40 protein-coding genes and 1 pseudogene are annotated in these 42,530 nt (G+C 68.7%); 22 read left to right on the top strand and 19 right to left on the bottom strand.

The features are described 5' to 3' along the window. The 5 genes and pseudogenes from BM198_RS27855 to BM198_RS27835 form a co-directional block, all read right to left on the bottom strand. Window positions 1–317, bottom strand: a pseudogene (locus tag BM198_RS27855) (arginine decarboxylase); the annotation flags it as partial. A gap of 101 nt (window positions 318–418) precedes the next feature. Next, window positions 419–1,801: an aspartate aminotransferase family protein gene (locus BM198_RS27850; protein ID WP_044412827.1), complete on the bottom strand. Its 1,383-nt coding sequence runs from the start codon at window positions 1,799–1,801 to the stop codon at window positions 419–421. A 55-nt stretch (window positions 1,802–1,856) separates the two neighbouring features. Beyond that, window positions 1,857–3,242, bottom strand: coding sequence for an APC family permease (locus BM198_RS27845; protein ID WP_139233724.1), 1,386 nt, complete (start codon window positions 3,240–3,242; stop codon window positions 1,857–1,859). Window positions 3,243–3,346: 104 nt separating this feature from the next. Then, window positions 3,347–4,387, bottom strand: coding sequence for an ABC transporter substrate-binding protein (locus BM198_RS27840; RefSeq protein ID WP_244165747.1), 1,041 nt, complete (start codon window positions 4,385–4,387; stop codon window positions 3,347–3,349). Window positions 4,388–4,515: 128 nt separating this feature from the next. Beyond that, window positions 4,516–6,018, bottom strand: a complete 1,503-nt coding sequence (locus BM198_RS27835) for an aldehyde dehydrogenase (RefSeq protein WP_074974033.1) — start codon at window positions 6,016–6,018, stop codon at window positions 4,516–4,518. A 246-nt stretch (window positions 6,019–6,264) separates the two neighbouring features. Here BM198_RS27835 and BM198_RS27830 point away from each other — a divergent pair, with 246 nt between their 5' ends. Next, window positions 6,265–7,200 carry a LysR family transcriptional regulator gene (locus BM198_RS27830; RefSeq protein WP_074974031.1) on the top strand — a complete coding sequence of 312 codons (936 nt, stop codon included), beginning with the start codon at window positions 6,265–6,267 and terminating at the stop codon, window positions 7,198–7,200. Here BM198_RS27830 and BM198_RS27825 read toward each other — a convergent pair. Then, the gene (locus BM198_RS27825; RefSeq protein WP_074974029.1) at window positions 7,191–7,457 is read right to left on the bottom strand and encodes a type B 50S ribosomal protein L31; all 267 of its coding nucleotides are present in this window, start codon (window positions 7,455–7,457) and stop codon (window positions 7,191–7,193) included. The genes BM198_RS27830 and BM198_RS27825 overlap by 10 nt on opposite strands. Window positions 7,458–7,910: 453 nt before the next feature. Between BM198_RS27825 and BM198_RS27820 the strand changes: the two genes are divergently transcribed. The 8 genes from BM198_RS27820 (at window position 7,911) to BM198_RS27785 (ending at window position 17,079) form a co-directional block, all read left to right on the top strand. Further along, window positions 7,911–8,306: a hypothetical protein gene (locus BM198_RS27820; RefSeq protein WP_074974027.1), complete on the top strand. Its 396-nt coding sequence runs from the start codon at window positions 7,911–7,913 to the stop codon at window positions 8,304–8,306. A gap of 137 nt (window positions 8,307–8,443) precedes the next feature. Further along, the gene (locus BM198_RS27815) at window positions 8,444–9,112 is read left to right on the top strand and encodes a TetR/AcrR family transcriptional regulator (RefSeq protein ID WP_044412842.1); all 669 of its coding nucleotides are present in this window, start codon (window positions 8,444–8,446) and stop codon (window positions 9,110–9,112) included. Further along, window positions 9,112–9,711, top strand: coding sequence for an IMPACT family protein (locus BM198_RS27810; protein ID WP_074974025.1), 600 nt, complete (start codon window positions 9,112–9,114; stop codon window positions 9,709–9,711). Before BM198_RS27815 ends, BM198_RS27810 begins: the two co-directional genes overlap by 1 nt. Beyond that, a complete protein-coding gene (locus tag BM198_RS27805; protein WP_074974023.1) occupies window positions 9,708–10,643 on the top strand; it encodes a LysR family transcriptional regulator in 936 nt (311 codons plus the stop codon). Before BM198_RS27810 ends, BM198_RS27805 begins: the two co-directional genes overlap by 4 nt. A 995-nt stretch (window positions 10,644–11,638) precedes the next feature. Next, window positions 11,639–12,472: a nucleoside-binding protein gene (locus tag BM198_RS27800; protein ID WP_074974021.1), complete on the top strand. Its 834-nt coding sequence runs from the start codon at window positions 11,639–11,641 to the stop codon at window positions 12,470–12,472. A gap of 981 nt (window positions 12,473–13,453) precedes the next feature. Then, entirely contained in the window at window positions 13,454–14,986 is a 1,533-nt protein-coding gene (locus BM198_RS27795) for an ABC transporter ATP-binding protein (protein ID WP_074974019.1), read from the top strand. 12 nt (window positions 14,987–14,998) lie between these two features. Continuing rightward, entirely contained in the window at window positions 14,999–16,102 is a 1,104-nt protein-coding gene (locus BM198_RS27790) for an ABC transporter permease (protein ID WP_074974017.1), read from the top strand. A gap of 50 nt (window positions 16,103–16,152) precedes the next feature. Continuing rightward, window positions 16,153–17,079 carry an ABC transporter permease gene (locus tag BM198_RS27785; RefSeq protein ID WP_074974015.1) on the top strand — a complete coding sequence of 309 codons (927 nt, stop codon included), beginning with the start codon at window positions 16,153–16,155 and terminating at the stop codon, window positions 17,077–17,079. A 12-nt stretch (window positions 17,080–17,091) separates the two neighbouring features. Here BM198_RS27785 and argE read toward each other — a convergent pair whose 3' ends face one another. The 10 genes from argE to BM198_RS27735 all read right to left on the bottom strand — a co-directional run bounded on the left by argE (window position 17,092) and on the right by BM198_RS27735 (window position 24,144). Further along, window positions 17,092–18,249 carry an acetylornithine deacetylase gene (argE, locus tag BM198_RS27780; RefSeq protein WP_074974013.1) on the bottom strand — a complete coding sequence of 386 codons (1,158 nt, stop codon included), beginning with the start codon at window positions 18,247–18,249 and terminating at the stop codon, window positions 17,092–17,094. Continuing rightward, the gene (locus BM198_RS27775; RefSeq protein WP_074974011.1) at window positions 18,242–18,919 is read right to left on the bottom strand and encodes a DUF1028 domain-containing protein; all 678 of its coding nucleotides are present in this window, start codon (window positions 18,917–18,919) and stop codon (window positions 18,242–18,244) included. Before BM198_RS27775 ends, argE begins: the two co-directional genes overlap by 8 nt. A gap of 9 nt (window positions 18,920–18,928) precedes the next feature. Further along, window positions 18,929–19,357 (bottom strand): RidA family protein, encoded by a 429-nt coding sequence (locus BM198_RS27770; RefSeq protein ID WP_044412869.1) that lies wholly within the window; start codon window positions 19,355–19,357, stop codon window positions 18,929–18,931. A gap of 29 nt (window positions 19,358–19,386) precedes the next feature. Then, entirely contained in the window at window positions 19,387–20,661 is a 1,275-nt protein-coding gene (locus tag BM198_RS27765) for a flavin-containing monooxygenase (protein WP_044412872.1), read from the bottom strand. A 402-nt stretch (window positions 20,662–21,063) separates the two neighbouring features. Next, window positions 21,064–21,618, bottom strand: coding sequence for a Tll0287-like domain-containing protein (locus BM198_RS27760; RefSeq protein ID WP_074974009.1), 555 nt, complete (start codon window positions 21,616–21,618; stop codon window positions 21,064–21,066). A 64-nt stretch (window positions 21,619–21,682) separates the two neighbouring features. Further along, a complete protein-coding gene (locus BM198_RS27755; RefSeq protein WP_074974007.1) occupies window positions 21,683–21,871 on the bottom strand; it encodes a YgaP family membrane protein in 189 nt (62 codons plus the stop codon). Window positions 21,872–21,883: 12 nt separating this feature from the next. Continuing rightward, window positions 21,884–22,303: a YeeE/YedE family protein gene (locus BM198_RS27750; protein ID WP_074974005.1), complete on the bottom strand. Its 420-nt coding sequence runs from the start codon at window positions 22,301–22,303 to the stop codon at window positions 21,884–21,886. A 1-nt stretch (window position 22,304) separates the two neighbouring features. Then, window positions 22,305–22,739 carry a YeeE/YedE family protein gene (locus BM198_RS27745; protein WP_074974003.1) on the bottom strand — a complete coding sequence of 145 codons (435 nt, stop codon included), beginning with the start codon at window positions 22,737–22,739 and terminating at the stop codon, window positions 22,305–22,307. Window positions 22,740–22,899: 160 nt separating this feature from the next. Beyond that, on the bottom strand, window positions 22,900–23,724 hold the full coding sequence (locus BM198_RS27740; protein ID WP_044412882.1) for a class I SAM-dependent methyltransferase: 825 nt from the start codon (window positions 23,722–23,724) through the stop codon (window positions 22,900–22,902). 123 nt (window positions 23,725–23,847) lie between these two features. After that, window positions 23,848–24,144: a YceK/YidQ family lipoprotein gene (locus BM198_RS27735; RefSeq protein ID WP_044412885.1), complete on the bottom strand. Its 297-nt coding sequence runs from the start codon at window positions 24,142–24,144 to the stop codon at window positions 23,848–23,850. 257 nt (window positions 24,145–24,401) lie between these two features. Here BM198_RS27735 and cydP point away from each other — a divergent pair, with 257 nt between their 5' ends. From cydP to BM198_RS27710, 5 genes are read left to right on the top strand one after another with little or no spacing between them, the layout of a single operon-like run. Beyond that, window positions 24,402–24,623: a cytochrome oxidase putative small subunit CydP gene (cydP, locus tag BM198_RS27730; protein WP_052807659.1), complete on the top strand. Its 222-nt coding sequence runs from the start codon at window positions 24,402–24,404 to the stop codon at window positions 24,621–24,623. After that, entirely contained in the window at window positions 24,620–26,182 is a 1,563-nt protein-coding gene (locus BM198_RS27725; RefSeq protein WP_074974001.1) for a cytochrome ubiquinol oxidase subunit I, read from the top strand. Before cydP ends, BM198_RS27725 begins: the two co-directional genes overlap by 4 nt. A gap of 10 nt (window positions 26,183–26,192) precedes the next feature. Beyond that, a complete protein-coding gene (gene cydB / locus BM198_RS27720; protein ID WP_074973999.1) occupies window positions 26,193–27,335 on the top strand; it encodes a cytochrome d ubiquinol oxidase subunit II in 1,143 nt (380 codons plus the stop codon). 12 nt (window positions 27,336–27,347) lie between these two features. After that, window positions 27,348–27,458 carry a cytochrome bd-I oxidase subunit CydX gene (cydX, locus tag BM198_RS27715; protein WP_044412898.1) on the top strand — a complete coding sequence of 37 codons (111 nt, stop codon included), beginning with the start codon at window positions 27,348–27,350 and terminating at the stop codon, window positions 27,456–27,458. Then, window positions 27,439–27,744 carry a cyd operon YbgE family protein gene (locus BM198_RS27710; protein WP_074973997.1) on the top strand — a complete coding sequence of 102 codons (306 nt, stop codon included), beginning with the start codon at window positions 27,439–27,441 and terminating at the stop codon, window positions 27,742–27,744. The genes cydX and BM198_RS27710 overlap by 20 nt, the downstream gene beginning before the upstream one ends. A 154-nt stretch (window positions 27,745–27,898) precedes the next feature. Here BM198_RS27710 and BM198_RS27705 read toward each other — a convergent pair whose 3' ends face one another. Next, window positions 27,899–28,654: an EAL domain-containing protein gene (locus BM198_RS27705; protein WP_074973995.1), complete on the bottom strand. Its 756-nt coding sequence runs from the start codon at window positions 28,652–28,654 to the stop codon at window positions 27,899–27,901. A 216-nt stretch (window positions 28,655–28,870) separates the two neighbouring features. On the opposite strand from BM198_RS27705, the gene BM198_RS27700 reads away from it, so the two are divergent. The 5 genes from BM198_RS27700 to BM198_RS27680 all read left to right on the top strand — a co-directional run bounded on the left by BM198_RS27700 (window position 28,871) and on the right by BM198_RS27680 (window position 35,328). Then, window positions 28,871–29,872 (top strand): AraC family transcriptional regulator, encoded by a 1,002-nt coding sequence (locus BM198_RS27700; protein ID WP_044412906.1) that lies wholly within the window; start codon window positions 28,871–28,873, stop codon window positions 29,870–29,872. 119 nt (window positions 29,873–29,991) lie between these two features. Continuing rightward, the gene (locus BM198_RS27695; protein WP_074973993.1) at window positions 29,992–30,855 is read left to right on the top strand and encodes an MBL fold metallo-hydrolase; all 864 of its coding nucleotides are present in this window, start codon (window positions 29,992–29,994) and stop codon (window positions 30,853–30,855) included. 10 nt (window positions 30,856–30,865) lie between these two features. After that, window positions 30,866–32,602 (top strand): bifunctional protein tyrosine phosphatase family protein/NAD(P)/FAD-dependent oxidoreductase, encoded by a 1,737-nt coding sequence (locus tag BM198_RS27690; RefSeq protein WP_074973991.1) that lies wholly within the window; start codon window positions 30,866–30,868, stop codon window positions 32,600–32,602. Continuing rightward, entirely contained in the window at window positions 32,599–34,368 is a 1,770-nt protein-coding gene (locus BM198_RS27685; RefSeq protein WP_074973989.1) for a SulP family inorganic anion transporter, read from the top strand. The genes BM198_RS27690 and BM198_RS27685 overlap by 4 nt, the downstream gene beginning before the upstream one ends. 72 nt (window positions 34,369–34,440) lie before the next feature. Further along, window positions 34,441–35,328 carry a LysR family transcriptional regulator gene (locus BM198_RS27680; protein WP_074973987.1) on the top strand — a complete coding sequence of 296 codons (888 nt, stop codon included), beginning with the start codon at window positions 34,441–34,443 and terminating at the stop codon, window positions 35,326–35,328. A gap of 3 nt (window positions 35,329–35,331) precedes the next feature. On the opposite strand, the gene BM198_RS27675 is transcribed toward BM198_RS27680, so the two are convergent. After that, window positions 35,332–35,964: a TetR family transcriptional regulator gene (locus tag BM198_RS27675; protein WP_044412919.1), complete on the bottom strand. Its 633-nt coding sequence runs from the start codon at window positions 35,962–35,964 to the stop codon at window positions 35,332–35,334. Between the two features lie 207 nt (window positions 35,965–36,171). Here BM198_RS27675 and BM198_RS27670 point away from each other — a divergent pair, with 207 nt between their 5' ends. Genes BM198_RS27670 through BM198_RS27660 form a run of 3 tightly spaced genes read left to right on the top strand, consistent with a single transcriptional unit; the run spans window position 36,172 to window position 41,909 of the window. After that, entirely contained in the window at window positions 36,172–37,314 is a 1,143-nt protein-coding gene (locus BM198_RS27670) for an efflux RND transporter periplasmic adaptor subunit (protein ID WP_139233723.1), read from the top strand. Window positions 37,315–37,326: 12 nt separating this feature from the next. Beyond that, complete coding sequence (locus BM198_RS27665; RefSeq protein WP_074973982.1) at window positions 37,327–40,461, top strand: efflux RND transporter permease subunit; 3,135 nt, start codon at window positions 37,327–37,329, stop codon at window positions 40,459–40,461. Continuing rightward, on the top strand, window positions 40,458–41,909 hold the full coding sequence (locus tag BM198_RS27660) for an AdeC/AdeK/OprM family multidrug efflux complex outer membrane factor (RefSeq protein ID WP_074973980.1): 1,452 nt from the start codon (window positions 40,458–40,460) through the stop codon (window positions 41,907–41,909). The genes BM198_RS27665 and BM198_RS27660 overlap by 4 nt, the downstream gene beginning before the upstream one ends. A gap of 172 nt (window positions 41,910–42,081) precedes the next feature. On the opposite strand, the gene BM198_RS27655 is transcribed toward BM198_RS27660, so the two are convergent. Then, window positions 42,082–42,530, bottom strand: a 449-nt coding sequence (locus BM198_RS27655) for a transposase (protein WP_139233722.1), incomplete at its 5' end; no start/stop codon positions are given.

Below are 42,530 nucleotides of genomic sequence, written 5' to 3'. Positions count from 1 at the left end.
TCTTCGCGCTGGTAGACGTTCACCGAGTCGGTGTCGCCGAACAGGTTGTGCATGTCGCCGAGGATCTCCTGGTAGGCGCCCACCAGGAACACGCCCAGGAGGTAGTCCTCGCCTTCGCGCACGTCGTGCACCGGCATGCTGGTCTCGATGCTCTGCTCGTCGACGTACTGCTTGATCTTGCCGTCGGAGTCGCAGGTCAGGTCCTGCAGCACGGCGCGGCGCAGGGGCTCTTCGTCGAGGCACTGCAGCGGGATGATCGGCAGCACCTGGCCGATGGCCCAGGTGTCCGGCAGGCTCTGGAACACGGAGAAGTTGCAGTTCGTAGGATGTGCTGAGGTACGAAGCGCATCGCGCCGAGGTATGGGCGGGCACGAAAACGCCCCGGGGTGCTCCCCCGGGGCGTTTCGGTGGAGCGGTGTCAGAGCCGGCCGAGTTCCTGGGCGGTGCGGTCGAGGGCCTTGCGGGTCTTTTCCACCAGCTCGTCCAGTTCGGCGCGGGTGGCCACCAGGGCGGGGGCCATGATCATGCGGCCGAGGGTGGAGCGGATGATCACGCCTTCTTCGAAGCCGAGGGTGCGGCAGCGCCAGGCGATGTCGTTCTCGTTGTCGAAGCGCTTGCGGGTGGCCTTGTCTTCGGCGAGCTGCAGGGCGGCGACCAGGCCGGTGCCCTGGATGTCGCCCACCAGCGGGTGGTTGCCGAACACTTCGCGCAGGCACTGCTGCAGGTAGGGGCCGGTGTCGGCCTTGACCTGGCGGACCACCCCTTCGTCACGCAAGGCCTTGAGGTTGGCGATGGCCACGGCGGCGGCCACCGGGTGGCCGGAGTAGGTCAGGCCGTGGGCGAAGACGCCGCCCTGCTCCACCAGGACTTCGGCCATGCGCTTGCTGAGCACCAGGCCGCCCATGGGGATGTAGCCGCTGGTGAGGCCCTTGGCGATGGAGAGGGTGTCCGGCTGGAAGCCGAAGTGCTGGTGGGCGAACCATTCGCCGGTGCGGCCGAAGCCGCCGATCACTTCATCGGCGCATAGCAGCACGTCGTACTTCCGGCAGATGCGCTGGATCTCGGGCCAGTAGGACTCCGGCGGGAAGATCATGCCGCCGGCGCCCTGGAAGGGTTCGGCGACGAAGGCGGCGACCTTGTCGGCGCCCAGTTCGAGGATCTTCTCTTCCAGCTGGCGGGCGGCGCGCAGGCCGAATTCCTCGGGGCTGAGGTCGCCGCCCTGAGCGTACCAGTAGGGTTCGTCGATGTGTTCGAAGTCCGGCAGCATGCCGCCCATTTCGTGCATGAACTTCATGCCGCCGAGGGCGGTGGAGCCGAGGGTGGAGCCGTGGTAGCCGTTCCAGCGGCCGATCATGATGCGCTTCTCGGGCTTGCCGAGGATCTGCCAATAGCGGCGCACGGTGCGGATCAGCACCTCGTTGGCCTCGGAGCCGGAGTTGGTGTAGACGGCGTGGCTGTAGTGGCCGGGCAGCAGGCTGAAGAGCAGCTCGGAGAGTTCGATCACCGCCGGGTGGGTGGTGTGGAAGAACATGTTGTAGTACGGCAGCTGCTCCAGCTGCTGCGAGGCGGCGGCGGCGAGGTCCTTGCGGCCGTAGCCGAGGTTGGTGCACCACAGGCCGGACATGCCATCCAGGTAGCGCTTGCCGTCGTTGTCCCAGAGGTGCAGGCGGTCGCCGCCGACGATCACGCGCGGCCCTTCGGCGTTGAGCGCCTTCTGGTCGAGGAAGGCGTGGATGTGGTGGGCCGCGTCAGCCGCCTGGTAGTCGCGGGTGTCACGTTGGGCCTGGAATGGGGCGTTCATGTCGGTGTCTCCTTTCTCCCCTTGCGGGGGCGTTGCGGGTTCGTGTTGATGCGGCTCACTGGGCGGCTGGCAGGGGCTCGGGGCGGAACAGCGGCTTGCCCATCACCCATTTGATCCAGGCCACGGCGATCAGCGACACCAGGCCCAGCACCACGCCGGCGATGCCGAAGATCTTCCCGGTCATGTCCGGGCTCGGCGAGGCGTAGGCGATTGCATAGAGCATGCCGCCGATGCCGAACAGCTGCGGCAGCGGGTAGAACGGCGTGCGGAACGGCCGGGCGATGGCCGGGTAGCGGCGGCGCAGGGCGATCACGTCGAGGTGGACGATGATGTACGCCAGCAGCCAGGCCAGTGCGGCAGCCAGCAGCAGCAGGTTGATGGAGGCGGCGTCCTGGCCCATGGCGAGGATCGGCAGGCCGGTGATCGCCGCGACGAACAGCACCGCCACCCAGGGGGTGCGGGCACGCGGGCTGAGCCGCTTGAACTGCGGGAACGCCTGGCCGTTCTGGGCCATGCCGTAGAGCATGCGCGGGATGGCCGCCAGCGAGGTGTTGAGGGTGCTGCAGGTGGCGGTGACGGCGGCGATCACCAGGAACACTTCGCCGGACTCGCCGAACACCGTGGTGGCGAACAGGTAGTGCGGCAGGGCGTCGGTGGTCAGCGCCTCGGCCGGCAGCATGAACAGCGCGCCCAGGCAGTACAGGGCGATGGTGAGGAAGATGACGGTGAGGCCGATGATCATCGAGCGCGGGATGTTGCGTTCGGGGCGCTTGGTCTCCTCCACCAGCGGGCAGACGAACTCGGCGCCGACGAAGCCCCACACGGCCATGGCGGTGAGGGTCAGCACGCCGGCGCCCATGGGGTTCCAGTCACCGTGCAGCACGCTGCTGGCGGTGGTGCCCGGCGCGCCCTTGGCGATGGCGGCAATGCCCAGCACCAGCAGGACGATGACCATCACCACCGCCAGGGCGGTCTGCAGCCTGGCGAAGATGTCGATGCCCAGGAGGTTGAGCACGGTGAACAGGCCGAGCACGCCGAAGGCGACGCTGAAGGGCGGGAACACGTCGGGGTAGACCTTGCCGATGATCAGGTCGAGCAGCAGCAGCTCGGCGGAGAGGGCGAACATCGCAACCACCACGTAGCCGGAGAAGGTGGCGAGGATGGCCGGGAAGTGCCCCAGGGCCACCTCGGTGTAGCTGGACAGGCCGCCGGCGCGGGGGATCATCAGCGCCAGTTCGGAGAACGAGAAGGCGTAGCTCAGCGCCAGCAGCCAGGCCAGCCCCAGCGGCACCAGGAAGCCCAGGCCGGAAAGGCCGGCGCCCTGCAGCATCAGCACCATCACGCCCTGGGACACCACCAGGCCGATGGCCACGGCGAGCAACGCGCCGAGCCCCAGCACCCGGCGGAACCCGCCGACTTCCTCCTGCCCCTGCACGGGCATGGACACACTTGCACTCATGACACCCTCCGATCTTGTCGTTGTTATGCGCCCGCCGGCCGGCGGGTCGGTGATGCAGGGCGCGGGCCGGCCGCGCCCTTGTGATCTCAGCGCGCGGCCCAGGCGTTGAAGCGCTCCTCCAGCTCCTCGCCGTGGTTGACCCAGAACTCGGCGCTCACCAGCTGGGCGTCGGCCAGGTTGGCCGGGGCGGTGGGCAACTGGGCGCGGGTGGCCTCCGGCAGGGCATCCAGGGCGGCCTTGTTCACCGGGCCGTAGGGGATGCGGGTGGAGAACGCCTGCTGGTTCGGCGCCTGGCTGGCGAAGGCGATGAAGCGTTCGGCAGCGGCCTTGTTCGGGCTGCCGCGGACGATGGCCCAGTGGTCCGGGTCGTAGAGGTTGCCGGCCCAGACGATGGACAGCTTCGAGCCTTCCTGCTGGGCGGCGGCGATGCGCCCGTTGTAGGCGGCGGACATCACCACATCGCCGGCCACCAGCCATTGCGGCGGCTGGGCGCCGGCTTCCCACCACTGGATGCTGGGCTTGATCTGGTCGAGCTTGCGGAAGGCGCGGGCGACGCCTTCGGGGGTCTCCAGCACGCGGTAGAGGTCGGCGGGCTTGACGCCGTCGGCCAGCAGCGCGGCTTCCAGGGTGTACTTGGCGCCCTTGCGCAGGCCGCGCTTGCCGGGGAAGCGCTGCAGGTCCCAGAAGTCGGCCCAGGAGGTGGGGGCGCTGCTCAGCCGGCTGGCGTCGTAGGCCAGCACCATGGACCAGACGTAGCTGGCCACGCCGCACTCGCTGACGGTGTTGGGGATGTACTGGCCGGGATCGCCGATCACCGCCGGGTCGAGGCGCTCGAACAGGCCTTCCTCGCAGCCGCGCAGCAGCTCGGGGGACTCCACTTCGACCACGTCCCAGGTGACCTGGCCGATGTCGACCATGGCCTTCACCTTGGACAGTTCGCCGTTGTATTCGCCGGCCACCACACGCGCGGCGCCGCTGGCTTCGAAGGGGCGGAAGTAGGCCGCGTCCTGGGCGGCCTTGGTGGCGCCGCCGAAGGAGATGACGGTGAGGCTGGCCGGGACGGCCAGCACGGAACCGCTGAGGCCGGCCAGGGCGCTCAGGGCAAAAGCGGTACGACGCAAGGACATGCGCATGGGAACTCCCTCACTGCTTGTTGGGTTGTTGTCAGTTACGGAGGCAGTCATGACCCCGCGCGAACGCGGGGTGGATCGGGGCCGGTCGTCTGAGGCGACCTTGGTCCCCGCGCGGGCGGGGCCTACGCGGGGCCGGGGCGCAGCTGGAACCAGGTGGTCTTCAGCTGGCAGTACTTGTCGAAGGCGTGCAGCGACAGGTCACGGCCGAAGCCGGACTGGCGGCCGCCGCCGAAGGGCACGCTGACGTCGAGGGCGTCGACGGTGTTCACCGACACGGTGCCGGCCTTGAGGGCGCGGGCCACGCGGTGGGCGCGGTGCAGGTCGTCGCTCCAGACCGAGGCGGCGAGGCCGTAGACGCTGTCGTTGGCCAGGCGGATGGCTTCGTCTTCGTGGTCGAAGGTGCTGATGGCCAGCACCGGGCCGAAGACTTCCTCGCGGGCGAGGACGGTGTCGGGGCCGACGTCGGCGAACAGGGTCGGTTCGATGAAGTTGCTGGAGCCGTTGAAGGTCAGTTGCCGGCCGCCGGCGAGCAGCCGGGCGCCCTGGCCCTGGGCCTGCTCGATGAAGCCCAGGATGCGCCGGGTCTGGCTGCTGTCGACGATGGCGCCGGCGCGGCTGGCCGGGTCCAGCGGGTCGCCGGGCATCCAGTCGCGGGCCTTGGCCAGCAGGCGTTCGATGAACTCGTCGCGGATGCTGCGCTGTACGTAGAGGCGCGAGTTGGCCGAGCACACTTCGCCCTGGTTGAAGAAGATGCCGAAGGCGGCCTTCTCGGCGGCGAGGTCGAGGTCGCGGCAGTCGTCGAACACCAGGTTGGGGCTCTTGCCACCGCACTCCAGCCAGACCTGCTTGAGGTTGGACTGGGCCGAATAGCCCATGAAGTACTTGCCCACCTGGGTGGAGCCGGTGAACACCAGGCAGTCCACGTCCGGGTGCAGGCCCAGGGCGCGGCCGGCCTGCTCGCCGAGGCCGGGCACCACGTTCAGCACGCCTTCGGGGATGCCAGCCTCCAGGGCCAGCTCGCCCAGGCGCAGGGCCGAGGCCGGGGACTGTTCGGCAGGCTTGAGCACCACGCTGTTGCCGGCGGCCAGGGCCGGGGCCAGCTTCCAGGCGGCCATGTCGAGGGGGAAGTTCCAGGGCACCACGGCGGCGACCACGCCCAGCGCTTCGCGGGTGATGGTGGCCAGGGCGTTGGGCGCGGTGGGCGCCACCTGGTCGTAGAGCTTGTCGAGGGATTCGGCGTACCAGGCGAAGACGTTGGCGGCGCCGGGCACGTCGATGGTGTAGGCGTCCATCACCGGCTTGCCCATGTCCAGCGAGTCCAGCAGGGCCAGCTCTTCGCGGTGGGCCAGCATCAGTTCGGCGAGGCGCAGCAGGGTCTTCTTGCGCTCGGCCGGCGCCATGCGTGCCCAGGGGCCGTGCTCGAAGGCCTGGCGGGCGCTGCGCACGGCGAGGTCGACGTCCGCCGTGTCGCAGGCGGCGACGCGGGCCAGCAGCTGGTTGGTCGCGGGGTTGATGGAATCGAAGGTGGCGCCGGAAGCGGCACTCACCAGGCGGCCGCCGATCAGGGCCTTGTCGATGATGGATTGCCGGGCGGCTCGCTGCTGCCAATAGCCGAGGTCGTACACGCTGCACCCCCTGTCGACCGTCTTCGCGGTCTGGTTGTCGTTCGGGTCGGGGCAGATGGTGCGCCAGCGGGGGCATGAGGAAAATTATTAAAAATATGCTCGCTAGCCATGAAAAAGCTCACCAGCCGATCGGCCCACCCGCTGCGGCCTGGGGTATGGTGCTGGCCTTCCGCTCCACGGGCGAGGCGCGGCCGGCCGTCGAGATCGGGCTGCTGAGATCAGGCTGTTGAAACGAGGAGGAGTCCCATGGCGACCTACACCCTGCGGCAACTGAGGTACTTCGTGACCACGGTGGAATCCGGCAGCGTGGCCGAGGCGTCCCGCAAGCTCTACATCGCCCAGCCGTCCATCTCCACGGCCATCAAGGGGCTGGAGGAGAGCTTCGGCGTACAGCTGTTCATCCGCCACCACGCCCAGGGCGTGTCGCTGACCCCCAGCGGCACGCGCTTCTACGAGAAGGCCCTGGAGCTGTTGCGGGTGGCGCGGGAGTTCGAGCAGAACGCCCTGGCGGACAACGACATCGTCGCCGGGCAGATCGACATCGGCTGCTTCGAGACGGTGGCGCCGCTCTACCTGCCGCAGCTGATCGCGGGGTTCCGCGCGCTGTACCCAGGGGTGGACATCCGCATCCGCGACGGCGAGCAGCAGGAGCTGGTGCAGGGGCTGACCGCCGGCACCTTCGACCTGGCCTTCCTCTACGACCACGAGCTGGACAGCACCATCGCCACCGAGCCGCTGATGGCCCCGCAGAAGCCCTACGCGCTGCTGCCGGAACACCACCGCTTCGCCCGCCAGGCCCAGGTGTCGCTGCGCGACCTGTGCCTGGAGCCGATGATCCTGCTGGACGTGCAGCCGAGCCGCACCTACTTCGTCAGCCTGTTCCACGAGCTGGGGCTGACGCCCAACATCGTCTTCAGCTCGCCCTCCATCGAGATGGTGCGCGGCATGGTGGGCCAGGGCTTCGGCTTCTCCCTGCTGGTCACCCGCCCCCATTCCGAGTGCACCTACGACGGCCAGCGGGTGGTGTGCGTGGACATCACCGAGCCGGTGGCCACCTCCGGCCTGGTGGCCGCTCGCCTCAAACGCGCCCAACTGACCAAGCCGGCCCAGCTGTTCGTGGACTTCTGCCGCGAACGCCTGGGCCAACTGGCCCAGGCCCGCGACGCCACGCCTCAGCCCTGAGTCCCGCGCCCACCGAAAGCAGCGAAGCGCTTGTTGAAGTGGGCAATGCGCCCCTCCGCCGCCACCTGGCGCTGCTGGCCGGTGTAGACCGGGTGCGACGCGCTGGACACGTCCAGCGCCACGTAGGGGTAGGTCTGGCCATCGCTGTGCACATAGGTGCGGTCGGTTTCCACGGTGGAACCGATCAGGAAGAACGCATTGGCCGAAGTGTCGTGGAACAGCACAGGCCGGTAGTCGGGGTGAATGCCGGGTTTCATGGAGCCTCCGATGCAAATGTTATAAAGTTACGCATACTGCGCTTATCGATAATGATTTTCAATATCCCGCTGTGCTAGCCATGACCCACTCGTCAGCTTCTCTCAGAAGTAAGACCCCAGTGCGCATCCCGAAACGACATCTGGCTCAAGCGTTGGAGCGGGGCAGCGCCCCTTCAGGAGGCCGAGCGCAGTCGTTGCGCAGGGGGACGAGCGGCATGGATGCCGCGAGAGGCGCGCCAGGCCACGGATGGCCCATCGCGCCGGCCCCCGAAGCAACGATGGAGCGAGGGGAGTCCCGCGAAGCGGGACCCGGATGCAGGGGCGAGCCTTTTTGGTTTCTTTTTTGGCGACTGAAAAAAGAAACTCGCCCGGCGGGGCGAAACAGAAAACATCGACAGAACTCGATAACCAACCTGGCTCCGCGCTCACTCAACCCCCGGGAACGCTCTATCCATGAACATCCCGCGTCTCGCCCTCCTGACCACCCTCCCCCTCCTCCTGCTGCCGACCCTGTCCCAAGCCGCCATCCCCATCCCCCTGGGCCCACTCCCCCACTGCACCCGCAGCGCCACCCTGATGCACTGCAACGACGGCCAGGGCGGCTTCTACGGCATGGCCATCCAGGGCAACGACCTCCACCTGCGCGGCCACGACGGCCTGACCGGCCTCGGCTGGGCGCAGACCAGCACGCGCTTCGGCCGCCTGCTGCTGCTCAGCGGCATCAGCGGCGACGGCACCGTGTGGATCGGCTTTGGCCGGCGCATGGGCTGGAACGTGCTGAACCGCCTCTCCACCTCCGCCGGCGACCGCATACGGCTCTCCTGCAACCGCCTGAAGGGCTGCGACTGACCTCCGGGCGGGACCATTGCGCACCGAGCCGGTGCAGCGGCGACAAAACCGGCATCGATCCCGTCGTGCGGCTTGTCGGCGGGCCCGCGCTTGCGGTATCAGTGCATTCGCCCGCCCCTGAATTCCCTGGAAACACCATGACTGTCCTGGTTCCCGCCCACAGCCCCGCCGCCACCGGCAAACCCGCCGGCCGCATCCGCCAGAAGAACGAAGAGATCATCCTCGCCGCCGCCGAGGAGGAGTTCGCCAAGCACGGTTTCAAAGGCACCAGCATGAACGCCATCGCGCTGCGCGCCGACCTGCCCAAGGCCAACCTGCACTACTACTTCAGCAACAAGCTGGGGCTCTACGTGGCGGTGCTGAGCAACATCCTCGAGCTGTGGGACAGCACCTTCAACACCCTCACCGCCGAGGACGACCCGGCCGAAGCACTGGCCCGCTACATCCGCGCCAAGCTGGAGTTCTCCCGCCGCTACCCGCTGGCCTCGAAGATCTTCGCCATGGAAGTGATCAGCGGCGGCAGCTGCCTCGACAAGCATTTCAACCAGGACTACCGCGACTGGTTCCGCGGCCGCGCCGCCGTGTTCGAGGCCTGGGTGGCCGCCGGCAAGCTGGACCCGGTGGACCCGATGCACCTGATCTTCCTGCTCTGGGGCAGTACCCAGCACTACGCCGACTTCGGCTCGCAGATCTGCCGCGTCAGCGGCCGCAAGCGCCTGACCAAGGACGACTACGAGGTCGCCGCCCAGACCCTCACCCACATCATCCTCAAGGGCTGCGGCCTGACGCCGCCGGCCAGCGCCTGATGCCCTTCACCCTGGCCGGGCCCTGCGAGTACCGCGAGGAAATCCGCAAGAGCCGCTTCATCGCCCTGGCCGCGCCGGTCACCAGCGCGGCAGAGGCCCAGGCCTTCATCGCCACCCACAGCGACCCCGCCGCCAGCCACAACTGCTGGGCCTGGAAGGTGGGCGCGCAGTACCGCTTCAGCGACGACGGCGAACCCGGTGGCACCGCCGGGCGGCCGATGCTCGCCGCCATCGAGGGCCAGGACATGGACCGCGTGGCGGTGCTGGTGATCCGCTGGTACGGCGGCATCCAGCTCGGCACCGGCGGCCTGGCGCGGGCCTACGGCGGCAGCGCCGCCAAGTGCCTGCAGGGCGGCGAACGCACCGAGCTGCTGGCCCTGCAGCGCCTGCGCGGGCACGTGGCCTTCGCCGAGCTGGCCCCGTTCAAGGCGCGCCTGGCCGAGCACCAGGCGCGGCTGGAAGACGAGGCCTATGACGCCGAGGGCGCCTGGCTGGAGCTGGCCCTGCCGGCGGAACGCCAGGCAGCCCTGCAGCAGGTGCTGGCCGACCTCAGCCGGGGCCGCAGCCAGCTGCAACCGGTGGAGGAGGTGGCGCCGTGAGCGGCCGCCTGCGCATCCACTCCCCGGCCATCCTCTACTTCGACATGGTCCGGCGCTGCCACTCCATCCGCGAGGCGGCGCGCCGGCTCAACGTCGCCTCGTCGGCGGTTAACCGGCAGATCCTCAAACTGGAGGACGAGCTGGGCACGCCGCTGTTCGAACGCCTGCCCGGCGGCCTGCGCCTGACCCCGGCCGGCGAGACCCTGTCGCGCCACGTCACCGTGGTGCTGCAGGATCTGGAGCGGGTGCGCTCGGAACTGGACGCCATGCAGGGCCTGAGCACCGGCCACGTGGAGATCGCCACCGTCGAAGGCGTCACCCTCGACCTGCTGCCCCGCGGGCTCGACGCCATGCACACGCGCTACCCGCGCATCACCGTGGGCGTCACCACCCTGGGCTCCCAGGCCATCCCCGAGGCCGTGCTCAGCGGCGACGCCGACCTGGGCCTGGCCTTCGGCCTGCAACGCAGCGCCGAGCTGCAGCAGCTGTGCCTGGGGCACTTCCGCCTGGGAGCCATCGTCCCCGCCGGCCATCCCCTGGCCCAGCGCCAGGAGGTGGCCTTCGCCGCCTGCGCCGAGCACGGGCTGATCCTCGCCAAGCGCGAGCTGTCCCTGCACCACCAGATCGGCCCGCTCTTCCGCCGCCTGCGCCAGCCCGGCCTGCCGGTGCTGGAAAGCAGCTCCCTGGAGCTGGCCCGGCAGATGGTCAGGCGCGGCCTGGGCATTGCCTTCCAGACCCGCATCGGCCTGGAGGCCGACCTCGCCAGCGGCGAGCTGCTGCACCTGCCGCTGACCGACCAGGGCGGCCTGCACAGCGACCTCGGCCTGTACATGCGCGCCGGGCGTCACCTGCCGGTGGCAGTGGACGCCTTCGCCCGGCTGATGGCCGAGGAGATCGCCCGCCGCGAGGGCGAGGAACCGCCGCGGCTCTGAGGCTTCACTAAGCGATCGAATTCACCGAAGCGTTTTCTGCCCCTGAGATAAGCTCTCGGGCTTGCCCAAAAGAGGCCTATTGAGCGAGGTCGCGTCCATTAGAGCCCATGGACGGGAGTGCGTTTTAAATAGCCAAGGCGTCACTGCGTTTGCGATCAGCCCAATAGGCCATCCGCAAATGCTCCAACCTACGCAAGAGAAGCAGTCGTTATGTTTTCGAAAAAGATATTTATCTGCTTGGTTTCAATTTCACTTTATGGGTGCGCCAGTGGTGAAAAAATTCTTGTGAGTGCAGAAAAAGGCCATCGATGCTCTGGGGATATATTCCCTGTAGATTCTCCCTCAATAACTCTTTTTCCAGAGCGTTCATGCGAACTCCCCCTCGCAAACGCCAACCGGATGAAGTCCTACGTAATCAAGTCCAATGGCACATCTACATATGGCTGCTGGGAAAGGAAATCTGGCGGTAATTTTTTGATAGTTACCGCTCAAGGCGAGGAATATACACACAGGATTCTGGACTATGTCGACGCCACTCTAATCACACCGAAAACTGCAAAAGTAACGTTCTCGCTTTTCCAAGCTACTTGGGGAAAGGAAGAGTGTCCCAAGCCGGTCGGATTTAATGCATGGGTACCTTAGCAACTCCAAAGACAACAGCCTTGTTGTGATCTAGAGCCTACCGCCCTGGCCGCTTTCCATCGTAAAGATTGCTTCTAGCACTGGTGCCGGCGCCGGCTTTCGGCGTCAGCCCATGCCCTCTGCCTACCCGCTCGATTTCTGCCCTTCACGCCAGCCTGCGCCCTTGAGCGCGCGGAACGCCCGCCGGGCTGGAGGCCGCGAAAATACTGACTTCCAGGTCAATTCAGCGCTGCCGTTCCGGCATCAGCCCGAGCGAAATACTGTTCTTTGGCGCACACCGGGCTTGTGCCGATACTGCGTCGCTCGGTGTCCGTACCGAACTGTCGATACCCCACTCCACAGGAGCCACAACAATGAAAAAAGCACTGCAGGGAGCGTCGTTGGCACTGGCCTTCGTCATGGCCGGGGAGGCCAGCGCACTGGAATGGATGAACAACAGCCTGGGCTTCCGCTATGGCCAGCAGTTCACCAACCCCAACAACCCGGACAAGTTCGCCAAGCGCATCTACAGCTTCACCCACGCCAGCGGCTACCAGTACGGCAGCAACTTCTTCAACCTCGACGTGTTCCTCTCCGACAACCGCGACCCGCGCAAGGGCACCGACGACGGCGGCAGCGAGGTCTACGCCACCTACCGCCACCAGCTGTTCGCCTCGCGGGTGTTCGACCGGCCCCTGGGCACCGGCCTGATCAAGGACTACGCCTTCACCGCCGGCTTCGACGCCAGCCGCAACAACAACCGCGCCTCGGCCAAGAAGCGCGCCCTGGTGTTCGGCCCGACCCTCAAGTTCAACACCGTCGGCGTGCTCGACCTGAGCCTGCTCTACTACCGCGAGCGCAACCACAGCGGCATCCCCGGCGTGCGCCACGAGAACCTCACCTTCGACGGCACCTACAACCTCAACCTGACCTGGCTGCGGCCGTTCAAGGTGGGCGACCACGCGGCCAAGTTCCAGGGCTTCGTCAACCACATCGGGGAGAAGGGCGAGGACTACAACAACCGCGACACCGCCCCGGAAACCCTCATGCGCACCGCCCTGATGGTGGCCGCCCGCCCGGGCGACCGGGTGCAGCCCAACCTGTGGTTCGGCGTCGGCTACGAGTATTGGCACAACAAGTTCGGCGTGGACGGCGGACGCGGCAGCCGCACCTCCACCCCGACCCTTAACCTCGAACTCAGCTTCTGAGCCCTACCCGGCCCCGTGGCTCGGGCTTCAGCCCGGGGCGCCTTCGCCGGCCATGCCCCGGGCTGAAGCCCGGGCTACGGTGCCCTCCGCAACGTCGTGGCATAGGCCGTTGCCCGGACTTCAGTCCGGGGATTCCGCGCACCCGGCCTTGAGCTTCAACCTGGGAATCCTTCGCCAGCCAGTCCCTGGACTGAAGCCCAGGCTACGGGTGCTCTCCGCAACGCCGTGGCATAGACCGTAGCCCGGACTTCAGGGCCGTAGCCCGGACTTCAGTCCGGGGATTCCGCACACCCGGCCTTGAGCTTCAACCTGAGAATCCTGCGCCAGCCGATCCCTGGGCTGAAGCCCAGGCTACGGGTGCTCTCCGCAACGCCGTGGTGCGGGGTGTAGCCCGGACTTCAGTACGGGGATTCCACACACCCGGCCCTGCGCTTCAACCTGGAGATCCCTCGCCAGCCCACCCCTGGGCTGAAGCCCAGGCTACGGGTGCCGCCCTGTCACTTCCGGTGGTCCGGAACCGCCCACAAAAGCCGGGGACAAGCCTGTGGATAACCTTTGCAAAGGTGGCGCCGGGCTGCGTGCCGTAGTGCCTGCCGCGAGCTGATCAAATAATGACCACCCTGCCCTGCGCCCAAATGGCGCACGCAAGGGCTTGACAGGCATGGATTAATTTCGCTGGGAAATAAGGCACCGCGCCAGCATCCCGTCGAGGTGCCCCGTGCTCGCCCACAATAACCGTGGACAGACCTGTGGATAACCTTGGGAATAACCGCGCCAGCCCTGCTGCGCCAAGGCCTGCGCCGCCCTGATCGAAAAACCGCCACAACGGTGCGCCACCCCACCGTCCACGCCCCATTTGCGTGCAGCGTCCGCACGGCCCTGGCACCCCGTCGTCTCGCTGTTCCAAGGCCCGCGCGCTTTCTGACCCGGTGGCCAGCTTTTTGCTTTGGCAGGGCCAGCTGATTGATCGAGTGAAGCCCCATGACCGCCTCCCCTCCCCGCCTGGAACTCCTGGGCATCACCAAGCGCTACCCCGGCTGCCTGGCCAACGACCGTGTCGACCTGGCCATCGCCCCCGGGGAGATCCATGCCCTGCTGGGCGAGAACGGTGCCGGCAAGAGCACGCTGATGAAGATCATCTACGGCGTGGTGCAGCCCGATGCCGGCGAGATCCGCTGGCAGGGCGAGGCGCGGCGGGTGCGCGACCCGGCCCAGGCCCGCGCCCTGGGCATCGGCATGGTGTTCCAGCACTTCTCGCTGTTCGAGACCCTCACCGTGGCCGAGAACATTGCCCTGGCCCTCGGTCGCGAGGCCGGCACGCCCAGGCAGCTGGAGGCTCGCATCCGCGAGGTGTCGCAGCGCTACGGCATGGCCCTGGAACCGGGGCGGCTGGTGCATGCGCTGTCCATCGGCGAGCGCCAGCGGGTGGAGATCGTCCGCTGCCTGATGCAGGACATCCGCCTGCTGATCCTCGACGAACCCACCTCGGTGCTGACCCCGCAGGAGGCCGAGGAGCTGTTCGTCACCCTGCGCCGGCTGGCGGCCGAGGGCTGCAGCATCCTCTTCATCAGCCACAAGCTGGCCGAGGTGCGGGCGCTCTGCCACAGCGCCACGGTGCTGCGCGGCGGCCGTGTCTCCGGCCAGTGTATCCCGGCCGCGTGCAGCGACCTGGAGCTGGCGCGGCTGATGGTGGGCGATGCCGAAGGACTGGTGGCGCAGTACCCCAAGGTCAGCGGCGGCGCACCCTTCCTCCACCTGGAGGGCCTCGACTGGCACAACCCCGACCCGTTCGGCGTGTCGCTGAAAGCCATCGGCCTGGAGGTGCGCAGCGGCGAGATCGTCGGCATCGCCGGGGTGGCCGGCAACGGCCAGGACGAGCTGCTGGCGCTGCTCTCCGGTGAGGCCCGGCTGCCGCCGGCCAAGGCGGCGGCGGTGCGTTTCGCCGGGCAGGCGGTGGGCCAGTTGCCGCCGGATGCGCGGCGCGCCCGGGGCCTGGCCTTCGTGCCCGCCGAGCGCCTGGGGCACGGCGCGGTGCCGGAGCTGTCCCTGGCGGACAACGCGCTGCTCACCGCCTCGCGCCAGGGCCTGCTGCGCCACGGCCTGGTGCGCCGGGGCCGGGTGCTGGCCTTCGCCGAGGAGGTGATCCGCCGCTTCGCGGTGAAGACCCCGGACGCCCACACCGCCGCCCGCAGCCTCTCCGGCGGCAACCTGCAGAAGTTCATCCTCGGCCGCGAGATCCTCCAGCAACCCAGGCTGCTGGTGGCCGCGCACCCCACCTGGGGCGTGGACGTGGGCGCGGCGGCGGCCATCCACCGCGCGCTGATCGCGTTGCGGGATGCCGGCGCGGCGATCCTGGTGATTTCCGAGGACCTGGACGAGCTGTTCCAGATCAGCGACCGCATCGGTGCGCTGTGCAGCGGCGAGCTGTCGGCGCTCAAGCCGGTGCCGGACACCACCGCCCAGGAGGTCGGCCGCTGGATGGCCGGCCGCTTCGATTCGCCCCAAGCCGCCTGACCCGGAGCCCCCATGCTGTTATCCCTCGTTCCCCGCACCCAGCCCTCGCGGGCGATGCTGGTGCTCTCCCCGGTGCTGGCCGGCCTGCTGACCCTGGCCTGCGGCTCGCTGCTGTTCCTGGCCCTGGGCAAGGACCCGCTGGAAACCCTGCACACCCTGCTGATCGCCCCGGTGAGCGACCTCTACGGCGTCTCCGAGCTGCTGGTGAAGGCGCTGCCCATCCTGCTCTGCGCCCTGGGCCTGGCCGGGGCCTACCAGGCGCGGGTGTGGAACATCGGCGCCGAGGGCCAGTTGCTGGTCGGTGCCCTGGCCGGCAGCGCGCTGGCGGTCCACGTCATCGACTGGGAGAGCCGCTGGGCGCTGGTGCTGGTGCTGGCCGCCGGCACCCTCGCCGGGGCCGCCTGGGGCGCGCTGGCGGCCTGGCTGCGCACGCGCTTCAACGCCAACGAGATCCTCACCACCATCATGCTCAACTACGTAGCGCTGAACCTGCTGCTGTACGCGGTGCACGGTCCGCTGAAGGACCCGGGCGGCTTCAACTTCCCCGAGTCGGCCATGTTCGGCGACGCCACGCGCCTGCCGCCGGTGTTCGAGGACCTGCGCCTGCACATCGGCCTGTACTTCGCCCTGCTGGCGCTGGTGGCGGTGTGGGTGCTGCTGCACAGGAGCTTCCTCGGCTTCCAGATCAAGGTGCTGGGCCTGGACAAGCGCGCGGCCGGCTTCGTCGGCTTCCGCGAGCGGCGCCTGGTGTGGCTGGTGCTGCTGCTCAGCGGCGGCCTGGCGGGCCTGGCCGGGGTCGGCGAGGTCACCGGGCCCATCGGCCAGCTGGTGCCGCAGGTGTCGCCGGGCTACGGCTACGCCGCCATCACCGTGGCCTTCCTCGGTCGCCTGAACCCGTTCGGCATCCTCGCCGCCGGCCTGCTGATGGCGCTGCTCTACCTGGGCGGCGAGAACGCGCAGATGGCCCTGAACCTGCCGCAGTCCATCACCCAGCTGTTCCAGGGAATGATGCTGTTCTTCCTGCTCGCCTGTGACGTGCTGATCCTCTACCGCCCTCGCCTGGCGGCCCGCTGGACGCTGCGCACGACGGCCCGCGCACGCGGGGCCCTGGCATGACCCTCTCCCCTCTTCCTGACGCGCGGCTCGCCGCCCGAGGCTTCTGACCCATGGATCTCGATCTGCTGACCAACATCCTCTTCGCCATGGTCCGCTGCGGCACGCCGCTGCTGCTGGTGGCTTTGGGCGAGCTGGTGTGTGAAAAGAGCGGCGTGCTCAACCTCGGCCAGGAGGGAATGATGCTGTTCGGCGCGGTGGTGGGCTTCATCGCCGCCATCGGCACCGGCAGCCTCTGGCTCGGGGTGCTGGCGGCGATGGCCGCCGGGGTGCTGCTGTCGGCGCTGTTCGCCCTGGTGGCGCTGGGCTGCAACGCCAACCAGGTGGCCACCGGGCTGGCGCTGACCATCTTCGGCATCGGCCTGTCGTCCTTCGTCGGCGCGGCCTGGGTGGGCAAGCCGCTGGCGGGCTTCGAGCCGGTGGCGATCCCGCTGCTGAGTGCGCTGCCGGTGCTGGGCAAGGTGCTGTTCAGCCAGGACCTGATGGTCTACCTGTCCTTCGCGCTGTTCGCGCTGATCGCCTGGGCCCTGCTGAAGAGCCGCATCGGCCTGGTGCTGCAGGCGGTGGGCGAGAACCCCGACGCGGCCAGCGCCATGGGCCTGCCGGTGCTGCGGGTGCGCACCCTGGCGGTGCTGTTCGGCGGGGCGATGGCGGGCATGGCCGGGGCCTACCTGTCCCTGGCGTACACGCCGATGTGGGCAGAAAACATGACCGCCGGACGCGGCTGGATCGCCCTGGCGCTGGTGGTGTTCGCCAGCTGGCGGGTGTTCCGCGTGCTGCTGGGCGCCTACCTGTTCGGCCTGGCCAGCATCCTCCACCTGGTGGCCCAGGGCGTGGGACTCGCCATCCCGGCCAACCTGCTGGCGATGCTGCCCTACGTGGCGACCATCCTGGTGCTGGTGCTGCTCTCCCGCGATGCCGTGCGCACACGCCTGTTCGCCCCGGTGTCCCTCGGCCAGCCCTGGAAGGGCGGGCACTGAGGGCGCGGGGACTCAGGCCCGCAGGTGCTCGGCCAGGCGCAGCAGCATGGCGTCGCAGGCCTCCAGCTGGGCGAGGGTGACGAACTCGTCGGGCTTGTGGCCCTGGTCCATACTGCCGGGGCCGCAGACCACGGTGGGGATGCCGGCCTCGTGGAACAGCCCGCCTTCGGTGCCGAAGGCCACGGTGCCGAAGTCCCGCGAGCCGCTGATCAGCGCCACCAGTTCGGCCGCCTCGCTGGCGGCGTCGGTGGCCAGGCCCGGGTAGCTGCCCAGGGGCTCGAAGCGGATGCCGGTGCCCGGCTGCACGGCCTGCATGCGCGGCACCAGCTCGGCCTGGGCGTAACGGTCCAGGCGCGTCGCCACCTGCTGGGCGTCGAAGCCCGGCAGGGCGCGCACCTCGAAGTCGAAGCGGCACTCGGCGGGGACGATGTTCAGCGCCCGGCCGCCCTCGATCAGCCCGGTCTGCACGGTGGAGTACGGCGGGTCGAAACGCGGGTCGTGGTGCTCGGGGCGGGCCAGTTCCTCGCCGATCTCGCCGAGGTGGCCGATCAGCCGCGCGGCGTATTCGATGGCATTGACCCCCTGGGGCGCGTAGGCGGAATGGCAGGCGGCGCCGTGCACCTGGCAGCGCATGGCCAGCTTGCCCTTGTGGCCGAGCACCGGGCGCAGTTCGGTGGGCTCGCCGATCAGGCACAGGCGCGGCCGGTTGGGCCGCTGGGCGAGGGCGTCGAGCAGGGAGCGCACGCCCAGGCATCCCACTTCCTCGTCGTAGGAGAACGCCAGGTGCACCGGCAGGCGCAGCGGCTGGGCGAGGAAGGCCGGCACGGCGGCCAGTACCGAGGCGATGAAGCCCTTCATGTCGGCAGTGCCGCGTCCGTAGAGGCGGCCCTCGCTTTCGCTGAGGCGGAACGGGTCGCGGGTCCAGGCCTGGCCGTCCACCGGGACCACGTCGGTGTGCCCGGACAGCACCACCCCGCCACGGTCGCTGGGGCCGAGGGTGGCGAAGAGGTTGGCCTTGGTGCCCTCGGCATTGAGGAACAGCTCGCTGGCCACGCCGTGGCCGGCGAGGTAGTCGCGGATGAAGCCGATCAGCGCCAGGTTGGAGTCACGGCTGACGGTGGGGAAGGCCACCAGCCGCTCCAGCAGGTCGAGGCTGGTGGCGTCACTCATCCCCGGGCACTCCGTAGCTGGGCGCCGCCGTCGGGTCCAGGGCGCGGGTGATGTAGTCCTGCTGCTGCGGGGCATAGGCCTGCCAGAGCCCGGCGAGCACGCCGATGGGGTCGTGCTCGGCCCAGTCCACCCGCAGGTCGACGATGGGCCAGGTGAGGTCGCCCATCACCTTGAGCGCTGCCGAGTGCACCGGGCCGGCTTCGCCCCCGGCGGCCATGGCCGCCTGCATGGCGCTGAGCAGGCGCTCGGCCAGTTGCCCTTCGGAGGTTTCGAAGGCGCGCACCATGGCGTCGATCACCGCCGGGTCGGACAGCAGGTTGCCGGCGGCCACGCACTGCTCGCCGGCCACGGCGTTGTGCACGCCGAGGGCTTCGCTGCCGCTGAACAGCGCGGTGCGGCCCTGGCCGTCGATGACCGTCACCTGGCGGTACTGGCTCCAGCCGTTGGCGCCCAGGGCCCGGTCGAGGGCGGCCTGGGGCGTGAGGTGCTGGGCGTCCAGCAGGTCGAGGATCTGCGGCCCCAGGGCCGGCAGGGTGACGTTCTGAGTGGCCACCGCCCCCACCCCGGCACGCACCCAGGGACAGCGCGCGCCGACGGCGATGCTGGAGGAACTGATGGCGATGCCCAGCTGCCCGGTTTCCGCGCAACGGCCGACGATGGAAAAGGTCATGGGAGCTCCTTAGCGGGTGGCCTGCCAGTCATCGGGAATCACGGCGATCACGTCGATCTCCATCAGCCACTGGGGCTGGCCGAGGGCCGAGACCACCAGGCCGGTGGAAATGGGGAACACGCCCTTGAGCCACTTGCCCACCTCCTGGTAGACCGGCTCGCGATAACGCGGGTCGATCAGGTAGGTGGTGGTCTTGACGATGTGGGAGAGGTCGCTGCCGGCCTCTTCGAGCAGTTGCTTGACGTTCTTCATGGCCTGCTCGGCCTGGGCCCGGGGGTCGCCCAGGCCCACCAGGTTGCCGTCGAAATCGGTGCCCACCTGGCCGCGCACGTAGACGGTGTTGCCGGCGCGCACGGCTTGGCAGAGGTCGTTGTCCAGGGTCTGGTTGGGGTAGGTGTCGCGGGTGTTGAACATGCGGATGCGGGTATGGGTCGGCATGGCGGTGTCCTTGGCGTCGGGTTCTAGGCTCAGCCCTGACGGCGCTGGGCGGCGTCGTGGTAGGCGAGGTACTTGCGCTGGGTGGCGATCTGGTCGGCCACGTGCTTGGCGTCGTGCCAGACGCCCCAGATGAACGAGGAGCCCCGGCGCGACAGCCACGGCAGGCCGAGGAAGTAGACCCCCGGTTCGCTGGACACGCCGCGCTGGTGGCGGGGCTTGCCCTGGGCGTCGAAGGCGTCCACCTGCAGCCAGCTGTAGTCGGTGGCGAAGCCGGTGGCCCAGATGATGGCGCCGATGCCGGCGGCGGCCAGGTCCAGTTCGAGGATCGGCTCGCGCACGCAGGCCGGGTCGGGGCGCATGCGGCGGGCTTCGGGCTCGGCCGGCAGGTCCAGGCCGTTGCGCTCGATGTAGGCATCGGCAGCGTCCAGCAGGGACAGGTAGTTCTCGTCACCCCGGGCGAGGTTGTCGGCCAGGTCGTTGGCGAAGCGGACGGTGCCGCCGTCGAAGGCCTGGGTCAGCCCCACCAGGGTGATGCCCTGTTCGGCGAGGGCGCGGAAGTCCACGGTGTGGCCGCCACGGGCGCCGCTGACGGCGATGGTGACGTGCTCGCGGCCGGGCTTCATGGCCTGCTGGTCCCACTCGCCGAGCACCCCCAGCCACCAGCAGAAATCGCGTCCGCGGTAGCTGCGCGGCGGGCGGTCGTGGGCACCGACGGAGAGGTAGACCTGCTTGCCGGCGCGTTGCAGTTCATCGGCGATCTGCACGCCGGAGGAGCCGGCACCCACCACCAGCACGGCGCCTGCGGGCAGTTGGCCGGGGTTGCGGTAGTCGGCGGAATGCAGCTGCACCAGGGTCTCGCTGCGCGGGGCGATGGCGGGGATCACCGGGCGCTGGAAGGGCCCGGTGGCGGCGACCACATGACGGGCCTGGATCACGCCGTCGGAGGTCTCCACGCGGAACCCCGGCTGGCCGACGTTGCGCACCACGCGGGTGACTTCGACGCCGGTGCGCACCGGCACTTCGAAGCGCTGCACGTAGGCTTCGAAGTAGTCCGCCACCTGCTCCTTGGAAGCGAAGGCGTCGGGGGACATGCCCTCGAATTCCATACCGGGGAAGCGGTCGTGCCAGACCGGGCCGTTGGCCACCAGGGAATCCCAGCGCTGGGAGCGCCAGCGTTCGGCGATGCGGTCGCGCTCCAGCACCAGGTGGGGCACGCCGAGCCGGGTCAGGTGCTCGCTCATGGCGATGCCGGCCTGGCCCGCGCCGACGATCAGGGTATCGATTTCAGTCTGTCCAACGGTCATGGTCGGTGTCCTTCTGCTGGGCGGTTTTCGGCTCTTGGAATTGCAGGCCGCTCAGGGCCGGCGGAGAACGACGGACAAGGCGCAGAGGGATGAACCGGGCAGGCGGGCACGAGGCCGTTGGAGGCTGGAATCACGCACGCTGCACCCCGGCTCGACCGTCTGTGCGGTCTGGCTTTCGTTCGGGTCGGGCAGATGGTGCGCCAGCTTCCAGGCCAGGAAAATTATTAAAAATATGCTCGCTGCCCATGAAAAAACTCGGCAACGGCGCGGGGTTGGGAGCGGCGGCGCGGGGCGTGCTTGATGCGGTTCGCGTAGCTCACCGCATCCTACGGGGGCACGGAGCGGCCGTAGGATGGGTTGAGCTGTGCGAAGCCCATCGGGGCGGGGCACGGAGCGGGCGGATCAGCCTTGGTCGTCGACGGGGCGGCGCAGGGTGAAGGCGCCGCGCAGTTCGCCTTCGCGGAAGCCGGTGGCCTGGTCGTCGGGGTAGCGCTCGCGGATCAGGCGGGCGAGCTGCGGCTCGACCTGGGTGCCGTGGCAGGCGAGGCACGGCGCGCCGGTGGCGATGGGTTTCATCACCCGCACTTCGCCGTCGACCACCTCGGCGCGCTGCATGCCGGCCAGGGGTTCGCCGGCCTGGGCGCGGCGGGCGAAGTCCTCCAGCACCTGGCGCTCCCAGGTATCCGGGGCGTTGGCCGGGTTGCGCACCTTGAGGGCGGTGCGCCCGACGCGCCAGCCATCCTGCCCGTGGGCCTCGGCGATGCCGGGGGCGAGGGTCTGGCAGGCCGCCACGGCCTGGGCCGGGCCGCCCTGGCGCATGGCGCCCTGGACGGTCTCCAGCAGGTGCTTCTGGAAGGCCGGGATCAGCGCGGCGCCTTCGGCAATGCGGGCGTCGAGGCTCTCGGCCTGGGCGCTGACACACAGCCCCAGGCAGGCGGCGAGCAGGGGGTAACGCATGACGAACTCCTTGGCCGCGTCGCAACGGCGATCCTTCGCGGCGGTGGTGAAAGGACGCAACCGCTCAGCGGCGCGTGCAGGTGTTGATGCCCAGCAGCGGGTAGGCCGGGCAGAAACGGAACAGCCCGGTGAGCAGCGGGACGATGCCGATATACCCCCAGGCGCCGATCACGCCGAACACCGCGAGGGCGATCAGCAGCAGGCCGACGATGAGGCGCAGGGTGCGGTCGAGGGTTCCAACGTTGGCAGTCATGGCGGGTCTCCTTCAGTGGCCGCGCGGGCGATCCAGCACGGTGAACAGCGCCATGCCGGCGAGCATGGCAGCAACGAACAGCAGCACCTGCCAGTGGCCGGTCAGCAGCAGCGCCACCGCCGGGCCGGGGCAGATGCCGGCGATGCCCCAGCCGATGCCGAACAGCAGGCTGCCACCGATCAGGCGGCGGTCGAGGTTGCGGCGCTCGGGCAGGCGCATGGGTTCGCCCAGCAGCGAGCGGTCGTGGCGCCGGGCCCAGGCCATGGGCAGCAGGGCGGCGCCGATGGCGCCGGCCATCACCAGGGCCAGGGACGGGTCCCAGGCGCCGGCCAGGTCGAGGAAGCCGAGGACCTTGGTCGGGTCGGCCATGCCGGCCAGCAGCAGGCCGAGGCCGAACACCAGGCCGGCGAGGAATGCGCTCAGTCGGCTCATCTCAAGCCCCCAGCAGATGGCGGATGACGAAGACGCTGGCAAAGCCGCTGGCCATGAAGCAGGCCACCGCCACCAGCGAGCGCGGTGACAGCCGCGACAGGCCGCAGACGCCGTGGCCGCTGGTGCAGCCGGCGCCATAGCGGGTGCCCAGCCCCACCAGCAGGCCGGCCGCCACAAGGCCGAGGGCGCCGGTGTGGAATTGCGGTTGCGGCCAGTGGCCCAGCAGCCCCCAGAGCAGCGGGGCGAGCAGCAGGCCGAGGAGGAACAGGACCTTCTCGCCCCGCCCTTCGCTGCCCGGTTGCAACAGCGCGCCCAGCAGGCCGCTGATGCCGGCGATGCGCCCGTTGAAGGCGGCGAAGGCGCCCGCCGCCAGGCCGATCAGCACGCCACCGGCCAAGGCGGAGCCGGGGGTGAAGGCCATCCAGTCGATGTGCATGGGGTCTCCTCGTTGACCATCGGGCGCGGCGTTTCCGCCCGCCAATATACCCACAGGGGTATTTAGCTACAGCGCAAACGTGCCGGCAAGCGGCCATTTCGCCGCAGCGGATGAACGGTCAAGGAGAAAGGCGGAGCCCCGGAGGGCTCCCGAGGCAGGTTCAGCCGCGCTTGACGGCCTGAAGGGTGTAGCTGAGGGGCAGGCGGTCGGGGGCTTCGCTGAGGCGCCATTCGCCGCCGCTGACGCGGTGCATGCGCCCGGGCAGGGCCTCCCAGGGCAGGCTGCGGTGTTCTTCCAGCCCGGTGAGGGTCATGCCGTTCTCCAGCAGCGCGGTGATGATCTCGCCGAGGCCGTGGTTCCACTCGTGGGTACGGGTGGCGGTGAGGGGGCGGTCGGTTTCGACGTAGCTGCTGGCGTCGTCCCAGATCATCGGTTCGGGCCGTTCGAAGTAGGGGTATTCGATCACCAGGCCGTCGGTACGCTCCTCGTTCACGGTCCATAACATGGGGTGCCCGTCGCGGATGAACAGCCAGCCGCCGGGCTTGAGCAGGGCCGCAACGGTACGCGCCCAGTCGCGGATGCTGGGCAGCCAGCAGAGGGCGCCGATGCCGGTGTAGACGAAGTCGAAGCTGGCGCGCGGCAGCGCCTGGTCGGCGGCACAGACCTCGGCCTCGACGAACTCCAGCGGGGCGTCGCAGCGCCGCGCCAGTTCGCGGGCCTGCTCGAGGGACGCGGGGGAGAAGTCGAGGCCGGTCATGCGGGCGCCAAGGCGCGCCAGGGAAAGGGTGTCGGTGCCGATGTGGCACTGCAGGTGCACGCCGCGCAGGCCGACGATGTCGCCGAGGCGCGGCTGGTCGAAGCGCACCACGTCGGAGAGGTGGCCGGGGTCTCTGACGAAGCGCTCCACCTGGTAGTCCGCCGAGGCGGCGTGCAGGGGCGCGCGGTCATCCCAGTTGGCGCGATTGAGGTCCAGGTATCCGTTCATGGGGTCTTCCTGTCGTCCGTGAAGGCCGTCGATGCTGCGCCTCGGGGGCGCCTCCGTCCAGATACCGGCGACGGTGGGTACTGTCGGATTAAGCCGCCGACCGATGGCGTGCGCGCTGTAAGGCTAGAAGTGCGAGGCCGAGTAGGCGTCCCAGGGCAGCAGCACGGTGTCCACGGTGGCGTCCACCGGCATGGAGACGACGGTGGCCACCGGGCAGACCACGCTGAGCCAGCAGAACAGCGAGGCATAGCCGCCGTAGCCGGGGTAGAGGTCGAAGCTGAGCAGCATGACGTCGGCCTTCACGCCCTTGTAGTAGTCGTGGCCGATCAGCCCGCTCGGGGTGTGGTCGTCGGCGCGGCCGAGCAAGGTGCCGCAGCCGCTCAGGGCCAGGCAGGTGAGTGCGGTGATGAGGGTTCGCATGGTCCGTCACGCCAGGGGTGGATGGGGGCGCAGCCTACCCCATCGGCGTCTCCGCGGTCCGTGAACGGCTGCGACATCTCGACACGCCAGGCGTGCCGGCGATCATCCCGACCTCGGCTGCAGCCCTCGCCAACCTTGACATGCGCGAGAACTGGCTAAGCTTGCACTGCGACACCCAGCCGCATTACCCACACCTTGTGCAGGGAGATGGCCAGGATCAAGAATAGGGACCATTCATACCCCAAGGGGTATCCGGCATGCACACACGTCGTACGCTCATGTCCTCGCGCACCCTGGTCAGGGAAATCACCTGCATCCTGCTGATCAAGCTCCTGCTGCTCTGGGGCATCAAGACGCTCTGGTTCGACGCCCCCACGGTCCCCCGTGACGGCGCATCACGTACAGCCGCCCGCCTGCTCGATGCGCCCACGCCCCCTTCCGCATCCCCCCAACCATCCACTGAGGAGAGCCCGAGATGATCACGGAAGCAGTCGTCGATCTATCGCGCCTGCAGTTCGCCCTGACTGCGATGTACCACTTCCTGTTCGTGCCCCTGACGCTCGGCCTGTCGTTCCTGCTGGCGATCATGGAGTCGGTGTACGTGATGACCGGCAAGCAGGTGTACAAGGACATGACGCAGTTCTGGGGCAAGCTGTTCGGCATCAACTTCGCCCTCGGTGTCACCACCGGGCTGACCATGGAGTTCCAGTTCGGCACCAACTGGGCCTACTACAGCCACTACGTGGGGGACATCTTCGGCGCGCCACTGGCCATCGAGGGCCTGATGGCGTTCTTCCTCGAATCCACCTTCATCGGCCTGTTCTTCTTCGGCTGGGACCGCCTCACCCGCGTGCAGCACCTGACCGTGACCTGGCTGGTGGCGCTGGGCTCGAACCTCTCGGCGCTGTGGATCCTGATCGCCAACGGCTGGATGCAGAACCCGGTGGGCGCGGAGTTCAACTTCGAGACCATGCGCATGGAGCTGACCGACTTCGGCGCCCTGCTGTTCAACCCGGTGGCCCAGGTCAAGTTCGTCCACACCGTGGCGGCCGGCTACGTGACCGGGGCGATCTTCGTGCTGGCCATCTCCAGCTGGTACCTGCTGAAGAAGCGTGACCAGGGCTTCGCCCGCCGCTCCTTCGCCATCGCCTCGGCCTTCGGCCTGGCGTCGATCCTCTCGGTGATCGTGCTGGGCGACGAGTCCGGCTACGAGATCGGCGACGTGCAGAAGACCAAGCTGGCGGCCATCGAGGCCGAGTGGGACACCCACCCGGCGCCGGCGGGCTTCACCCTGTTCGGCATCCCCGACCAGGCGGCCATGCGCACCGACTACGCCATCAAGATCCCCTATGTGCTGGGCCTGATCGCCACCCGCTCGCTGGACAAGGAGGTCACCGGCATCAAGGACCTGCTGGTGCAGCACGAGGCGCGCATCCGCAATGGCATGAAGGCCTACGCGCTGCTGGAGCAACTGCGCAGCGGTGACCGCAGCGAGGCCACCCTGGCGGCCTTCAACGCGGTGAAGCTGGACCTGGGCTACGGCCTGCTGCTGAAGAAGTACACCGACAAGGTGGTGGACGCGACCGACGAGCAGGTGCGCCAGGCCAGCCTGGACACCATCCCCGACGTGCTTTCGCTGTTCTTCAGCTTCCGCGTCATGGTGGCCGCCGGCTTCCTCATGCTGGCGCTGTTCGCCTGTGCCTTCTGGGCCTCGGCGCGCAAGAACGAGGAGCGCAAACCCTGGCTGCTGAAGTGGGCGCTGTGGAGCCTGCCGCTGCCGTGGCTCGCCGCACAGACCGGCTGGTACGTGGCCGAGCATGGCCGCCAGCCCTGGTCCATCGGCGAGGTGCTGCCGACGCACCTGTCCACGTCGAGCCTGAGTACTGGCGATGTGTGGGGCTCGCTGACCGCGCTGATCGCCTTCTACAGCCTGCTGCTGGTGGTGGAGATGTACCTGATGATCCGCTTCGCGCGGCTCGGGCCCTCCAGCCTGCACACCGGGCGCTACCACTTCGAGCAACAACCGGCCGCTGCCTGAGGAGACCGCCATGCTGGATTACGAAAGCCTCAAGCTGATCTGGTGGGTCCTGGTTGGCGTGCTGCTGATCGGCTTCGCCCTGACCGATGGCTTCGACCTGGGGGCGGCGGCGCTGCTGCCGATCGTCGGCCGCACCGACAGTGAGCGCCGGGTGGTGATCAACACCATCGCGCCGCACTGGGACGGCAACCAGGTCTGGCTGATCACCGCCGGCGGCGCGCTGTTCGCCGCCTGGCCGCTGGTCTACGCCGCCGCCTTCTCGGGCTTCTACTGGGCGATGTTGCTGGTGCTGTTCGCCCTGTTCGTGCGCCCGGTGGGCTTCGACTACCGCAGCAAGCTGGCCAACACCCGCTGGCGGCAGACCTGGGACTGGGGGCTGTTCGCCGGGGCGCTGGTGCCCTCGCTGGTGTTCGGCGTGGCCTTCGGCAACCTGCTGCTGGGCGTGCCCTTCCAGTTCGACGGGGACCTGCGGGTGAGCTACCACGGCAGCTTCTGGCAACTGCTCAACCCCTTCGGCCTGGTGGCTGGGGTGACCAGCCTGTCGATGCTGATGCTGCACGGCGCCACCTGGCTGATGATGCGCACCGAGGGCGATGTCGCCCTGCGCAGCCGGCGCGCGGCGCAGGTGGCGGCGCTGGTGTACCTGGCAGCCTTCCTTGCTGCGGGGGCCTGGCTGTGGCTGGGCGGTATCAGCGGGCAGGTGATCGCCGCACCGCTGGAGACCGGCAAGGCGCTGAGCCCGCTGGCCAAGCAGGTGGCCGCCGGCAACCCCGGCTGGCTGGGCAACTACGCGGCCTCCCCGTGGACCATGCTGGCGCCGGTGCTCGGCGTGCTCGGCGCGCTGCTGGCCCTGGCCGGTGCCTCGGCGCGGCGCGGCGGGCTGGCCTTCCTCGGGTCGAGCCTGGCCATCGTCGGCACCCTGTGCACCGCCGGCTTCGCGCTGTTCCCCTTCGTCATGCCGTCCTCGCTGGACCCGATGTCGAGCCTGACGGTGTGGGACGCAGTGTCCAGCCACAAGACCCTGGGGATCATGTTCGTGGTGGCCTGCCTCTTCGTGCCGCTGATCCTGATCTACACCCTCTGGGGCTACGCGAAGATGTGGCGCCGGGTGACCACCGCGCACATCGACGAAAACACCCATCGCCTCTACTGAAGGAGCCCGACCATGTGGTACTTCGCCTGGATACTCGGTGTGCTGCTGGCCTGCAGCTTCGGGATCATCAACGCGCTGTGGCTGGAAACCACGCAGAACCTGGATGAGGACGCCAGTGACTGAACCCCGCGCCCTGAGCGCCGCCCCGCTGGGGCGAGCGCTCTCGCTGCTGCTGGCGGCGCCGCTGGCGCTGCTGTTGCTGATCCACCCCGGTGCCTTCGTCGATGACACGGGCGCCTACTCCCACGGCCTGCTGATGCTGACCATGCTCGGCATCAGCGGCGGCTTCGTCCACGGCGTGGGCTTCGTCCCGCGCGCCCTGCCCTGGCGCCTGCTGTTCAGCCCCTGGTGCGCCTGGCCGTTGCTGGTGCTGGGCTACGCACTGCTGGCCCGGGCGCAGGGTTTCTGAACGCCCCCTCGCGCAAGGCGGGGGGTATCGGCAATTGTGAAGTTGTCGAACTGGTCAACTTCCAATTGCACTTCGCCCATGTTCGAAAGTGTTATCAACGCCACGCCAGTGCATTCACCAGACGGTTAAGCTGCGCAACTCTCGCGAACACCCATCAGAACTTCAGTGATCCATTGCCCGGTATATCCGGGTGATCGACACGCGGCATGCCGAACAAGAAGCCTTGCAGCCATTCGACATTTACCGCGCAGGCAAGTTGATGGTCGGCCGGGGTTTCGATGCCTTCGAGTACCACCACCGGGGATATATCCCGGCAGGTTTCGACGACCTGTTCCAGACGCCTGAGTGCCGAGCCACCCTCCCGTGCTTCCACCAGGTAGCTGCGGTCGATCTTGATGATGCCGGGGCGCGCCTCGGCGACGAAATCCAGGGTGAAGCAGCCGGCGCCGAGGTCGTCCACCGCCACCTTGCAACCCAGGTGGGAGAAGCGCTGGAAGAACGCCAGGGCATCGGCGTGGCTGCCGAAGCGGGCGCTCTCGGTGATCTCGATGACCAGCCGACCGGCCAGTTCCGGGCGGTCCTCGAACAGGCCGCCCAGAGCCTCCCAGCCGGGGTCGAGGGCGGCGCTCAGGGCCGAGATGTTGCAGCCGAGGGTGAGGGCTGGGTTGCGGTCCAGCAAGCGCACGACGTTGGACACCACCGAGGCGTCCAGCAGGCGGATGCGCCCCAGGCGCTCCAGCAGGGCGATGGGATTGCAGGGAAACGGTTCGGCCAGGCTGCGCAGCAGGCCTTCGTAATAGAGAACACGATGGGGGTGCCGGGAATGGACCACCGGTTGAAAGGCCAGGCCCAACTTCCCGTCGTTCAATGCATCGTAGAACTCACAGGCAAGATCACTGGATTGGGACATGCGCGCACACAAGGACGACCTCGATGAATGTTTTAAATCCACAAAGAACCGGCATGCGCGGGAACATGCACGCACATAAAACTTTGTGAAGTTTTTCACGGAAATTATCCTATTGCGAAGAAATGCGCGGTAAGTGTCCGGGGACACCTTTTCCTTGTCCTGAAGTACAGGGCGACCCCACTTCCAAGAACTCAATGACCCGGCCTGGATAGATTCATGTACGCGATTACCGCCGCCTGTTCGAAGGTCCTGTGGAAGGCCCTAGTCAAGTCAGGAGTCGACCCGGACAGCCTGGCGATCCCCGCACAGGAGATCGAAGCCGCGCTGGCCAGTGGCGCGCCAATCCGGACGGCAGTGATCTACGGCCTGTTCGACGAGGCCCTGCGGCAGACCGGCAACCCGGACCTGGGCCTGCTGGCCTACCACTACGCCCATCCCTCGGTGTGGAGCCCGTTCACCTACAGCATCATGTCCGCCCCGACCCTGGGCAACGCGCTGGAACGGGTGGTGGAGTACCACCCGCTGATCAGCAGTGGCTCGCAGCTGTTCCTCGACCGGGACAGCGCCGGCAACCTGGTGCTGCACGGGCGCGAGCTGGGCCAGCTGAGCGCCCCCCGGGCCTTCCTCGACGCTGGCGCGGCGCTGGTGCTGGCGCTGATCCACTGGCTGGAGCCCTATCACCGGCCGATGCCGATCCGCGTGGAGTTCACCTACCCCGAGCCGGAGAACACCGCCCGCCTGGCGCGCCTGTTCGGCCCGGACCTGGTGTTCTCCGCGCGCACCAATGCCCTGGTGTTCTGCCCGTCCATCGCCGAGCTGCCGCTGCCCACCGCCGACGAGGCACTGGACGCCCTGCATGCCGAGCGCGCACAGCACATGGCCCACGAGATCCTCAACGGTTCGGTGGCGGCCCGGGTGCGCCGCCTGCTGATGGAGCTGATCGCCGCCCAGGCCCGCCCCACCCTGCCGGACATCGCCGAGCGCCTGGGCCTCAGCCCGCGCAGCCTGCAGAATGCGCTGGACCGCGAGGACACCCACTTCAAGGCCATCGCCGACGATTGCCGCCTGCGCCTGGCCCACGACTACCTGAGGCGCTCCACGCGGAGCATCAAGTACATCGCCACCACCCTCGGCTTCAACGACCAGAGCAGTTTCCACAAGGCCTGCCTGCGCTGGTTCGGCATGTCGCCCAATCGCTACCGCGCCGACCTGGGTTGAATACCCGAAGGTTTCAGCGCGCCGCCGCATATATCAAAAAAATATAAATATATAACTGGATGGCAGCTATGCTCAGCACCATACAAATACCCCAAGGGGTATTTAAGGAGAGCTGAACCATGACTGCCCACGTTGAACCCTTCTTCGACCCCGCCACCTTCACCTACAGCTACGTGGTGAGCGACCCGGCCTCCCGGCGCTGCGCCGTGGTGGACTCGGTGCTCGACTACGACCCCGCCGCCGGGCGCACCCGCACCACCAGCGCCGACCGCCTGATCGCCTACGTGCGCGAACAGGGGCTGACCCTGGAATGGATCCTGGAGACCCACGTCCACGCCGACCACCTCTCCGCCGCGCCCTACATCCAGCGCCAGCTGGGCGGCAGGCTGGCCATCGGCGAGCACATCACCGTGGTGCAGCGGACCTTCGGCACGCTGTTCAACGCCGAGAGCGGCTTCGCCACCGACGGCAGCCAGTTCGACCACCTGCTCAAGGACGGCGACCGCTTCAGCGTCGGCGGCATCCAGGCCCAGGCGCTGCACACCCCCGGCCACACCCCGGCCTGCATGACCTACCTGATCGGCGACGCCGCCTTCGTCGGCGACACCCTGTTCATGCCCGACTACGGCACCGCCCGCTGCGACTTCCCCGGCGGCGACGCGCGCACCCTGTACCGCTCCATCCGCAGGCTGTTCGCCCTGCCGGACACCACCCGCCTGTTCATGTGCCACGACTACAAGGCCCCGGGGCGCGAGCACTTCCTCTACCAGACCAGCGTGGGCGAGGAACGTGCCCACAACGTGCACGTGCATGAAGGCATCAGCGAAGACGAGTTCGTCGCCATGCGCCAGGCCCGCGACGCCACCCTCGGCATGCCCGCCCTGATCCTGCCCTCGGTGCAGGTGAACATGCGCGCCGGGCAGTTGCCGCCGGCCGAGGCCAACGGCACCCGCTACCTGAAGATTCCCCTGAACGCACTCTGAGAGGCCGACCATGGACAGCATCAAGCGCCTCACCCCCTTCATCGCCGTCTCCACCCAGCTGCAGCCGGCGGACATGGGCACCCTGGCCGCCGCGGGCTACCGCTGCGTGATCAACAACCGTCCGGACAACGAGGGCGAGCAGCAGCCCAGCTCCGCCGAGATGCAGGCCGCCGCCCAGGCCAACGGCCTCGACTACCACCACCTGCTGGTGGTGTCCGGGCAGATCCGCGATGCCGACGTCGAGGCCTTCAATGCCCTCCTCGCCCAGGTGCGCGGCCCGGTGCTGGCCTACTGCCGGACCGGCACCCGCTCCTGTAGCCTGTGGGCCCTCAGCGAAGCCCATCACCTCGACCCGTTGGCCCTGCTGGCCACCGCCCGCGAGGCCGGCTACGACCTCAACGGCCTGGCCCCGCGCCTGGAACAGCGCTGGCAGGACGCACCGCGTGCCGAACCCAGCCACGCCAGCCCCGGCCAGCGCTACGACGTGGTGGTGGTGGGCGGCGGTGCCGCCGGCTGCGCGGTGACCGCCAGCCTGCTCAAGCGCCAGCCCGGCTTGCGCATCGCCGTGGTGGAGCCCCGCGACCAGCACCACTACCAGCCCGGCTGGACCCTGGTGGGCGCCGGGGTGTTCGACCGCGCCCGCACCGAACGCCCCATGGCCCAGTGCATCCCACCCCAGGCGCAGTGGGTGCACGCCGCCGTGGCCGCCTTCGAGCCGGAGCAGCAGTGCGTGGTGCTGGAAGACGGCACCCGCCTCGCCTACCGGGCCCTGGTGGTGTGCCCGGGGCTGAGCCTGGACTGGGGCGCCATCGACGGCCTGGAGGAAACCCTCGGCCGCAACGGCGTCACTTCCAACTACCGCTTCGAGCTGGCGCCCTACACCTGGCGCCTGGTGCAGGAACTGCGCGAAGGGCGCGCCCTGTTCACCCAGCCGCCGATGCCGATCAAATGCGCCGGCGCACCGCAGAAGGCGCTCTACCTGTCCTGCGACTGGTGGCAGCGCGAGGGCCGGCTGGGCGCCATCCAGCCCGAGTTCTGCAGCGCCGGCGCCGCGCTGTTCGGCGTGGCCGACTTCGTCCCGACGCTGATGGGCTACATCGAGCGCTACGGCGTGAACCTGCAGCTGACCACGCAACTGGTGAAGGTGGACGGCCCGGCGCGGCGCGCCTGGTTCCGCCAGACCGACAAGGACGGCCAGGTCCACGAACTGGAGAAGACCTTCGACCTGCTCCATGTGGTGCCGCCGCAGAAGGCCCCGCGCTTCATCCGCGACAGCGTGCTGGCCAACGCCGAGGGCTGGGTCGAGGCCGACCACGAGACCCTTCGCCACCCGCGCTTCGGCAACATCTTCAGCCTGGGTGACGTCTGCGCCGCGCCCAATGCCAAGACCGCCGCCGCCGTGCGCAAGCAGGCCCCGGTGGTGGCGGAGAACCTCCTGGCGGTGCTGGCCGGCCGTGGGCCACGGGCGCTCTACGACGGCTACGGCGCCTGCCCGCTCACCGTGGAGCGCGGCAAGGTGGTGCTGGCCGAGTTCGGCTACGGCGGCAAGCTGCTGCCTACCTTCCCCCTCGACCCACGGGTGCCGCGCCGCCTGGCCTGGGACCTGAAGGTGCGGGCCATGCCCGGCATCTACTTCGACATGATGCTGCGGGGCCGCGAGTGGCTGGCCGAGCCCAGGCACCTGCCCCATGAACCCCTGGCGGTGGAGGCCCCGGCCGCCTGCGATTTCGAGCGGGAACAGAAGTGAGCCTCAAGCACTGGCTGCCCTGCACCGACTGGCTGCGTGGCTACGACCGCGCCGCCGCCGGCCAGGACGCCCTCGCCGCGGTGATCGTGACCCTGATGCTGGTGCCCCAGAGCCTGGCCTACGCCATGCTCGCCGGGCTGCCACCCATCGCCGGGCTCTACGCCAGCATCCTGCCGTTGCTGGCCTATGCGCTGTTCGGCTCCAGCCGCACCCTGGCGGTGGGGCCGGTGGCGGTGGTGTCGCTGATGACCGCCAGCACCCTGCAGCCGCTGTTCCCCGCCGGCAGTGCCGAGTACGCCAGCGCCGCCCTGCTGCTGGCCCTGCTCAGCGGCCTGCTGCTGGCGGGCATGGCGGTGCTGCGCCTGGGGTTTCTCGCCAACTTCCTGAGCCACCCGGTGATCTCCGGCTTTATCAGCGCCTCCGGGCTGCTGATCGCCTGCGGCCAGCTCAAGCACCTCCTGGGTGTGCAGGCCGGCGGCGACACCCTGCCGGAGCTGCTGCCCTCGCTGGTCCAGCACCTGCCCTCGCTGAACCCCACCACGCTGCTGATCGGCGGGCTCAGCCTGCTGTGGCTGTGGTGGGCGCGCAGCCGGGCCAAGGCCACCCTGCTCCGCCTCGGCCTGCCCGCCGGCCTGGCCAGCGCCCTGGCACGGGCGGCGCCGGCCCTGGCCATCGTGGTGGCGATCCTCGCCGTCAGCCTGCTGGGCCTCGGCGCCCACGGGGTGAAGGTGGTGGGGGACATTCCCTCGGGGCTGCCCGGGTTCACCCTGCCCAGCCTGGACCCGGCGCTGGCAGCCAAGCTGCTGCCTTCCGCCCTGCTGATCAGCCTGGTGGGTTTCGTCGAATCGGTGTCGGTGGCGCAGACCCTGGCCGCCACCCGGCGCCAGCGCATCGGCCCGGACAACGAGCTGCTCGGCCTCGGTGCGGCCAACGTGGCGGCGGCCTTCAGCGGCGGCTTCCCGGTCACCGGCGGCTTCGCCCGCTCGGTGGTGAACCACGACGCCGGCGCGCAGACGCCCCTGGCCGGGGTGATGACCGCCGGCGGCATCGCCCTCGGCACCCTGCTGCTGACGCCGCTGCTGCACGAACTGCCCCAGGCGGTGCTGGCCGCCACCATCATCGTCGCGGTGCTCAGCCTGGTGGACCTGGGCTCGCTGCTGCGCACCTGGCGCTACGCCTGGCAGGACGGCGCCGCGCAGCTGGCCACCATGGCCGGCGTGCTGCTGATGGGGGTGGAGAGCGGCATCCTGCTGGGTGTCGGCCTGTCGCTGCTGCTGTTCCTCTGGCGCACCAGCCGGCCGCACATGGCGGTGGTGGGCCAGGTGCCGGGCAGCGAGCACTTCCGCAACGTCGAGCGCCATGCGGTCAACGAGAGCCCGACGGTGCTGTCCCTGCGGGTGGACGAGAGCCTGTACTTCCCCAACGCCCGCTACCTGGAGGAGCGCATCGTCGAGCTGATCGCCCAGCGGCCCCAGGTGCGCCACCTGGTGCTGATGTGCTCGGGGGTGAACCTGATCGACGCCAGTGCGCTGGATTCCCTGGAGGCCATCGTCGAGCGCCTGCGGGCCAGCGACGTGCAGCTCCACCTGTCCGAGGTGAAGGGCCCGGTGATGGACCAGCTCGGTCGCAGCACCTTCCTGCGCACCTTCGGCGGGCAGGTGTTCCTCAGCCAGTACCAGGCGCTGAAAGCCCTGGCCCCGGACAGCCTGCAGGAGCCGGCGCCGCACCACCCGTGCGTGGCGCACCTGCCCCGGCGCTCGCACTGACAGGCGCTCATTCGTGCCCGAAGGGGCGCTATGCTTGCCCGGCATTTGCGCCCCGTTCACGAATGAGCCGCCATGAAAGCCACTTCCGATGAGCTCCTGCACTTCGTCGCGGTCGTCGACTGCGGTTCCATCAGCGCCGCCGCCGAACAGTTGCACCTGACGCCCTCGGCCATCAGCCGCAGCCTCGCGCGGCTGGAGGGCAAGCTCGCCACCACCCTGCTCAACCGCACCACCCGGCGCATGGAGCTGACCGAGGAGGGGCGCTTCTTCCTCGACCAGGCGCGGGACATCCTGCAGCGCATGGACAGCCTCGAAGAGCGCCTGGCCCTGCGCCGCCAACGCCCCGCCGGGCGCCTGCGGGTCAACGCCGCCTCGCCCTTCATGCTGCACGCGGTGGTGCCCCACGTCGGCGCCTTCCGCGCGCTGTACCCGGACATCCAGCTGGAGCTGAACACCAACGACCAGATCATCGACCTGCTGGAGCAGCGCACCGACGTGGCCATCCGTATCGGCCCGCTGGGGGATTCCAGCCTCCACGCCCGCCCGCTGGGGGCCAGCCGCCTGCACCTGCTGGCCAGCCCCGACTATCTGGCCCGCCAGGGCCGGCCCGAGCGGGTGGAGGACCTGGCCGGGCACAGCCTGCTGGGCTTCACCCAGCCGGAGAGCCTGAACCTGTGGCCGTTGCGGCACGCGGGGGGCGAACAGTGGCGGATCACCCCGAGCCTCAGCGCCTCCAGCGGCGAGACGCTGCGCCAGCTGGCCCTGGCCGGCGAGGGCATCGCTTGCCTGGCGAGCTTCATGAGTGATCGGGACCTGGCCGAGGGGCGGCTGGTGAAGCTGCTGGGGGAGGCCATGAGCGACTACCGCCAGCCGATCCACGCGGTGTACTACCGCAACACCCAGCTGGCCCTGCGCATCCAGTGCTTCCTCGACTTCCTCCAGGCGCGCCTGGCCGGCTGAGGCTCAGCGGCGCAGGGCGGGGCTGAAGCGGAGCATGTCCAGCAGGGCATCGACCATGGCTTCGGCCTGGTGCTCCAGATCGAGGCCTTCCGGCACCAGCAGCCAGTTGGCCTGCAGCCCGTCGATGTAGGCATGCACCGCCACGGCGGCACGTGGGCAGTCGAGGTCGGCCGGCAACTGGCCCTTGCCGACGGCATTGGCCAGGGTGCGGGCGATGCGCTGGTCGCACTCGATGCCGAAGGCCTGCATCCGGCGCCGCAGGTCGCCCAGGTCGTCGGTGTATTCGCACTTGTGCTGGAGGATTTCGGTGATGCGACGGCTCTGCGGGTCATCCACCAGGCGCAGCAGCAGGCGCACCAGCAGCTGGCGCATGCGCCCGAGGGGGTCGCTCTCGCGCTCGCTCTCGCTGGCGCGGGCCAGCTCCTCAAGCGGGCTGCGCAGGCGCTCGCAGAGGGCCTGGAACAGGTCGACCTTGTTCTCGAAGTGCCAATAGATGGCGCCCCGCGACACCCCCGCATCCGAGGCGATCTCCGCCAGCGAGGCGCGGGAGACGCCCTTGTCATAAAAGACGCGCTCGGCGGCATCCAGGATCTGGATGCGGGTTTCCTCGGCTTCTTCCTTGGTTCGTCTGGCCATGCCTACAGGTGCTTCACATGAAAAGGGCGAATAGGAGAAATCCCACATCTCTATCGACACATTCTCTGACAGAGATACAGGAAGAATCATTTACAAACGTTCACGCATGTAAGTATATTCGTTAGCAACCTAAAGAATCTACCCTCACTCCCAGTGAGGGTTTCGCCCGTTCGGGCACACGAATTCTCACAACGAGGTCTTACACAGATGCAGAAGAAGCCAGCCTTCGCCGCCATGGTTTCCGCCGTCGCTCTGGCTACGTTCACGCTCGTAGGGTGCCAGGAGGCCTCGGCACCGCCGCCTCAGCAGACGCCCCAGGTGGGCATCGTGACCCTGCAGGCCGAGCCCTACACGCTGACCACCGAGCTGCCGGGCCGCACCAGCGCCTTCCGCATCGCCGAGGTGCGCCCGCAGGTGGACGGCATCATCCAGAAGCGCCTGTTCCAGGAAGGCACCGAGGTGAAGGCCGGCCAGCAGCTGTACCAGATCGACCCGTCCGTCTATCAGGCATCGCTGAAGAGCGCCGAGGCGACCCTCGCCTCTGCCCGTTCCCTGGCCGACCGCTACAAGGCTCTGGTGAGCGACCAGGCCGTGAGCCGCCAGTCCTACGACGAGGCCCGCGCCGCCCAGCTGACCGCCGAAGCGGCGCTGGAGAAGGCCCGCATCGACCTGCGCTACACCAAGGTGCTGGCCCCCATCAGCGGCCGCATCGGCCGTTCCGCCGTGACCGAAGGCGCGCTGGTCAACAACGGCCAGACCACTGCCATGGCCACCATCCAGCAGCTCGACCCGATCTACGTCGACGTCACCCAGTCCACCAAGGAGCTGCTGCGCCTGCGCCGTGACCTGGAGAGCGGCCAGCTGCAGAAGGCCGGCGACAACGCCGCCAAGGTGCGCCTGACCCTGGAAGACGGCAGCACCTACGAGCACGAAGGCACCCTGGAGTTCTCCGAGGTGTCGGTGGACGAAGGCACCGGCTCGGTGACCCTGCGCGCCATGTTCCCCAACCCCGAGCACACCCTGCTGCCGGGCATGTTCGTGCACGCCCAGCTCAGCTCCGGCGTCAACCAGCAGGCCATCCTCGCGCCCCAGCAGGGCGTGACCCGCGACCTCAAGGGCCAGGCCGTGGCCATGGTGGTGAATGCCGAGAACAAGGTGGAGATGCGCCCGCTGGAAGCCGACCGTGCCGTGGGTGACCGCTGGCTGGTGACCAAGGGCCTGAACCCGGGTGATCGCCTGATCACCGAAGGCCTGCAGTTCGTCCAGCCCGGCATCGAGGTCAAGCCCGCCCCGGCGACCAACGTGGCCCAGGCCAAGCCCGCCGAAGCCGAGCCGGCCAAGCGCTCATAAGGAGCCCGTTCCATGTCGAAATTCTTCATCGACCGGCCGATCTTCGCCTGGGTGATCGCGCTGGTGATCATGCTGGCCGGCGGCCTGTCCATCCTCAAGCTGCCGATCAACCAGTACCCGAGCATCGCCGCGCCCGCCGTGGCGATCCAGGTCAGCTACCCCGGCGCCTCGGCGCAGACGGTGCAGGACACCGTGGTGCAGGTCATCGAGCAACAGCTCAACGGCATCGACGGCCTGCGCTACATCGCCTCGGAGAGCAACTCCGACGGCAGCATGACCATCACCGCCACCTTCGAGCAGGGCACCAACCCCGACATCGCCCAGGTGCAGGTGCAGAACAAGCTGCAGCTGGCCACCCCGCTGCTGCCCCAGGAGGTCCAGCAACAGGGCATCCGCGTCACCAAGGCGGTGAAGAACTTCCTGCTGGTGATCGGCGTCGTCTCCGAAGACGGCTCCATGGACAAGAACGACCTGGCCAACTACATCGTCTCCAACATGCAGGACCCGATCTCGCGGACCAAGGGCGTGGGCGACTTCCAGGTGTTCGGAGCCCAGTACGCCATGCGCATCTGGCTCGACCCGGCCAAGCTGAACAACTACCAGCTGACCCCGGTGGACGTGAAGACCGCCATCCAGGCGCAGAACGTGCAGATCTCCTCCGGCCAGCTCGGCGGCCTGCCCGCCTCCCCCGGCCAGCAGCTCAACGCCACCATCGTCGGCAAGACTCGCCTGCAGACCCCCGAGCAGTTCCGCGAGATCCTCCTCAAGGTCAACCGCGACGGCTCCCAGGTGCGCCTGCGTGACGTCGCCACCGTGGAGCTGGGCGGCGAGAACTACAGCATCAGCGCCCAGTTCAACGGCAACCCGGCCTCCGGCATGGCCATCAAGCTGGCCACCGGCGCCAACGCGCTGGACACCGCCAAGGCCATCCGTCAGACCATCTCCGAGCTGGAGCCGTTCTTCCCGCCGGGCATGAAAGTGGTGTTCCCCTACGACACCACCCCGGTGGTCAGCGCCTCCATCGAGGGCGTGATCCACACCCTGGGCGAAGCCATCGTCCTGGTGTTCCTGGTGATGTTCCTGTTCCTGCAGAACTTCCGCGCCACCATCATCCCCACCCTCGCGGTGCCGGTGGTGCTGCTGGGCACCTTCGGCGTGCTCGCCGCGTTCGGCTTCACCATCAACACCCTGACCATGTTCGCCATGGTCCTGGCCATCGGCCTGCTGGTGGACGACGCCATCGTCGTGGTGGAGAACGTCGAGCGGGTGATGGCCGAGGAAGGCCTCTCGCCGCTGGAAGCCACCCGCAAGTCCATGGGCCAGATCCAGGGCGCCCTGGTGGGTATCGCCCTGGTGCTCTCGGCGGTGTTCCTGCCGATGGCCTTCTTCGGCGGCTCCACCGGCGTGATCTACCGGCAGTTCTCCATCACCATCGTCTCGGCCATGGCCCTGTCGGTGCTGGTGGCCCTGGTGTTCACCCCGGCGCTGTGCGCCACCCTGCTCAAGCCGGTGCACGGCGGCCACCACGAGAAGCGCGGCTTCTTCGGCTGGTTCAACCGCACCTTCGACCGCAGCGTGCGCGGCTACGAGCGCGGCGTGCGCAGCATCCTCACTCGCAAGCTGCCGTACCTGCTGATGTACGTGGTGATCCTCGGCGTCATGGCCTGGCTGTTCACCCGCATCCCCACCGCCTTCCTCCCCGAGGAAGACCAGGGCGTGCTCTTCGCCCAGGTGCAGACACCGTCCGGCGCCAGCGCCGAGCGCACCCAGGTGGTGGTCGACCAGATGCGCGAGTACCTGCTGACCCAGGAGAAGGACACGGTCAAATCGGTGTTCACCGTCACCGGCTTCAACTTCGCCGGTCGCGGCCAGAGCTCGGGCATGGCCTTCATCATGCTCAAACCGTGGAACGAGCGCCCCGGCGCCGAGCACAGCGTGTTCTCCCTGGCCAACCGCGCGCAGATGCACTTCTTCAGCTTCCGCGACGCCATGGTGTTCGCCTTCGCCCCGCCGGCGGTGATGGAGCTGGGCAACGCCACCGGCTTCAACTTCTTCCTCCAGGACCGTGCCGGCGTCGGCCATGAAACCCTCAACGCCGCCCGCGACCAGTTCCTCGCCCTCGCCTCGAAGGACCCGGTGCTCACCCGCGTGCGGGCCAACGGCCTGCGCGACGAGCCGCAGTACCAGTTGCTGATCGACGACGAGAAGGCCCGTGCCCACGGCGTCTCCCTCTCCGACATCAACAACACCGTGTCCATCGCCTGGGGCGCCAGCTACGTCAACGACTTCATCGACCGTGGCCGGGTGAAGAAGGTCTACCTGCAGGGCGAAGCCGACGCGCGGATGAACCCCGAGGACCTGAACAAGTGGTACGTGCGCAACGACCAGGGCCAGATGGTGCCGTTCAGCGCCTTCGCCAGCGGCGAGTGGACCTACGGTGCGCCCAAGCTGGCCCGCTACAACGGCGTGTCGGCGGTGGAGATCCTCGGCGAGGCGTCCCCGGGCCACAGCTCCGGTGAAGCCATGGCCGCGGTCGAGCGCATTGCCAAGCAACTGCCGGCGGGCGTCGGCTACTCCTGGACCGGCCTCTCCTACGAGGAGCGCCTGTCCGGCTCCCAGGCCCCGGCGCTGTACGCGCTCTCGCTGCTGGTGGTGTTCCTCTGCCTGGCGGCGCTCTACGAGAGCTGGTCGATCCCGTTCTCGGTGATGCTGGTGGTCCCGCTCGGGGTGATCGGTGCGCTGCTGTTCACCAGCCTGCGCGGCCTGTCCAACGACGTGTTCTTCCAGGTCGGCCTGCTCACCACCATCGGCCTCTCGGCGAAGAACGCCATCCTCATCGTGGAGTTCGCCAAGGAGCTGCACGAACAGGGCAAGAGCCTGTTCGACGCCGCTGTGGAAGCCTGCCGCATGCGCCTGCGCCCGATCATCATGACCTCGCTGGCGTTCATCCTCGGCGTGGTGCCCATGGCCATCTCCAGCGGCGCCGGTTCGGGCAGCCAGCACGCCATCGGTACCGGCGTGATCGGCGGCATGCTCACTGCGACCATCCTGGCGATCTTCTGGGTGCCGCTCTTCTATGTACTGGTCTGCTCGCTGTTCAAGGACAAGCGCAGCAAAGACGAACTGACCAAGGAGGCCGCCGAATGAGGCCGTCCCTGCTGTCCCTCGCGGTCGCCGGCGTCCTGCTCGGCGGCTGCTCCCTGATCCCCGACTACCAGCGCCCCGAGGCCCCGGTGGATGCCGCCTGGCCCCAGGGCGAGGCCTACACCGCCAGCGACAGCGGCGCCCAGTCCCGGGTGGCCGCCGCCGATCTCGGCTGGCGCGAGTTCTTCCAGGACCCGGCCCTGCAACGCCTGCTGGAAAGCGCCCTGGCCAACAACCGCGACCTGCGCGTGGCGGCCCTCAACGTCGAGGCCTACCGCGCCCAGTACAGCATCCAGCGTGCCGACCTGTTCCCCAGCGTCAGCGCCGATGGCAGCGGCACCCGCCAGCGCATGCCGGCGGACCTCTCCGGCAGCGGCCGCGCCACCACCAGTGGCTCCTACGCCGCCACCCTGGGCGTCAGCGCCTGGGAGCTGGACTTCTTCGGCCGCGTGCGCAGCCTGACCGAGCAGACGCTCGAACAGTACCTGGCCACTGAGGAAGCCCAGCGCAGCGCGCAGATCAGCCTGCTGGCCAGCGTCGCCAACGCCTACCTCACCCTGCAGGCCGACCAGGCCCAGTTGCGGCTGACCCGCGACACCCTGAAGACCTACCGGGAAAGCTACGCCCTCACCCAGCGCAGCTTCGACGTGGGCGTGGCCGACGCGCTGTCCCTCAGCCAGGCCCGCACCGCCGTGGAAAGCGCCCAGGTGACCCTGGCGCAGTACACCCGCCAGGTGGCCCAGGACCGCAACGCCCTCACCCTGCTGGTGGGCGGCCCGCTGCCCAACGACCTGCCCCAGGGCGAAGTGCTGAGCGACGACCAGTTGGCCGAAGTGCCCGCCGGCCTGCCCTCGGAGATTCTCCAGCGGCGCCCCGACCTGCTCCAGGCCGAGCACCAGCTGAAGGCCGCCAACGCCAGCATCGGCGCGGCACGGGCGGCGTTCTTCCCGCGCATCACCCTCACCGCCAACGCCGGCAGCCGCAGCGCCGAGCTGTCCGGGCTGTTCGACGCCGGCTCCGGCAGCTGGCTGTTCCAGCCGCAGATCAGCCTGCCGATCTTCAACGCCGGCCGGCTGAAGGCCAGCCTCGACTACGCCGAGGTGCAGAAGAACATCCAGGTGGCGCAGTACGAGAAGGCCATCCAGACCGCGTTCCAGGAAGTCGCCGACGGCCTCGCCGCCCGCACCACCTACGAACAGGAGCTGGACGCCCAGCGCAACCTGGTGCGCACCTCCGAGGAGTACTACGGCCTGGCCGAACGCCGCTACCGCACCGGCGTGGACAGCTACCTGACCCTGCTCGACGCCCAGCGCCAACTGTTCAGCGCCCGCCAGCAGCTGATCAGCGCCCGCCTCAAACAGCTCACCAGCGAGGTCAACCTGTACAAGGCCCTCGGCGGCGGCTGGAACGAGCGCACCGCCAGCACCACCCCGGCGGCACCGAAATCCTGATTCGCGTGTATCGGCCGACGGAAGCGGCCACCCTTGCTGCGCGATGCCCCCGCCCAATGGCGGGGGCTTTTTTATGCGCGCGGAAAACGCGTTTCCCCTTCACCGGAAGCGCCACGACAGGTCACGTCGGTGGCGTGGTGGAAACGGCCCTGTGTAGATACCGTCTTGATTTCTAGTGAGCAAGGGCCAGTTTTGCATCAAACGGCTGGCCCGATTTCAGCACGCCATAGGCGATGTTCAGCAGCTTGCGCATCGCTGCGCAGACGATCTGCTTGCCGGTCTTGCCCCGCTCCCTTAGCCGTTCGGCCATGGCTCTGATCGCTTCGTTGTAGGTCAGGGCGCTGATCGCGGGCATGTACAGGCCGGCCCTCAGGCGCGATGAGCCCATCTTGGAGATGCGTGTCTGCCCCCGGTAGCTCCCGGACTCCTGCAGCCGTGGATTGAGCCCGGCAAAGGCGGTGATGGCGCGGCTGTTGGCAAAGCGCAGCGGGTCGCCCAGCTCCGCCAGGAGCAGGGCGGCGGTCTTGTCGGCGACTCCGTCGATGCTGGTCAGCAGGTCGCGCTTGCCTCGCAGGTCCGGGTCGTTGTCGATGTGGTCGTCGATGGCCTTGAGGGTTTCTT

It is taken from the genome of Metapseudomonas otitidis (assembly GCF_900111835.1).
Classification (GTDB): domain Bacteria; phylum Pseudomonadota; class Gammaproteobacteria; order Pseudomonadales; family Pseudomonadaceae; genus Metapseudomonas; species Metapseudomonas otitidis.
Note: the sequence above shows the minus strand (reverse complement) of the source record. Positions and strands in the feature narration are given on the sequence as shown.

What these genes read in the sequence shown, in the direction of transcription:
- BM198_RS27665 (WP_074973982.1), top strand. Translation starts at nt 37,327, where the DNA reads ATGTCGAAATTCTTCATCGACCGGCCGATCTTCGCCTGGGTGATCGCG.
- BM198_RS27830 (WP_074974031.1), top strand. Translation starts at nt 6,265, where the DNA reads ATGGCGACCTACACCCTGCGGCAACTGAGGTACTTCGTGACCACGGTG.
- BM198_RS27660 (WP_074973980.1), top strand. Translation starts at nt 40,458, where the DNA reads ATGAGGCCGTCCCTGCTGTCCCTCGCGGTCGCCGGCGTCCTGCTCGGC.
- BM198_RS27725 (WP_074974001.1), top strand. Translation starts at nt 24,620, where the DNA reads ATGATCACGGAAGCAGTCGTCGATCTATCGCGCCTGCAGTTCGCCCTG.
- BM198_RS27770 (WP_044412869.1), bottom strand. Translation starts at nt 19,357, where the DNA reads ATGCCGACCCATACCCGCATCCGCATGTTCAACACCCGCGACACCTAC.
- BM198_RS27840 (WP_244165747.1), bottom strand. Translation starts at nt 4,387, where the DNA reads ATGTCCTTGCGTCGTACCGCTTTTGCCCTGAGCGCCCTGGCCGGCCTC.
- BM198_RS27700 (WP_044412906.1), top strand. Translation starts at nt 28,871, where the DNA reads ATGTACGCGATTACCGCCGCCTGTTCGAAGGTCCTGTGGAAGGCCCTA.
- BM198_RS27745 (WP_074974003.1), bottom strand. Translation starts at nt 22,739, where the DNA reads ATGCACATCGACTGGATGGCCTTCACCCCCGGCTCCGCCTTGGCCGGT.
- BM198_RS27760 (WP_074974009.1), bottom strand. Translation starts at nt 21,618, where the DNA reads ATGCGTTACCCCCTGCTCGCCGCCTGCCTGGGGCTGTGTGTCAGCGCC.
- cydP (WP_052807659.1), top strand. Translation starts at nt 24,402, where the DNA reads ATGCACACACGTCGTACGCTCATGTCCTCGCGCACCCTGGTCAGGGAA.
- BM198_RS27765 (WP_044412872.1), bottom strand. Translation starts at nt 20,661, where the DNA reads ATGACCGTTGGACAGACTGAAATCGATACCCTGATCGTCGGCGCGGGC.
- BM198_RS27845 (WP_139233724.1), bottom strand. Translation starts at nt 3,242, where the DNA reads ATGCCCGTGCAGGGGCAGGAGGAAGTCGGCGGGTTCCGCCGGGTGCTG.
- BM198_RS27785 (WP_074974015.1), top strand. Translation starts at nt 16,153, where the DNA reads ATGGATCTCGATCTGCTGACCAACATCCTCTTCGCCATGGTCCGCTGC.
- BM198_RS27850 (WP_044412827.1), bottom strand. Translation starts at nt 1,801, where the DNA reads ATGAACGCCCCATTCCAGGCCCAACGTGACACCCGCGACTACCAGGCG.
- BM198_RS27800 (WP_074974021.1), top strand. Translation starts at nt 11,639, where the DNA reads ATGAAAAAAGCACTGCAGGGAGCGTCGTTGGCACTGGCCTTCGTCATG.
- BM198_RS27790 (WP_074974017.1), top strand. Translation starts at nt 14,999, where the DNA reads ATGCTGTTATCCCTCGTTCCCCGCACCCAGCCCTCGCGGGCGATGCTG.
- BM198_RS27820 (WP_074974027.1), top strand. Translation starts at nt 7,911, where the DNA reads ATGAACATCCCGCGTCTCGCCCTCCTGACCACCCTCCCCCTCCTCCTG.
- argE (WP_074974013.1), bottom strand. Translation starts at nt 18,249, where the DNA reads ATGAGTGACGCCACCAGCCTCGACCTGCTGGAGCGGCTGGTGGCCTTC.
- BM198_RS27670 (WP_139233723.1), top strand. Translation starts at nt 36,172, where the DNA reads ATGCAGAAGAAGCCAGCCTTCGCCGCCATGGTTTCCGCCGTCGCTCTG.
- BM198_RS27775 (WP_074974011.1), bottom strand. Translation starts at nt 18,919, where the DNA reads ATGACCTTTTCCATCGTCGGCCGTTGCGCGGAAACCGGGCAGCTGGGC.
- BM198_RS27710 (WP_074973997.1), top strand. Translation starts at nt 27,439, where the DNA reads ATGAGGACGCCAGTGACTGAACCCCGCGCCCTGAGCGCCGCCCCGCTG.
- BM198_RS27795 (WP_074974019.1), top strand. Translation starts at nt 13,454, where the DNA reads ATGACCGCCTCCCCTCCCCGCCTGGAACTCCTGGGCATCACCAAGCGC.
- BM198_RS27810 (WP_074974025.1), top strand. Translation starts at nt 9,112, where the DNA reads ATGCCCTTCACCCTGGCCGGGCCCTGCGAGTACCGCGAGGAAATCCGC.
- BM198_RS27680 (WP_074973987.1), top strand. Translation starts at nt 34,441, where the DNA reads ATGAAAGCCACTTCCGATGAGCTCCTGCACTTCGTCGCGGTCGTCGAC.
- BM198_RS27825 (WP_074974029.1), bottom strand. Translation starts at nt 7,457, where the DNA reads ATGAAACCCGGCATTCACCCCGACTACCGGCCTGTGCTGTTCCACGAC.
- BM198_RS27695 (WP_074973993.1), top strand. Translation starts at nt 29,992, where the DNA reads ATGACTGCCCACGTTGAACCCTTCTTCGACCCCGCCACCTTCACCTAC.
- BM198_RS27690 (WP_074973991.1), top strand. Translation starts at nt 30,866, where the DNA reads ATGGACAGCATCAAGCGCCTCACCCCCTTCATCGCCGTCTCCACCCAG.
- BM198_RS27735 (WP_044412885.1), bottom strand. Translation starts at nt 24,144, where the DNA reads ATGCGAACCCTCATCACCGCACTCACCTGCCTGGCCCTGAGCGGCTGC.
- BM198_RS27815 (WP_044412842.1), top strand. Translation starts at nt 8,444, where the DNA reads ATGACTGTCCTGGTTCCCGCCCACAGCCCCGCCGCCACCGGCAAACCC.
- BM198_RS27740 (WP_044412882.1), bottom strand. Translation starts at nt 23,724, where the DNA reads ATGAACGGATACCTGGACCTCAATCGCGCCAACTGGGATGACCGCGCG.
- BM198_RS27750 (WP_074974005.1), bottom strand. Translation starts at nt 22,303, where the DNA reads ATGAGCCGACTGAGCGCATTCCTCGCCGGCCTGGTGTTCGGCCTCGGC.
- cydX (WP_044412898.1), top strand. Translation starts at nt 27,348, where the DNA reads ATGTGGTACTTCGCCTGGATACTCGGTGTGCTGCTGGCCTGCAGCTTC.
- cydB (WP_074973999.1), top strand. Translation starts at nt 26,193, where the DNA reads ATGCTGGATTACGAAAGCCTCAAGCTGATCTGGTGGGTCCTGGTTGGC.
- BM198_RS27675 (WP_044412919.1), bottom strand. Translation starts at nt 35,964, where the DNA reads ATGGCCAGACGAACCAAGGAAGAAGCCGAGGAAACCCGCATCCAGATC.
- BM198_RS27755 (WP_074974007.1), bottom strand. Translation starts at nt 21,871, where the DNA reads ATGACTGCCAACGTTGGAACCCTCGACCGCACCCTGCGCCTCATCGTC.
- BM198_RS27705 (WP_074973995.1), bottom strand. Translation starts at nt 28,654, where the DNA reads ATGTCCCAATCCAGTGATCTTGCCTGTGAGTTCTACGATGCATTGAAC.